The sequence below is a fragment of the Halopseudomonas sp. genome (assembly GCF_036961105.1).
In the GTDB taxonomy this organism is placed as follows: Bacteria; Pseudomonadota; Gammaproteobacteria; order Pseudomonadales; family Pseudomonadaceae; genus Halopseudomonas.
The window spans coordinates 1-55,286 of sequence record NZ_JBALWW010000017.1; the positions used below are offsets into that span (position 1 = coordinate 1).

Below are 55,286 nucleotides of genomic sequence, written 5' to 3' on the forward strand. Positions count from 1 at the left end.
CATCCAGCACGAACTCAGTCTTCATGTTGTTGCTGACGCGCCAGCCAACGATTCTGCGTGCAAAGACATCTATCACGAAGGCCACGTACAGCCAGCCCTGCCACGTTGAAACGTAGGTAAAGTCTGAGACCCACAGCTCGTTTGGGCGACTGGCATGGAATTGGCGATTGACCTTGTCGAGCGGGCATACAAGCTTCCCATCAGGCACCGTAGTACGGATTATCTGGCCGCGGCGAACACCCTGTAACCCAAGCCGGCGCATCAACCTTTGCACCGTGCAACGCGCGACGTTGATACGCTCTCGATGTAGCTGCTTCCACACCTTCACGACGCCATAACACTGCATGTTGTCATCCCAGACGCGTTGGATCTCACTACTCAGCAGCTCGTCTTGTCTGGCCCGCATGCTGCGTAGCGCTGGCTGGCGAGCTCGAGCTGCATGCCGGTAGTAACCGGACGGAGCAATCTGCACCACTCGGCAGATCGACTCGACTCCGTAACGGTCACGATATTCGTCGACGAAGCCGTTCAGGGTTTGTTGCGGCGGTCGAGCTCCGCCTGGGCAAAATAAGCACTGGCCAGGCGGAGGATCTCGTTCGCTTTACGCAGCTCACGATTCTCGCGTTCCAGCGCCTTGATCCGCTCCCGTTCCTCAGTGGTCTGCCCGGGCCTGCGCCCCAGGTCAGTTTGATACTTGCGCACCCAGCTGTGCAGCGTTTGCGGAACACAACCGATCTTGGGCGCAATGGATTCGATCGCTGCCCATTCGGATGGGTAGTCGTTCACGTTCTCCAGAACCATGCGCACGGCACGTTCACGGACTTCTGGGGAGTAGCTGTTGGATTTTTTCATGCCTCATTCTCTCAAGAGTTGAGGCCTCCACGAAACCCGGTGTGATTCACTACGCGCACCTCATCCTTCTTGAGAAGCTCTTCCTTTTTTCTTCCGAACAACTTCCCTAGCACGGCTCATCTCCTGAAACATAACGCGAAGCGCACCGGTGGCCTTTACAGAGCGAAGCGGCGTAAAGGGCATCCGTGTGACGCGACTTGTTATGAGTTTTCACGCGGCTTCTCCTTGGCACCGCCAAATTGCTGAATACGCTTGTGGCTTTCTTCAGTCCAGTGAAAAAAATTTCGAAGGGTAATCGGAATACCATTCACGCTGTTTAACTCACTGGCGGCCTCTTCCGTTAAATCCTCTGCCGCGACCACCAAGGTAAATCCCTCTTCCATGTGAGACACTGCCTTTTTGACGCTCCTGACATGGGCAACACCATCTTTCAGAACAATAAGCATATGGCCCCCTTTCCTCCGGCACCAATTGCACAAGTTCCTTATACTTGCTTGGCACGGATTTATGGAGACTTGCCTTATCTCGATACTTATTCAGCTTCATACTCATAACAGCTTACTGGACCGGCGGCTTTATGATTGATTATCAGCGCCTTCCGCATATCAACGCTCCCCGCCGCCGTCCCACTGTAAAAAAACCTTAAAATTCAGCCGGTTGAACATAAGCGCCCAACCACCACGCGTATTCGCGTGACTTCCGCATTTCGTGCATTCAATAACACTGGATGGCATGCCGCTCCTCATGCTTTCACCCTCAACGCCGCCGCCAAACGAGCGCAAGCGCGCGCATGCTTCGGTTAAAAGCTGAGTGCCTTGAAGGGATGAGATAGAAAGCGAGCGTAACGCCGCGAAAGGGGCTTTGCTGCCTGGTGCAATAACACTACGCGCCATCCTTGGACTCCTGTGATCTGGCTCATTGCCATATACAGAAAGTAGCGCCATATCGGCGTGCGGTAAAGCGGATGTTGTTTGGCGCTGGGTACGCACGCGTTGCGCCTGTCGATGGCGCATCTTTCGCTTGGTGCCCCGCCGCAGCGCACGCACTTAATCAGTTTGGTAGCGCCTTCCGTCAACTCACTACAAATTTTGCATACAAAGGCCATGAATTTTTGTACACAATGTGCGACCTTTTCCGCCTAGCTGGCTGTTGGTCTCTGTTATTGCCTGTTTTGGGCATGTGGCTGCCAGCGCGAAAGGCGGAATAGAACGTGCAAGCGCAACCAGCGGGGCTGAAGTATTCAGGCCGGTTGGTAACCACAACAAGACGCAAGGGAAGGGCTCATGGCCAATCACGACTTCAAGATCGATCACATCGACACCTCGCTGCATAACAGCGATCTGGCGCCACTGCCGCCTGCGCAGCGCAAGTGGGGCTGGTTCGAGATTTTCAACGTCTGGTCCAACGATATCCAGAGCCTGTTCGGCTATACCCTGGCGGCGACCCTGTTTATCTCTTACGGGCTGAGCGGTTGGGCGGTGCTGGGCGGCATTGTGCTGGCGGGCTTTATCGTGATGGGGCTGGTGCAGCTGACCGGCAAGCCAAGCGTGAAGTACGGCATTCCCTTCCCGGTGATGGCGCGCTCCAGCATGGGCGTGCGCGGGGCCAACTTCCCGGCGATGGTGCGCGGCATTGTGGCGATCTTCTGGTACGGGGTGCAGACCTACTTTGCCTCGACCGCCGTGGCGCTGCTGCTGAACGCGGTGCTGGAATCGCCGGCAGACGCGGCCACCTTTCTGGGCATGACTGCTATCGGTTGGCTGTCTTACGTGATTGTCTGCGTGTTTCAGGTGCTGCTGTTTATTCGCGGCATCGACTGGATTACCCGCTTTCTGAACTGGGCGGGCCCCTTGGTGTACCTGGTGATGATCGCGCTGATGCTGATCATCTGGTATCAGGCCGGCCCCAGTCTGCTGCGCGAGTTGGGCAGCATCTTTGCCGGTACGGGCGAGTACGAGGCCGGCCCGGTCGCGGCTTTCTTTGCGGTGGTGGGCACCATGGTCGCCTACTTTGCGGCGGTGGTGATCAACTATGGTGACTTCGCCCGTTTTGTGAAGGACGAGAAGCAGATGACCAAGGGCAACTTTCTGGGTCTGCCGGTGAGCCTGGCGATTTTTTCCATCATTGCGCTGGTGATTACCGCCGGCACCGTGGTGGTGTTTGGCGAGACCCTGACCAACCCCACCGACATTGTCGCGCGGGTGGACAACCTGACGCTGACCATTATTGCGGCCCTGACCTTTTTCGCCGCGACCGTGGGCATCAACCTGGTGGCCAACTTCATTCCGCCGGCTTACGACATTGCCAACCTGGCCCCGGCGCACATCAGCGCGCGCACCGGCGGCTTTATCACTGCGGCCATTGCCTTCTTTATTGGCGCGCTCTGGGTGTCGTTCATCAGCCAGATGGGTATCGCCGCCTTCGTGGATACCCTGGGCGCGATTCTGGCACCGCTCTACGGCATCATAGTGGCGGACTACTATCTGGTGCGTAAGCAGCAGCTCAACCTGCAGGATCTGTTCAGCGCCCAGCCCGGCTCTACCTACTATTTCAATGCTGGCTGGAACCGCAAGGCGATGATCTCCTTCGCAGTCGCCTCGACCTTCTCGGTTGCCTCGGTATGGGTCCCGGCGGTCAGCGATCTGCACGGCTATGCCTGGCTGCTGGGTGCGCTGCTGGGTGCGGTGCTGCATTACCTGCTGATGCGCAACGCGGCAGCGCAGCACAGCGCCAGCACGCTGGAACGCCAGGGTTGAACAGGCGCCGCCGCTGCGGGCACCTGCTCTGCAGCGGCGGTACGTTAGATGCGCTGAAAGGCTTCGCCGATGGATTGGCAGGCCTTGCGCAGCCACACCTTGGTGCGTTGGCGCTCCATCATGCTCAGATGCGCACCATCACTGCCCTTGAGGTTGATCGCTGACCAGAAGCTCAGTGCCAGCTTGTCGATGCGGTGCAGGGTGGCCACGTGCAACTCGGGAATGTCGACCACCGCCAGCAAGCGGGGTGCGGCGCCGCTGCTGAGCACCGCATCTATATCGCTGAAATCGTTGCCGCAGCCGTGGTTGCGCACCACCACAAAGGGCATTACCGCGCCGTACTTCTGCTGAAAGGCCTGCAACAGCATGACCGAGTCGCGCCCGCCGTCTACCACGTACCAGAACACCGTTTTCAGCCCCAGCTCGTCACACATCTCCAGTACGCCGCTGTCTTCCAGCCAGCGATCGAGAAAGCGCTGGCTCTGGGCAGGCAGGTCTACCAGCAGTTGCTTGGCTTCATCATCGGTGGCCAGTTCGATGATCTGGTCGATGCTTTCAAAGTCGTCCAGCACTATGGGCCGGGTGAATTCGGGGTAGTAGTGCGTGAGCGTGGCGTGGGACTGGTCGGCATCGAAACCGGCGTATAGCAGTCCGTTATCCAGAAAGAACTGTGACAACAGGCGCGACACAACGGATTTGCCGACCCCGCCCTTTTCGCCACCAACGAAGTGAATGGTACTCATGAATGCATCCTGTGCAGAGCTGGAAGGTGTTTCATATTTCAATGCGAAATATAGGCCAGCAATGCGAACAAGCTGTGACGCCCGGCCTCGCACTACCCCAATAACCCCAGCCGACACTAGGTTCGCAGCGCCTCCCAGGTTTGTTGACCGACGATGCCATCCACCAGCAACCCCTGCGCCTTCTGAAAGCTCATCACCGCCAGCTCGGTGGCCGGCCCAAAGTCCCGGTCGATGGCCAGGGGTACGCCCTTGGCAGCAAGCAGCTCCTGCAGCTCGCCCACGGCATCGCCAAAGGAGCCACGCCGCAAGGCGGCGGTGCTGCCGCCCTGGCGTTGGGATACGCCAATGGCTTCGATGGCGGCGACGGCGGTTTTCGCCTTCTGCAGATACTTGCGCCTGTCTTCCAGCCCGTTCAGGCCGCCATTGACCAAGCGCGTGGCGCGAATCAGATCATCCCGGTCTGCTACCGGGTTGATGTCGCGCATGGCCCAGTACTCGCAGGCGATGCGCAACGAGGTGAGCGGATCGGCCGCCAGTTCGGGCTCGTCTTCCAGCGGCAGTTGCAGGCGCGCACCCATGCTGCGGTAGTTGGCGCGGCCGGTGAGTTGAATCAGGCCGCGCCCCTTGTAGCGCCGGCCGTCGCCGCGCTGGGTATTGCCCAGGTCGCGCCGGCCTTCATAGGCCGCGCCGCTGGCAAACTCTTCGGTGGTGCGAAAGCCGGCGCACTCGTGTGTCACCTGCCCCATGAAGTGGGCGATGCGCAGGCGGGTATTGATCTGATAACTGTTGAGCGTGGGGGCAAAGGCGGCGGAAATTTCGCCGATTATGCGCATCTGCGCCTGTGCCAGTGAACCGGAGAAACGGGGAGCTACTGCCAGGATGAAATTGCCATCGACGGGAATCATGGGCTCGGCCTCGTCTGTTGCGCGCGCAAATCAGTGATCGAAGATCACAGGACGGCACTGCTCAACATCGCCGCGGCTCGGGCTTGTACTACAACCACCACACCCTGGCAGAAAGACCCGACAAGGGCTGGCAATCAAGCGCATCAGCAAGCTTAGCTGGAATGCGCCTCAACGCCAGCCCTCGCGGCTTACTGCTGGTTCTGCTGCAACTGCTGAATACGCTGCGACTCGGCCGCGATCATCTCCTGCAGCTCGCCGATGTTGGCCTGCACACGCTGCGCGCCCAACTGACCGCCCTGCACCATGAGCTCGGGCATTACCTGGATGGTTTTTTTGCCTACATCGGTGGAATAGAAGGCGTTAAGCTCCTTGAGCTCCTCGGCGGTAAAGGCGTCGGCGTAAATTCTGGCCATGTCGCCCTTGATGCTGTCGTAGCTCATGTATTTCTTGAAGAACTTGACCATCACGTTCTTGTAGGGAGCCAGAGCCGGGTTCTGCTGCAACTGCAGATCGAGCATGCCGGCAATGCTGGCATCCATCGAGGCCTCCATGTCCATATGCGCGAGCAGCTTTTCCGCTTCGCGCTCCGCCGCCGCATCTGCCTGCGCCCAGGTGCACAGGCTCAAACCCGCCACTACGTAAAGAATCTGCAATATCTTCATGAAAAACCTCTCGCGTTGTATGAACCGCTGATGCGCCGCCTATGTTCAGCGCAAACCAGGGGAAATGAAGCAACAGCGAGCAGCCTGTCCCGGCCCATGGCATCGCTCATGGCGTGGCTCAGCGCTCCTTGCTGCGCTCCAGCATAGCCGCAGGGGCAAGGCGCGCCAACCGCGAGCGGCGGACCCTGTTCACAATGCCAGCGGCAGACCGATGTCGATATTGCGGTGCTGCTCCATCACCCGCATGAAATGCGCGGGATCTTTTACCAGCACCCCGTGCTGGCCGCTGTGCTGATCAGCCGCCAGTTGCCGCGATAGCCAGAAGCGCAGCGCGGCAATGCGCAGCATGTCCGGCCAGCAGGCATGTTCTGCCGGGGTGAAAACGCGCAGGCTGGCATAGCCGGCGAGCAGGGCGCGGGTGCGCCGTGGGTCGAGACTGGCGTCGGCGTTGAGGCACCAGTCGTTGGTGGCGATGGCCACGTCGTAGAGGGTCCAGCCGCTGGCGGCGTTATAGAAGTCGATCACACCGCTCAGGTGGTGACCGTCAAACATGACGTTATCGCGAAACAGGTCGGCGTGCAGCAGGGCGCGCGGCAGGCCTGGGTCGTGCTGCTGCCAGCGCGCGAGCACCGCAAGCAGTTCCTCCAGCAAAGCCGCCTGCTTGCCGCTGCAAGCTGGCAGTTGCTGGCGGGTTTCACTGAGCATCCATTCCAGCCCGCGCTCGCTGGGCCGCGCCAGGGGCGTATCTACCGTGGCCTTGTGCAGCTTGGCAAGCCAGCGGCCAACCGCCTCGCAGTGGGCCGGGTCGGGCTGCTCCACGTGCCGGCCCGGAAGCCGGGGTTGCAGCAGTGCCGGACGGCCATTGAGCTGGTGCAGACATTCACCCCGCCGGTCGGCTATGGCGTAGGGCACCGAAAGCCCGGCCTGGTGCAGGCATTCCAGCAATTCGACAAAGAACGGCAGGGCTTGCACATCGCCGCGCTCTACCAGCGTCAGCACGTAGTCGCCGGAGCTGCAGTTGACGAAGAAGTTGCTGTTTTCACTGCCCCCGGCAATACCGGAATAATCCACCAGCCGCCCTAGCTCAAAGCCCTGCAGAAAGATTTCCAGCTGCTCGCGGCTGACTTCGGTAAATACCGACATGGCTCAACTCACCATTCGAAGATTTTCCAGGAGGGAATGCGCATGCCATCGGGCTGGTCGGAACGCATGTAGTTGCCCTCGTCATCCACGGCCACCAGGTAGTAGGGCGGGCCATTCTTGGGGATGACCTTGATGGCGTAGAGAAAGCCGTTGACGCGGTACTCTTCCACCGTGCGGTCGCCCTCTTCACGAATGGTTACATCGGGCTCGCCAGTGACGGCGTCCTGCGCCATTACCGAAAAACTACTGGCCAGCAGGAGCACGGCCAGGCCACGGCCAAATAGTCGAATCATGGTAGTCTTGTCCTATCGTTGAATGACACTCGCATTCTAGCAGCCTGTCGGGCTCAGGCGTTCGTCGCGAGAGAAGTTCGGGTGGTGTTGTTTGTTGCAGGCTTGCGCCGGCTGACGGTTCTATTTAGCGCAAATCTGCCTGAAGCAATAGCCAATTCGGCTTTTCCGCCGCAGAACAGTCCCGAGCGAGACAGTCTGCCACCCTTTACCTCCGGAAATGTTGACCTGACGCATGACTGACAAAGCACCGCTGATCCTGGTAGACGGTTCTTCCTACCTGTACCGGGCCTTCCACGCCCTGCCACCACTGACCACCTCCAAGGGGCTGCCCACCGGCGCGGTCAAGGGGGTGCTGAACATGCTCAACAGCCTGCGCAAACAGTATCCGCGCAGCCCGCTGGCCGTGGTCTTTGATGCCAAGGGCAAGACCTTCCGCGACGAGCTGTTCGAGGATTACAAATCCCATCGCCCGCCCATGCCCGACGATCTGCGCGTGCAGATCGAACCCCTGCATGCCTGCGTCAAGGCGCTGGGCCTGCCGCTGCTGTGCGTCGATAACGTGGAAGCCGATGACGTGATCGGCACCCTGGCGCGCCAGAGTGCGGCGGCGGGCTGCCCGGTGGTGATTTCCACCGGCGACAAGGACATGGCGCAGCTGGTGGACGAGCAGATTACCCTGGTCAACACCATGAGCGGCACCGTGCTGGATATTCCCGGCGTGCACGAGAAGTTTGGCGTGGGCCCGGAATGCATCATCGACTTTCTGGCGCTGATGGGCGACAAGTCCGACAACATTCCCGGCGTGCCGGGCGTTGGCGAAAAAACCGCAGCCGGCCTGATTACTGGCCTTGGCGGCGGTTTGGAAGTGATCTACGCCAATCTCGACAAGGTTCCGGAGCTGAGCATCAGGGGCGCCAAGAAGCTGCCCGAAAAACTGCTGGAACACCGCGAGATGGCCTTCCTCTCCTATCAGCTGGCAACCATCAAGGTGGATGTGGAGCTGGATATTCGCGCCGACGCGCTGATGCCCGACGAGCCGGACCGCGAAGCGCTGATGGCGCTCTACCAGCAGCTGGAGTTTCGCAGCTGGGTAGAAGACCTGAACCGCGAGGCCAAGGCCGCCGCGCAGAACGACGCCTCCGCCCCCGCTGCTGCCGCCGTGGATACCGCAGTGGAATATGACATCATCCTCGAACAGGCGGACCTGGATCGCTGGCTGGAACAATTGCGCAACGCCGAGCTGTTCGCCTTTGATACCGAAACCACCAGCATCAATGCCCAGCTGGCCGAACTGGTGGGCGTCTCGGTGGCCGTCGCGCCGAATCAGGCGGCCTATATTCCGCTGGCCCACAGTTACATGGGCGTACCCGATCAGCTGGACCGCCGCCAGGTGCTGGAAGCGCTGCGCCCGTTGCTGGAAGATCCCGGCAAGATCAAGGTTGCCCAGCACGCCAAGTACGACATGAACGTGCTGGCCCATTACGACATCCATGTGCAGGGCGTCGCCTTCGATACCATGCTCGAGTCCTATGTGCTGAACTCGGTCGCCTCGCGCCACGATATGGACAGCCTGGCCCTGAACCACCTGGGCCACAGCACCATTCGCTTTGAAGACATCGCCGGCAAGGGCGCCAAGCAGCTGACCTTTGATCAGATCGCCCTGGAGCAGGCCGGACCCTACGCTGCGGAAGATGCCGATATCACCCTGCGCCTGCACCACACACTCTGGGGCAAGCTGCAGGCGCATCCCGGCCTGGTCAAGGTGCTACAGGAAATCGAAATACCGCTGGTGCCGATTCTGGCCCGGGTGGAGCGCTACGGCGCGCTGGTTGATGCCAAGCTGCTGGGCCTGCAAAGCCTGGAGCTGGGCGACAAGATGGTGGCGCTGCAACGCGAAGCTTTCGAGCTGGCTGGTGAGGAGTTCAACCTCGGCTCGCCCAAGCAGCTGGGTACCATTCTGTACGAGAAGCAGGGCTTGCCGGTGATTTCCAAGACCGCCAAGGGCCAACCCTCGACCGCCGAAGCCGTGCTTGCCGAGCTGGCGGACCAGGGCTTCCCCTTGCCGCAGGTGATCATGCAGTACCGAACCCTGAGCAAGCTCAAGAGCACGTACACCGACCGCCTGCCGGAGCAGATCAACCCGCGCACCGGGCGCATTCACACCAGTTACCACCAGGCGGTTACCGCGACGGGTCGGCTGTCGTCATCCGACCCGAACCTGCAGAACATCCCCATTCGCACCGCAGAGGGACGACGCATCCGCCAGGCCTTTATCGCGCCCAAGGGTTACAAGCTGGTAGCCGCGGATTACTCCCAGATCGAGCTGCGCATCATGGCCCACCTGGCGCAAGACCCGGGCCTGCTGCACGCCTTCCAGCATGGGCTCGATGTGCACCGCGCTACCGCAGCCGAAGTCTTCGGCGTGGAGCTGGACGCGGTCAGCAGTGATCAGCGACGCAGCGCCAAGGCGATCAACTTCGGACTCATCTATGGCATGAGTGCCTTTGGCCTGGCCAAGCAGATTGATGTGGGCCGCAAGCAGGCGCAGGAATATATCGACCGCTACTTCACCCGCTACCCCGGCGTGCTCGACTATATGGAGCGCACCCGCACCCAGGCGGCAGAACAGGGCTTTGTCGAAACGCTGTTCGGCCGGCGCCTCTACCTGCCCGACATCAACGCCAAGAATCCCGCCCTGCGCCGCGGCGCCGAACGTACCGCCATCAACGCGCCCATGCAGGGCACCGCCGCCGACATCATCAAGCGCGCCATGATCAAGGTCGACCAATGGCTGGCCGACAGCGGCCTGGACGCCCGCGTGATCATGCAGGTTCACGATGAACTGGTACTGGAAGTGCGCGAGGATCAGGTCGAAGCCGTCAACCAGGGCCTGCAGGAATACATGAGCCAGGCTGCAGAGCTGGATGTGCCGCTGCTGGTGGAAGTGGGGGTGGGTTGTAACTGGGATGAGGCGCACTAGCGCGCCTTTGGCGCGCAGCCGCAAGCTTCAAGCTTCAAGCTGAACGAGTGGAAGTTCCTAGCTTGAGTTCCGGCTGGACGGGTTTAACAATCAGCGCCTCAGCCAGACAATGCAACTGGGTTCGCTTGTAGCTTGTAGCTTGTAGCTTGCCGCTTGCCGCTTGCCGCTTGCCGCTAAAAACCCAGGCCTAAGCCTGGGTTTTTTGATAACCAACCGTTCTAAATGTTTTTTGAACTTAGCTGAAACCAGCCCGTCAGAGACTATGAATGGCTTAATTGCCATTCATGCTCCTTAGATGTGATTTAGTGTTGGCAGAAAACCGGGCACTCCCTTTCCTAGCACATGCCCGGTCGTTAACCTCGAGCCTCCCTCCCCATAGAAGCTCGGGGTTTTTTTTGCCTGCGATTTGGGGTTTTGCAGCCAAGCTGCCAGTTGAGTGCCCCGGCGTGGCGCTATTCCTGATCACCCCATTCGTCGTCGCTCAGTTCCTCTGGCTCGTCTTCGTCCAGCTCGTCGCCCTCCAGCAGCTCCTCCTCTGGCGGGTACAGCCACTGTTCCAGCCTGGCGTAGGCCTCTTCGATGCCCTGACGCTTGGGCGCGGAGAACAGCTGCACGGTCGACATCTCGCCAAAGGTCTTGCGCATGGTGGCCTGAATCTTCAGCAGGGCATTTTTTGCCGCACCAAATGCCAGCTTGTCTGATTTGCTGAGCAGCACGTGCGCAGGAATGTTACTCATCTGCGCCCAGTCGAGCATCATGCAGTCGAACTCGGACAGCGGATGGCGAATATCCATCACCAGGACGACACCAGCCAGGCTGTTGCGCTGGGTCAGGTAGGCATCCAGATGCTGCTTCCAGTGTTCTTTCAGTTCCAGCGGCACCTTGGCATAACCATAACCGGGCAAATCCACCAGGCGGCGCTGATCATCCAGCTGGAAGAAGTTGATCAACTGAGTACGGCCGGGTGTTTTCGAGGTGCGCGCCAGGCGCGCGTGGGTCAGGGTATTGAGCGCGCTCGACTTGCCGGCGTTGGAGCGACCGGCAAAGGCGACTTCCAGACCGATATCGGCCGGGCATTGCTCCACCAGACTGGCGCTCTTGATGAAGGTGGCCTGCTGACAGAGGGATACGAGGGGAGTTGTAGACGACATGGGAAACCTGTTGATTCCGCCCAACGGGCTGGAAAGCTGATGACATTCACGTTTGCGGCCTGCTTAGTATATAATGCCGCGGTTGTGGGAAGCACTGAACAATTCCCTTGGTGTTGATTGTCGAGGTGATTTTTCAGTGCTGCTCGCCAAACGCTCCCTACCTGCGTCAGTTCGCCCATTGCGCCCGGCGAAGGCGGCAGCTAGCATGGGCGGACTATAAGGCATCCTGTGATGAAAACGCGGTCATTAAGGCCGGACAACAGGTAAAGCCATCATTTTCTTTTAGCCGTAATTGGATTAGCCGATGAATAAACTACTCGTTAGTCTGGTATTGACCATGGGTGTCGCCGCCTCTGCGCATGCCGTTGAGGGTGACGCCGAAGCCGGTCAGGCCAAGGTAGCCGTCTGCGGTGCCTGTCATGGTGCAGACGGCAACAGCCCAGCGCCGAACTTTCCCAAGTTGGCCGGCCAGGGCGAACGGTACCTGCTGAAACAGCTGGGCGACATCAAGGAAGGCCGTCGTGTTGTCATCGAAATGACCGGCATGCTGGACGGTTTCAACGAGCAGGATCTGGCCGATATCGCTGCCTACTTCTCGTCACAGAACCTGGCCATGGGCGTTGCCGATCCGGATCTGGCCGCACGCGGCGAAGCCATCTACCGCGGCGGTGATATGGCTACCGGCCTGCCCGCCTGCACCGGCTGCCACTCACCTACCGGCAAGGGCAACCCACCGGCAGGCTTCCCGCATCTGGCTGGTCAGCACGCTGCCTACACGGCCAAGCAGTTGACCGACTTCCGTGAAGGCGACCGTACCAACGATGGCGATGCGGCCATCATGCGTACCGTGGCGAGCCGTCTGAGCAACAAGGACATTGCCGCCGTTGCCAGCTATATTCAGGGCCTGCGCTAAAGCACCGCTGCTGGGTAAAGCCGGACAAGAAAGGATGACTGCGGTCATCCTTTTTTTATGTCGCAATTCTGTGCCAACAGGTTGCGCCAGCAACACCAGGCCACAGCTTGCGTCTGGTAATCCGGGAATCTTTGCTCTACTGTCGGGTCTGTAAATTCGACACAAACATCTTCACGATCTGCATCACTATCTGCTTTGGAGAACTACATGCGTGCGTTGTTAACCCTTGGTCTGATCTGGCTGCTCGGCAGCTTTGGCATGGTGCAGGCGCAGGATGCCCCTTATCAGGCCGGCGTGCATTACGTGGTACTGCCGACTCCGGCGCCCACCCAGGACCCCGACAAGATCGAGGTGGCCGAACTCTTCTGGTATGGCTGCCCGCACTGCTTTGCCTTCCAGCCGACCATCCATGAATGGTCCAAGACACTGCCCGAAGACGTCAACTTCCGCCCGGTACCCGCCATGTTTGGCGGCGACTGGAATACCCACGGCCAACTGTTCTACACCCTGGAGAGCCTGGGCAAGCTGGACGAAGCGCACGACGCCATCTTCAACGCCATCCACAAGCAGAACAACAAGCTGAAGGATCAGGACGCCATGATCGAGTTCCTGGAGCCCTATGGCGTCAGCGAAGAAGATTTTGTCAAAGCCTGGGACTCCTTCGGCGTGAAGAGCAAGATGAATCAGGCCGAGCAGCTTGCCCGCGCCTATCGCGCCAGCGGCGTTCCCTGCCTGATCGTCAACGGCAAGTACCGCATTGAAGGCAAGATGGCCGGCAGCTTCGAAAACATGCTGAAAATCGCCGAATATCTGGTCGAGCAGGAACGTCAGGCACAGTAACAGGAGTACCGCATGCTATCGGCTGGCAACATTGCAGGTTTTCGCAATACCCGCGGCTCCATGTCGTCGGCCGAGCTGCGCACCAACCACCACTGTCAGGGCGACGCACCTGCCCTGCCGGATGTGCTGCGGCTGCTGAGCTTCAACATCCAGGTGGGCAACAATACCCAGAAGTTTCATCACTATCTGACCCGCAGCTGGCAACATCTGCTGCCGCATGCCGGGCGCCATGTGCAGCTCGGCAAGGTCGCGCAGTTGCTGAACGACTTCGACCTGGTAGCCCTGCAGGAAGTGGACGGCGGCAGCCTGCGTTCAGGCTTTATCAACCAAGTGGAGCATCTGGCCCGCGAAGGCGGCTTCCCTTACTGGTATCAGCAGCTCAATCGCAATCTCGGCCGCTTTGCCCAGCATTCCAACGGTTTGCTCAGCCGCTACGCCCCCGACCTGCTGGAAGATCACAAGCTGCCGGGCGTACTGCCGGGTCGCGGCGCCATTCTGACCCAGTTTGGCGAGGGCGAAGAGTCTCTGCTGGTGGTGATGATGCACCTGGCGCTCAGCCCCAAGGGCCGCGCCAACCAGCTGGCCTATATTCGCGAGCGCGTGGCCGATCACCGCCACGTGGTACTGATGGGCGACATGAATACCCACGCCGAAGATCTGCTGGAAAATTCCCCCCTGCGTGGCAGCAAGCTGCATACCGCCACCCTGCCCGGCACCTACCCCAGCTGGAAGCCGGCCAAGGTGCTTGATCATATTCTGATCAGCCCCAGTCTGAGCATCGAGCAGGTAGATGTACTGCCCCACGCCATTTCCGACCATTTGCCAGTGGCCATGCACATCCGCCTGCCGCCAGGCTTGTGCCAGCCTGTGAGTAAAGGCTAGCCAGAACGCCTGCTTCACCTATAATCTCTGGAAAAACCTTCTGGAGCCCCCATGTCTGATACTCAACCTTTCGCGTCCGGTTACGCGGCCACACGAGGGCCCAGCGAACAGGAAGAGCTGCTCAGGCGCGGTCTGGTGAGGGTCAGCATTGCGGCGGACGGCATCGACCCGTTGCTGGATCGTCGGCTCAAGGAGTTGCGCGGCGCTCTGCGCAGCGATGCCCCACCCCATTTGCTCAGCGGCTTGCTGCCGGATCTGGAGTGTGCTGTGCTGGCCGCAGATCAGGCGCGCCAGCAACGTGCTGAAGCCGTTTGCTCACATTTGAAGAAACTGATCCGCCAATTGCAGGATCAGGAACCCCCGAAGGAAACGCTCAAGGCGCTGCGTACCTTGAGCAAACAGCTCGACGACGTGGAGAACCTGCCGCTCAGCCTGCCACGCCTGTTGCAGGACCTGGGCCAGCTGCAGTCCGCCACCCTGAGCGCCGCACCCGAGGAGGCGGCATCCGGGCTATGGTCGCGTTTGTTCGGCAAATCCGCCGACGCCTCCACCAGCATCAGCATCAGCAGCAGCGATTCCGACACCGAGGCGGCGCAGGAGATGCCGGATTCTGCGCCGGCAATCGCACAGCCCGAGGCCAGTGAACCGTCGCCTGAGCTGGCCCCCGAAGCTCAGCCGCCGGCAGAGACCGAGCAGATGGCGGCCCCGGTCAAGCTGGGCAACCTGAGCGGCGAAGAGCAGAACTACTCCAAGGTCGCGGCGCATATCGAGTCCATCCTGCTCAACCTGCTCAACGACATCCAACTGCTTGATCAGCAGGAAACCGAGTGCCAGCGCCTGCGCGCGCAGATCGGCAAAGGTTTGAACTGGTACGAGCTGGCCGCCGTGCTCGACTCGCTGTCCAGTCTGGTGCTCAACGCGCAACAGAACAGGCAAGTGGAGTTCGAGCGCTATCTGCACCAGCTGAACCAGCGCCTGAGCCAATTTCAGGGCAATCTGGAGGAGGCCCAGAGCTCCTACGTCGAATCGCTGGAACAGGGCCGCAGCCTGGAAGGCGCCATTCGCGGCGGGGTAGAAGGTCTGCACGAGGATGTACGCGAGGCCGAAGACCTGAACACGCTCAAGGCCAACGTGGAAGCCAAACTCTGTGATCTGCTCAGCAAGGTGGACCAGGCGCGGGAGCTGCGCGAGGAGCGGGATACTCAGGTATCCGAGCGCCTGCAAGTCATGGTCGAACGCATTCAGGTGATGGAAGTGGAAGCACAAACCTTCCGCAAGCATCTGGAAGAACAGCGCCAGCAAGCCATGGTCGACAGCCTCACCGGACTGGCTAACCGGGCCGGGTTGCAGAAACGCATGGAAGAGGAATACGAGCGCTGGCAGCGTTATGGCGGTCAGCTGCTGCTGGTGGTGCTGGATGTGGATCACTTCAAATCGATCAATGATCGCTTCGGGCATCTGGCCGGCGACAAGGTGTTGCGCCTGATCGCGACGCAGCTGTCCCGCCGGCTACGTAAAACCGACTACATCGGCCGCTTTGGCGGCGAAGAATTTGTCGTGCTCATGCCCGGCACCTCGCTGGAGCAGGGCGCCACCGCGCTGGAGGAGCTGCGCGCGGGCATCGAAGCCAGCCCCTTCCACTTCAAGAATGAACCGGTGCAGGTCACCATTTCCATTGGCTACACCCAATTTTGCCAGGGTGACACCCTCGAGAGCGTGTTTGATCGTGCTGACCAGGCCATGTATCGCGCCAAGGATCAGGGCCGCAACCGCATCGTTCAGGACGCCCGGACCGCCGTTGCCTGACGGCTGCCGTGTTAACCTGCACCTTTTTTGCCACCCGAGGGTCTAGCTTGAGCTATTGGAAAGGGTTGTTGCCGGCACTGGCGCTGTTGGCCGGATGCAGCGACCAGCTGTTGATTGATGACCGCTACCGCGCCCGCAGCCAGGACAGCCGCGTGCAGTACATAGTGCTGCATTACACCTCCTCGGGTTTCGAACGTTCTTTCAAGGTACTCACCGAGCAGGATGTCAGCAGCCACTACCTGATCAGCGACCACGACCCCGTCATCTATCGTCTGGTGGATGAAAGCCAGCGTGCCTGGCATGCCGGTGACAGCAGCTGGCAGGGCCGCACCTGGCTCAATGCCAGCTCCATCGGCATCGAAATGGTCAATGACGGCTATGTCGATCAGCCCGACTGCCGCCGCTGGCAGGCCTGGGATCCGCGCCAGATAGAGGCACTGATTCACCTGCTGCGCGATATTCAGCAGCGTCAGGGCCTGGGGCCGGAGTCAGTGATCGGCCACAGCGATATAGCGCCGCAACGCAAGGTTGACCCGGGCCCACTGTTCCCCTGGCAACAACTGGTCGATGCCGGCGTAGCCAGCGGCCCGGATGCACAGCGGGTGCGCGTGATGCACAACTGGCTGGACGGCCGCGTACCCGCCGTCAGCTGGTTTCAGGCAGCGCTGGCCGAGTACGGCTACCAGGTGCCGCAGCACGGCGAGCTGGATGGGGCTACGCGCAACGTGATCGCGGCATTCCAGATGCGCTTTCGGCAAAGCAACTATGCCGGACTGCCGGACAGCGAAACCGCCGCCCTGCTGGCCGCCCTTGCGCCCAGGCAGGCACGCGCGCTGCTCAGTGCACCGGCGCCTCACTGGTACACACCAGCCGAGAATCCATCAGCGCCGCCGTCCGATGCACGGCTGCCGCCCTGTACTGCTCCTCTTCCAGCAGGTTGAAGAACGCGGCCAGCGTGGGAAACTCGAACACCAGCACCTGGTCCCACTGCTCGCCCTGCGGCGCAATCAAGGTGTGCAGTACCCGACTCTGTAGCCGGATATGCGCCCCTACCGCCGCCATGCTCTCGCTGACCGCGCGCAGATAACGCGCGTAGGCCTCGCGCCCCGAGCAGGGGTGGGCGTCGGTACCGGAGGGGTATTCGGCGTGCGCGTTGAAGCGCAGCAGGTTGAGCATCTGGATCGGCGCATCGGCCGGCACTTTCTCACTCAGGTTCCTGAGATTGCTGATACTGGTATCGAGGCTGGGCATGACGCTTTCCTTTGCTAGGAGACTGGACTAACTGTCAGCAAAGCAGGCAAGCTCGCCCTACGCCAGCCGCAGGCGACAAATCCCGGCGTTATTGATTGGCAGCACAGGACACCGCTACTACATGCTCAACTGGATCTGGCTCGGTTTCTTCCTCAGCGCCTTTGCCGCCGCGCTCTGGCAATGGCTAGGGCTGGGCGACGCCGAGGTGTTCAGCCGGCTGGTCACCGCGTTGTTCGACATGGCGCGCTTGAGCGTCGAGATCATTCTGGTGCTGGTGGGCACCATGACCCTGTGGCTGGGCTTTCTGAACATTGCCGAGAAGGCCGGGCTGATCAGACTGATGGCGCGCTTGCTTGACCCCCTGTTTCACCGCTTGATGCCGGAGGTACCCAGCGGCCACCCGGCGCTGGGGCATATCACCATGAACTTTGCCGCCAACGTGCTGGGGCTGGACAACGCCGCCACGCCGATCGGCATCAAGGCCATGCAGTCGCTGCAGACACTCAACCCGAGCAAGGACACCGCCAGCAACGCGCAGATTCTGTTCATGGTGCTCAACACTTCGTCACTTACACTCTTGCCGGTGACCGTGTTCATGTACCGTGCACAGCAAGGTGCCAGCGACCCCACGGAAGTGTTTCTGCCCATACTGCTGGCCACCACCGCCTCCAGCCTGGTTGGCCTGCTCAGCGTGGCGCTGATGCAGCGGCTCAAGCTGTGGGATCCGGTGGTACTGGCTTATCTGGCTGCCGGCGCGGCCTTCCTCGGACTGCTGCTGACCACCCTGGCCGGGCTCTCCTCCGAGGCGCTGGCCGCCACCTCCACGCTGGTCGGCAATCTGACGCTGTTCGGCATCATCATCGCCTTTTTGCTGGTGGCGGCGCTGCGCAAGGTGAACGTTTACGACAGCTTTATCGAGGGCGCCAAACAGGGCTTTGAGGTAACCATCTCGCTGCTGCCCTTTCTGGTCGCCATGCTGGTGGCCGTGGGTGTGCTGCGTGCCAGCGGCGTGTTGGACGCGGCGCTGGACGGCATCCGCTGGCTGGCCGAAACCTTCGGCTGGGACACCCGCTTTGTCGATGCCCTGCCCACCGCCTTTATCAAGCCGCTGTCCGGTAGCGGCTCGCGCGCGATGATGATCGAAACCATGAACACCTTCGGCGTCGACAGCTTCCCGGCACAACTGGCCGCCACCTTTCAGGCCAGCACCGAAACCACCTTCTACGTGCTGGCGGTGTACTTTGGCGCCGTAGGCATCAGCCGCGTACGCCACGCACTGGGCTGTGCTCTGCTGGCCGATCTGGCGGGCATGCTGACGGCGATTGCGGTGTGTTACTGGTTCTTCGGCTGACGCCAGCTGCAAGCCTCAAGCGCCAAGCGGCAAGCGCCAAGCCGGGTTGTTGACGCTCATCGAACGGCGTCAGGCCCTTCCCTTATGCTAACCTCCCCTTACACCCACCCGCTTGTGGCTTGTAGCTTGCCGCTTGTAGCTGAGAGACATGCATGCGCCCCCGCTTTGAACAACTCCACCGCAGCCCAGGCCCCTGGTTCGTCGCGCTGGGCGGGGCGGGCATGTTCGGCGCCAATTTCTATCTGTATGGTTCGGCCGGCGAATGGATCGCAATCGACTGCGGCTTTGCGCTGAATGCTACGCCCAGCGGTCGCAATGCGGTATCGGTGCCCAGCCTGTCGGCGCTGGAGCGGCACGACATCAAGCTCTCGGCGATACTGATTACCCATGGCCATGAAGATCACATTGGCGCTATTCCGCATATCTGGCGCGCCATGGATTGCCCGATTTACACCAGCCCCTTTGCCGCGCGGCTGATCCGCGCCAAGCTCGATCCCGGCCTGAGCTGGCCGCGCATACACGAGATCCAACCATTGGAGCCAATCGGCATCGGCGCCTTCCAGGCCGAGTGGATTCCGGTCACCCATTCGATTCCCGAGTCCCACGCGATAGTGCTGGATGTCGCCGGCAAGCGTTTGTATCACAGTGGCGACTGGAAACTGGACCCGCAGCCGCTGGTCGGCGGCCTGACCGCGCAGGCGCGACTGCAGGCGCTTGGCCGGCAGGGCGTGGACGTGATCATTGGCGACTCCACCAATGCCCCGGTCGCCGGTGGCAGTCGTTCCGAAGCCGCAGTGCAGAACGGCCTGCAGGATGCCATCCGCAGTTGCCGCGAACGGGTGATCGTTACCTGCTTCGCCAGCAATCTGGCAAGGCTGCACAGCCTGGCCGAGATCGCCTTTGACTGTGGCCGCTATGCCGCGCTGCTGGGCCGCAGCCTGGTGAGCATGCACAGCTTCGGGCGGGCGCAGGGTTACCTGAACAGCCGGCCCGGCTTTATCGGCCCCTGGGAGTTGGGCCATCTGCCGCGCGAACAGCAGCTGTGGATCTGCACCGGCAGCCAGGGCGAGCCAGCGGCCGCGCTGGGCCGTCTGGCCAGCGGCAATCATCCGCACCTCAGTCTGGAGCCCGGCGATACGGTGGTGTTTTCATCACGCCTGATTCCCGGCAATGAGGAAGCCCTGGCGCGCATCAAGCAGGGCTTGAAAGAGCAGGGCATGCAGATCATCGATGACGAGATGGCGCCGATCCACGCCTCCGGCCATCCGCCCCAGGAAGACCTGCGCCAGCTATACGGCTGGCTCAAGGCCCGCCACCTGCTGCCGGTACACGGCGAGCTGTATCACCAGCGGGCGCATATGCAGTTTGGCCGCAGCCTGGGCCTGGGTGGGCTGGTGCCGCACAACGGCGACCTGATCGACCTCAGCGCCCAGCCCTGCAAGGTAGCCGAGCTACCCCACGGGCTGGTCGAGCTGGAACAACGCTGAGCCGCCGAGTCCTGAGTTATCTACCAGGGTTCGTGAAACGGCCGTATTTCCGCCAGGAAGGACCAGGAATCACGCGCCTGGTGTGCCACATGAAATACCTCGTCGGCGATGGACTTGGGCTGAATGAAAAAGTCGTCCGGCGCATCCGGCATGCGCTCGCGTTGCCAGGGTACGTCGATAACCGCATCGATGATCAGATACGCCACGTGCACGCCCTTGGGGCCCAGATCCCGCGCCATGGATTCGGCCAATATCCGCTGCGCCGCCTTGCTCGGCGCAAAACCGGCAAAGTGCGCCTTGCCGCGCTGCGCCGATGTATTGCCGGTAACGATCAAAGCACCTTCACCGGCTGCGACCATGGCTGGCGTGGTCAGGCGCGCCAGGTGGAGCAGAGCCATGGTGTTGATCTCGAAATTGCGCCGCAGCACCTCAGGGTCGATATCCATGAAGCTGCCAAAAGCGCCGCCCACGGCGTTATGCACCACGACCCTGGGAGCCCCGACCTTGTCGATAGCCGCTTCCAGCGCCGCCACATCGGTAACATCGCAAGGCAGCGCGATGCTATCGGGTATCTCTTTCTCAAGCGCAGACAGGCGCTCCGCGTCGCGCGCCAGCATGGCCACACGGTAGCCGCCCTCGGCAAAACGCCGCGCCACGGCAGCACCGGTGCCCGGACCTACGCCGGTCACCAGGGCAAGAGGTTTACTTTGATCAGTCATGGCCATTACTCCGCGTCACGCGCGAGTTCTTCGCGCAGAAAGTCGAGCCGATCATTGCCGAAGAACATCTGCTCCCCGACAAACATCGTGGGCGAGCCAAACACACCCCGTGCGGCCGCTTCATTGGTGCTGCTCTCCAGCGCCGCAACCACCTTAGGGCTATCCATGCGCGCGCCTATGGCCTCGGCCTCCACCCCGGCTGCGGCAATCACCGCGAGAATCTCATCCTTGTTGGTCAGCGCCTTGGCTTCACCCCAACAGGCGCGATAGAGCGCCTCGGTAATGGTAGCGGCGTCCTGCGCGGAGCCGGCTGCCAGCACTGCTCGCAGGCAGGCCTCACCGTCAACGGCCTTGACGTCCGTTGGGTTGAGCGGCACGCCGTAGCGCTTGGCCCAGCGACCCAGATCTGTCCGCGCATAGCGGGCCTTCACGCTGCAGATCAGCGTGGTGGGTACGTTGCCGACCTGCTCCATCACCTTGAGCACGACCATCGGCTTGAGATTGACCTCGACCTCCATGCGCGCGAGTTGGCTGTAGGCCATGTAGCTGTAGGGACTACGAAAATCAAAGTAGAAATCGACTGTGTGCCGCATTCGTCAGTACCTTTTCTTCGGTTGCAGAGTTGCCGTCAGCGCTCGACCGGCGCCGGCGACGGGGATGAAATGGTCGGGGCAGCAGACCTGGCCGCAGCGCTGAACCAACTGCGACGCCAGACGGCCAAGGCAATCAGCAGGCCATACATCAGCATCGCCAACGCCAGCGCGTAGAACACGGCATTGATGCTGTCACTCAGGTGCAGCGCCAGCCAGCCACCGCCCAGCGCGAGGGCCAGCCGCACGAATCCGGCAATCAACGGCCAGCGCAGACTGCCTGCACCCTGGGAGGCGAAATACAGCGCCAGCCCCAGCCCGAAGAAGCCGTAGCACGGCCCGACAATACGCAGATAATCGGCACCCGCTGCCAATGCCACGGGATCCTGGGTGAACAGGCGCAGCCAGTGCTCAGGCCAAAGCGCCGCACTCAACCCTATGGCTTCAGTGGTAATGAAAGCTACCAGGCCGCCGGTCAGCCCGATGCGCAAGGCGCGCTCGCGCTGCCCGGCGCCCAGATTGGTACCCATCAGCACCACCAGCGGGGCGCCGATGCCAAAGGCCAGCGGCACCAGCAGGTACTCCAGCCGCACGCCAGTGCCGAACCCTGCCACTGCCTGCATACCGGCACCCAGTGCCACCAGCGCGGTGGCGCCGGCGATGATGATGTTGGTCAGCACGGTGGTAATGGAGGACAGCAGGCCAATGTGCAGAATGTCGCGCATGTGCCGCCAGGCCAGCGGAGCACGGGTGAGCCTGACCACGCAGCGGCCGGACAGGATGAACCACAGCATCGCCAGCGCACCGCCAACAAAGAACAGCACCATGGCCGCACCACCGCCGGCAATACCCAGCCCCGGCAGGGGTCCGAGGCCGAAAATCAGCAGCGGCGACAGGGGAATCAGCAGCACTACACCGGCGCAGGTGACCAGCGCCGGAAACAGCATATTGCCGGTACCGCGAATCACGCTGGCCAACGCATTCATGAGCCAAAGCGCGATGTTGCCGGCGAACACCACATTGGAGTACTGCAACGCGGCGGCCAGTTCAGGGCCGTCACCACCCATCCAGCGATACAGCGTTGAACCGAAGAGCAGAAAGAGCAAGGAGAAGAGTAGGCCGATGGCGCCGTTGATCAATAACGCGTGCCACACCAGCGCGTTGGCATCGCTACGCCGCCCCCCGCCCAGCGCGCGCGCCACCGCAGAGGAAATCCCGCCGCCCATGGCACCGGCCGACATCATCTGCATCAACATTACACCGGGAAACACCAGCGCCATGCCGGCCAGGGCATCGGTCCCCAGCTTGGCCACCCACCAGGTCTCGATCAGGCCGGTGGAGGCCTGCGCGCACATGATCAGCACATTGGGCCAGGCCATCACCAGCAACAGCGGCAGTATCGGCGCCTGCAGCAAACGGGTGGTACGGCTATCTGTGTCGCTCGGCGCTGCGGTGTTCGACTTCATGCTGCACTACTCGGGAGGTGACCGAGCTCATATTAGATTACATATGACATATAAGTAAATATGTTAGTTGTAATCTAATAGCAGCAAGCTTCAAGCCGCAAGCTACAAGCCGCCAGGTGGGAATCGAGTTAATCAGTACAATCAGAAGTTGAGAGGCAACCAGACCCCAAGCACTCTGCGGGTTTTCTGCTTGAAGCTTGGAGCTTGTCGCTTGCCGCTCTTTCTAAGCGAGCTTAGAAAAGCTCCTTGGTCTGCTCCCACAGCATCCCCATCGCCAACAAGGGTGCGCGCAAGCGTTGGCCGCCGGGGAAGGCCATGTGCGGCACTTTGCCGAACAGCTCAAAACCGCTGCTGGCCTGGCCGCTGATGGCTTCGGCGAGCAGTTTGGCCGAAAGGTGAGTGGCGTTGACGCCGTGGCCGGAGTAGGCCTGGGCGTAGAAGACGTTGGGCTGATCCGGCAGCTTGCCGATCTGCGGCAGGCGGTTGGCGCCGATACCGATCATGCCGCCCCACTGGAAGTCGATTTTCACCCCGGCCAGTTGCGGGAACACCTTGAGCATCTTGGGCTGCATGTAGGCGGCAATGTCGGCCGGATCACGCCCGGAGTAATGGCAGGCGCCACCAAACAGCAGGCGATGGTCAGCCGAAAGGCGATAGTAGTCCAGCGCCACCCGTTGGTCGCAGAGCGCCATGTTCTGCGGGATCAGCCCGCGTGCGCGCTCCTCACCCAACGGCTCGGTAGCAATGATGTAACTGCCGGCGGGAATCACGGTGCCGCTGAGCTTGGGATGCAAACGGCCAAGGTAGGCGTTGCAGCCAATCACCAGTTGCGCCGCCTGTACCTTGCCAGTGGCGGTATGCACGGTGACCGTGGGGCCGTAATCGATCTGCGTGACGGACGAATGCTCGAACAGTCGCACGCCCAGACTCTGTGCCGCAGCCGCTTCGCCCAGGGCCAGATTCAAGGGATGCAGGTGGCCTGAGCCCATGTCGCTCATGCCGCCGATGTAGCGGTCGGAGTTGACCACGCTATGCACCTGATCGCGCTCGATCATTTTCAGCTCATGGCTGTAACCCAGAGATTCCAGCTCGGCCTTGTCGGCCAGAAAGCCTTCCATGTGCGCTGGCTTGTTGGCCAGGTCGCAGTAGCCCATGGTCAGATCGCAGTCGATGTTGAATTCGGCGATGCGCTGCTTGACGATCTCCACCGCTTCGATGCCCATCAGCTTGAGGTTGCGCACACCCTCGGCACCGATCTGCTTCTCGAACTGGTCCACATCGTGGCCCACCCCGCGAATGATCTGCCCACCATTGCGGCCGCTGGCGCCCCAGCCGATTTGGTGGGCTTCCAGCAACACCACCGAAAGCCCCTTCTGCGCCAGCTCGATGGCGGTGTTCAGGCCGGTAAAGCCGCCGCCGATAATGCACACATCCGCCCGCTCCTCACCCTGCAGCACCGGCAGCGTCAGCTGGCGATTGACGCTGGCCGCGTAATAGGAGGGAGCGTGCTCGTGGGTGTGCGTGGGGTTGGCTGACATGGGATATCCGTTTGAAATAGGCGCATTAGTGTCAATAAAAATTTACAGCAGCATAAACACTAAGCGCGGGCAGAACAATGCCGAGAGGGTTTAATCCGCATCCGGTATCGGGATCGCCAGGGTTTCCTTCAGCTCTTCCATGACGATATAGCTTTTCGACTCACGCACCCCCGGCAGGCGCAGCAGGATGTCACCCAGCAGCTTGCGGTAGGAAGCCATCTCGGAGATACGCGCCTTGATCAGATAATCGAAGTCGCCCGACACCAGATGGCATTCCAGCACGTGTGGCAGCTTGATCGCGGCACGGCGAAAGTCGTCAAAGATATCCGCCGATTTGGAATATAGGCTGATCTCCACGAACACCAACAGGTTGGCCTGCAGCTTCTGCGGATTCAGGCGGGCGCCGTAACCGAGGATGAATTTTTCCCGCTCCAGCCGCTTCACGCGCTCCATGCAGGGCGTGGTAGACAGCCCCACGCGCTCACCGAGTTCGACATAGGACATGCGTCCTTCGTTCTGCAGCAGCTCAAGGATATGGCGGTCGATCTTGTCCAGCTCGCGGCTGGAGGCTCTTTTGGTTTTCATTAAAAACCTCTGAATATCTGTTTTTACAAAGAATCTTTACGCGCTAAATTCAAAATAAACAAAAAATGAGACCAGATCACTTGCCATAGAATAGTGATATCGCCCAAGGGCATATTCTACTCATTCGGAGCGGCAACATGCAGGTGCTTATTCTCGGCAGCGGCGTCATCGGCATCACCAGCGCCTGGTATCTGGCCAAGGCGGGCCATCAGGTGACCGTGGTCGACCGGCAAAGCGGCCCGGCGCTGGAAACCAGTTTCGGCAACGCCGGCATGATCTCGCCCGGTTACTCGGCGCCCTGGGCTGCACCCGGCGTACCGCTGAAGGCAGTCAAGTGGATGCTGGCCAAGCACGCGCCGCTGGCCATCAAGCCCACCCGGGATCCGCAGCAATACCGCTGGATGCTGCAGATGCTGCGCAACTGCACCGAGGCGCGCTATGCGGTGAACAAGGAACGCATGATGCGCCTGGCCGAGTACAGCCGCGACTGTCTGATGGCGCTCCGTGAAGACAGCGGCGTGGATTATGAACACCGTGAACTGGGCACCCTGCAACTGTTCCGCACCCAGAAACAGATGGATGCCGCCGCCAAGGACATCGCCGTGCTCGAGCGCTGCGGCGTCCCCTTTGAGCTGCTCGACCGCGCGGGCTGCGTGCGCATCGAACCCGGCCTGGCGCCCAGCGCGCACAAGATTGTCGGCGGCCTGCGCCTGCCCAACGATGAAACCGGCGACTGCCACCTGTTTACTACGCGGCTGGCGGCCAAGGCCGCCGAGCTGGGCGTGCAGTTCCGCTTCAATTGCGAAATAGATGAATTGCTCAGCGACGGCACCCAGATCAATGGCGTGCGCCTGGCCAACGGCGAAACCCTGCGCGCCGACCGCTACGTACTGGCGCTGGGCAGCTTCTCGCCCAAGCTCGCGCGCCCGCTGGGCATGGAGCTGCCGATCTATCCGGTCAAGGGTTACTCCCTGACGCTGCCGGTGACCAACGACGCGATGGCGCCGGTTTCCACCATCATGGATGAAACCTACAAGGTGGCCATGACCCGCTTTGCCGACCGTATTCGCGTGGGCGGTATGGCCGAACTCACCGGCTTCGACGACAATCTCAGCGACAAGCGCCGCGCTACCCTGGAAATGGTCATCAGCGATCTGTTCCCGGAAGGCGGCGCGGTCAGCGAAGCGACCTTCTGGACCGGCTTCCGTCCGATGACCCCAGATGGCACACCGATCATCGGCGCGAGTAAACTGCGCAACCTGTACTTCAATACCGGACACGGCACCCTGGGCTGGACCATGTCCTGCGGCTCCAGCCAACTGCTGGCCGATCTGATTGACGGCAAGACGACCGCGATTGGCGCCAGCGACTACAATTTCAACCGTTACGCACAAGACAAGGAACACAGCCCGCATGGCCATCCAGCGACAGCTCACTAACGAGCGCATGAGTCAGATCGTCATTCATCAGAACACCGTCTATTTGTCCGGCCAGGTGGCCGCCGATGATGATCTGGACAAGGACGCCGCGACCCAGACCCGCAGCACCCTGCAGGAAATCGAAACCCTGCTGGCCCAGGCCGGCACAGACAAGACGCGCATTCTGTCGGTGACCATCTACCTGAAGGACATCGACGCCGACTTTGCCGCCATGAACAGCGTCTGGGACCAATGGCTACCGGCGGGCACCGCGCCAGCCCGCGCCACCGTGGAAGCCAAGCTCTGCGAGCCGGAGATCCTGGTCGAAATGTCGGTCGTCGCTGCCGTCTGACCGACTCTCTCAAATCCGGCCCTCATCAGCCGCACATTCCCGCCGCGGAACCGCGTCTGATAATCTTGGGAAGTGTTCAGCACTTTCCTTAGCCTTAGCGGGGCATCCAGCCCCGCATTTTTCAAGACAGTATTCATGCGCCCAGCCCACGCCCTGATCGACCTCAACGCCCTGCGCCACAATTACCTGCTGGCCAAATCCCTGTCCGGTCAGCGCGCCCTCGCGGTGATCAAGGCCAACGCCTATGGGCACGGCGCCGTGTCCTGCGCCGAAGCGCTGAGTGAGGTGGCTGACGGCTTTGCCGTGGCCTGCATCGAAGAGGCGCTGGAGCTGCGCGCCGCTGGCGTAAGCAAACCCATACTGCTGCTCGAAGGCTGGTTCGAGGCTAATGAACTGCCGCTACTGGTCGAGCATCGGCTCTGGGCGGTGGTGCACCATCAGGCGCAGCTGGATCAGCTGGAAGCTGCGCAACTGAGCAGCCCCCTGCATATCTGGCTGAAACTCGACACCGGCATGCACCGCGTCGGCTTCAGCCCGGCCGAGTATGCCGACATCTGGCGTCGCCTGGAGCGCAGCAGCAAGGTTGCCAGCTTGACCAAGATGACTCACTTTGCCCGTGCCGATGAACCCGACACCGGGCGCACCGAAGAGCAACTGGCGGTCTTCGCCGAGACAACCCGGCAGCTGCAGGGTCCCGCCAGCCTGTGCAATTCGCCCGGCGTGCTGGCCTGGCCGGCCGCCCATGGCGACTGGCTGCGCCCGGGCATCATGCTCTACGGCGCCACCCCCTTCAATTTCCCGCAGGCGCAGGCCGCGCAGCTGCAACCGGTGATGCAGCTGGAGTCACGCATCATTGCCGTACGCGAGCTGCCGGCTGGCGAACCCATCGGCTACGGCTCGCGCTACATCACCCAACGCCCGACCCGCGTCGGCGTGGTCGCCATGGGTTACGCCGATGGCTACCCGCGCCACGCGAAAGACGGTACCCCGGTGCTCATTGATGGCCAGCGCGGCCAGTTGGTCGGCCGCGTCTCCATGGACATGCTCACGGTCGATCTGACCAAGCTGCCCGGCAGCGGTCTGGGCAGCGCCGTGCGGCTCTGGGGAGCGGGCCTGAACGCCAGCGAAGTCGCGGCCTGGGCCGACAGCATACCCTACCAGCTGTTCTGCAATCTTAACCGCGTGCCGCGCCGCTACCAGGGGTGAAGGGCGGCTGAGCGTTCATTCCGCACGCTGTTGAAAATTCTGAACAGCCGTGCAATGATTCGGCTCACTGTGCATACCTGCCTGTGTAACCTGTCTGACTATTCCCTGGAGGAATCTGCCTTTGGACGTTGGTGCCCGCCTGAAAACCATCCGTAAACTCAAGGGTTTATCACAACGAGAACTGGCCAAGAGAGCCGGCGTTACCAACAGCACCATCTCGATGATCGAGAAGAACAGCGTCAGCCCCTCTGTCAGTTCCCTGAAGAAAGTGCTCTCCGGCATTCCCATGTCACTGGTGGATTTCTTCTCGCTGGAGCTGGAAGAAGATGCGCAGCGCAAGGTGATCTACCGCGCCGACGAGCTGCTGGATATCGGCACCAACGACGTGACCATGAAACTGGTCGGCAAGGGTCACCCCAACCGCGCCTTTTCATTTCTCAACGAGACCTACCCACCGGGCTCGGATACCGGCCCGGACATGCTCAATCACGAGGGCGAAGAGGCCGGTACCGTGGTCAAGGGGCAGCTGGAAGTCACGGTCGCCGGCGAGATTTACATTCTGGCCACCGGCGACAGCTACTACTTCGACAGCAACCAGCCGCACCGCTTTCGCAATCCCTTCGACGAGCCCTGCCTGCTGATCAGCGCCACGACCCCGGCCAACTTCTGAGTCGCTGGCGCAGCCTTAACGCTGCGCCAATGTCTCTGCAGTCGTGACCGGCGCGCCGGCAATGGCCTGGTACACCGAGACCATGGCCACCGCCGAGTCGATACGACTCTGTACCAGATCACTGCGCACCGCGGTCAATGCCTGCTCCGCATCCAGCACCTCGAAGTACTCGATATAGCCTTGCTCGTAGCGCAGCCGCGCCTGCTCTACCGCCTGCTCCGCCGACTCGCTGGCGGTTTGCAGCCAGTCACTGCGGCGCTGCGACTGACGCACATTGACCAGGCCGTTCTCGGTTTCTTCCAGCGCATCGAGCACCGTCTGCTGATATTGCGCCAGACGTTCTGCCCCGCGCGCATCGGCTGCGGCTATGCGCGCGCGCACGCCTTCCACATCCAGAAAGGTCCAGTCGATACCCAGGCTGATGCTGCGCGATTCGGCGCCAGCGGTGAACAGGTCGCTACCGCTACCCGCGACCGAACCGAGCAGTGCGCCCAGGGTAAAGCGCGGGAACAGATCGGCCGTGGCCACGCCCACCTGCGCGGTGGCGGCCGCCAGGCGTCGTTCGGCGGCCTGAATATCCGGCCGGCGGCGCAAGACCTGCGCCGGCGTGCCAACCGGAATCTCGGCGACCACCGTGGGCATCGGGCGTGCCTTATTCAGCAACGCGTTCAACGCCGCGGGTGGTTGTCCGGTGAGCACCGCGAGTCGATGCATGCTCAACTGCACTGCCGCTTCACGCTGCGGTACCAGCGCGCGCAGCGAATCCAGCTCGGCGGCGGCGCGCAGGCGATCAAACTCGGTGCCGCGACCGGCCTCCAGGCGCGCGCTGACAATGTCCAGCGACTCCTGCTGCAGCGCCACGTTCTGCCGCGCCACCGCCAGCAACTGCTGTTGCCCGCGCAGCGCAAAGTAACTGCTGGCTAGTTGCCCGCTCAGGGCGACCTGCAGTGCCTGCAGATCCGCAGCCGAGGCTTGCAATTCGGCCTCGCTGGCTTCTACCGCACGTGTCAGGCGGCCATAGAAATCCAGCTCCCAACTGGCCACCAGTCCGGCCGAATACTGCTCGACGCGCTGCTGATCCGGCGTGGTACGTTCCACTTCTGCCAGGTGCTGCTCGGCCGCGCCACCCTGGGCGCGCACACTCGGCCAGCGATCACGCCGAGCACCGCGCAATAGCGCTTCGGCGCCCTGATAACGCGCCAGTAACGTCTGCAGATCAAGGTTGCCAGCCAGCGTGCGATCGACCAGATCCGCCAGGATCGGATCGTTGAAGCCAGCCCAGAAGCGCTGCTCCGCCGCTGGATCGGTCTGATTGCCAGTCGCCTGGCTGAAGCGGTCCACCTGCACCGGCTCCGGTGCCTGGTAATCCGGCCCCACCGCACAGGCGGTAACCAGCAGACTCAGGGCAAAGGGCAGCACGCGCTGCAAGGGTCTATGCAGTCGCTTATTCATGGGTACTCTCCTGTTCATGACTGGCTATGGCAGGCGCTGTGTGATGCGCTGCAGTGGCTGGCGTCAATGCCAGCGATTTACCCGATAATTTGCGCAGGGCAACGTAGAACACTGGCGTCAGCAGCAGGCCGAACAGGGTTACACCCAGCATCCCGGTGAATACGGTAATGCCCATGGCGTTGCGTACTTCGCTGCCGGCGCCAGTAGCCAGTACCAGCGGCACTACACCGGCAACAAAGGCCACCGAGGTCATGATGATCGGGCGCAACCGCAGACGGCTGGATTCCAGCGCCGCCTTGATGGTTTCCATGCCAGCCATTTCCAACTCACGGGCAAACTCCACAATCAGGATGGCGTTCTTGCACGCCAGCCCCATCAGCACCACCAGGCCCACCTGCACAAACACGTTGTTGTCGCCGCCACTGAGCCACACACCAAAGAGCGCGGCCAGCAGACACATGGGCACGATAAGAATGACCGCCAGTGGCATCACCCAGCTTTCATACAACGCCGCCAGCACCAGAAACACCAGCAGCAGCGCGAGCGGGAAGACCACCAGTGCGGCGTTGCCTTGAGTAATCTGCTGGAAGCTAAGATCGGTCCACTCCACGCTCATCCCGGCCGGCAGCGTCTGCCCGGCCACCTTGGCCACCGTGGCCAGGGTCTCACCGGAGGACAGCATGGCCGGGTCGGACTGGCCAATCAGGTCCGACGCCGGGTAGCCGTTGTAGCGGATCACCGGGTCGGGACCAAAGCTCTGCGTCAGGCTGACCATGGTATTGAGCGGCACCATGTCGCCGCGCGCATTGCGCGTGTAGAGATGATCCAGATCGCTGGCTTCATCACGGAAGGAGGCATCCGCCTGCGCCTTGACCTGGTAGGTGCGGCCAAACAGGTTGAAGTCATTGATGTACTGCGAGCCAAAGTACAGTTGCAGGGTGCCGAACAGATCATCCAGCCGCACGCCCTGCGCCTTGGCCTGCAGGCGATCCACCTCGGCATCCAGCTGCGGTACGTTGGCCTGGTAAGAGGTGATCGGGAAGCCCAGCCCCGGCGTCTGGCTCAACGCCATGGCCAGCGCATCGGTGGACTGCTGCAGTGCGCCGTAGCCGGCACCGCTGCGATCCTGGATATACAGCGAGTAGCCAGAGCCGGCGCCCAGACCGAACACCGGTGGCGGCATGAAGGTGATGGCAAAGCCTTCATTGATGCTGCCCAGCTTGGCGTTCAGATCGTCGGCGATCTCCAGCGCCGTGCGGTCACGGATCTTGAAATCGTCGAACAGCACAAACACCGTGGCAATGTTCGGTGTATTGGTGCCCTGCAGCGCGTTGAAGCCGACAAATGCCGCGGCGTCGGCCACGCCCTCGGTGCCCAGCGCTATTTCGCTTACGCGCCGCGCCACCGCTTCGGTGCGGTCCAGGGTCGAGCCTTCCGGCAGGCGAATACTGCCGATCAGGTAGGTCTTGTCCTGGGTCGGAATGAAACCGCCGGGCACCTGATTGAACATGAAAACCGTGCTTGCCAACAGAATCAGGTAAACGCCGAACACCAGGCCACGGCGACCGAAACTGCGGCCCACAAAACGCTCGTAACGCAGCGCATTGCGCTGGAAAAAGCGGTTGAACGGGCGGAACAGCCAGCCGAAGCTGCGATCCAGAATGCGCGCGGGCAGATCCGGTGGCGCGCCGTGCGGCTTCAGCAGGGTGGCGGCCAACGCGGGCGACAGGGTCAGCGAGTTGATGGCCGAGATCACTGTGGTAATGGCGATGGTCACGGCAAACTGGCGATAGAACTGACCGGTAATGCCGTCCAGAAAGGCCATGGGCACAAAGACCGCGCAGAGCACCAGACTGATGGCGATGATCGGCCCGCTCACCTCGCGCATGGCCTGATGGGCCGCCGCCAGCGGCGCCAACCCCTGCTCTATGTTGCGCTCGACGTTCTCCACCACCACGATGGCGTCGTCCACCACAATACCGATGGCCAACACCATGGCGAACAGCGTCAGGGTATTGATGGAATATCCCAGCATCAGCAGCACGGCGAAGCTGCCGACGATGGAGACCGGCACCGCCAACAGCGGAATCAGCGAGGCGCGCCAGGTCTGCAGGAACAGGATCACCACCAGCACTACCAGCGCCACGGCTTCCAGCAGGGTGGTGATCACCGAGCTGATAGAGGTGCTGACGAAGACCGTTGGGTCGTAAGCGATCTCCCACTTCAGGCCCTGCGGAAAGGCGTCATCCAGTTCGGCCATCTTGGCGCGCACCGCAGCCGATACGTCCAGCGCGTTGGAGCCCGGCGCCTGGAAGATTGGCAGGGCTACCGCCTGACGGCCGTTGAGCAGCGCACGCAGCGAGTCTTCCTGCGCTGCCAGCTCGATGCGCGCGACATCGCGCAGCCGGGTAATCTGCCCATCGGCGCCGGTCTTCAGCACTATGTCGCCAAAGGCTTCGGTGCTGTCCAGCCGACCCTTGGCATTGATCGAGATCAGCAGGTCGGAGCCGTCGGGCATCGGCGGCGCGCCAATCTGACCAGCCGATACCTGCACGTTCTGCTCCTGTACTGCGGCGGTGATATCGCCGGCAGTCACGCCCAGCGAGGCCGCGCGCTGCGGATCTATCCACAGGCGCATGGCGTAGTCACCGGCACCGAACAGCCCGGCCTGACCCACGCCGGGAATCCGCGCCAGCTCATCGCGGATATGCAGCACCGCGTAGTTGCGAATATAGGTGGCATCCAGGCTGTCATCCGGCGAGATCAGGTGCACCGCCATCATCAGGTTGGGCGACTGCTTTTGCGTGGTCACCCCCAGCCGGCGCACATCCTCTGGCAGGCGCGGCAGGGCCTGCGACACCCGGTTCTGTACCTGCACCTGGGCCTGATCCGGGTCGGTGCCCAGGGCAAAGGTCACGGTCAGCGCCAAGCTGCCATCACTGCCGGCGACAGACTTCATGTAGATCATGTCTTCCACGCCGTTGATGGCTTCTTCCAGCGGGGTGGCGACGGTTTCCGAAATGGTCTTGGGATTGGCGCCGGGATAACTGGCGCTGACCAGCACGCTGGGCGGCACGACCTCGGGGTATTCGCTGACCGGCAGCAAGGGGATGCTGATCAGGCCGCCGGCAAAGATGATGATCGACAACACCGACGCGAAAATCGGTCGATCAATGAAGAAACGTGAAATGTTCACGGCAAGACTCTCCCTGTGACGCGCTCGGCTGAGCGCGTCCCTGGCAACAATGATTTAAGGTGTGTCTGCCCAGTTGATACCGGCAGACAACGGCGGCGAAGGGCTAGAAACCGGTTTGCGCTACCACAGCTTCGCGTTCGGAACTGGCCATGGCTACCGGCTCAGGCGCGACCTGCATGCCCGGGAAGGCGATCTTCTGCAAGCCGTTGACCACCACACGGTCGCCGTCGACCAGACCGTCGCTGATCACCAGCAAGCCGTCCATACGCCGGCCAGTCTGCACAAAGCGCCGAGTCGCCTGGTTCTGCTCGTCCAGCACGTACACATAACGACGGTCCTGGTCGGTCAATACCGCTTTCTGATCGATCAGAATGGCCTTGTCCGCTGCCGCCACCGGCATCTGCACGCGGGCGAACTGGCCCGGTCGCAGCACACCTTCCGGGTTGGCCACCACGGCGCGGTACTGCAGGGTGCCGGTGGCCGCATTGAACTGGTTGTCGATAAAGTCCAGCTGGCCGGCGTGCGGATAGTCTTCAGTATTGGCCAGGCCGATACGCACCGGGACTAGCTGGTCCGCCTCGGCATTGGCGTAGGGGTTGCTGTCGGCGGTCTGCTGGTCGCTTTCGAAATAGACATACATGGGATCAACCGATACCAGCATGGCCAGCAGCGTGCTGTCGGCGGTGGCCAGATTGCCGCGGGTAATTTCCGCGCGTCCCATGCGACCGCTCACCGGCGCCTTCACTTCGGTATAGGCCAGATCCAGCTTGGCGTTGTCGAGTGAAGCCTGAGCCGAACTGACCCCGGCGCCAGCAATGGCGCGGGCGGCGCTGCGCTGTTCCAGCTCCTCACGGGAGATGGCACGGCGTTCCCATAACTGTTCCGCCCGCTTGGCTTCTCGGTCGCTGAGTTGCAGTTGGCTGCGCGCCCGTTCCAGCTCTGCTGCGGCCATCTGCAAGCGCGCCTGATAAGGACGCTGATCAATCACGAAGAGCACGTCGCCCTGCTTGACCAGTTCGCCCTCGGTAAAGGCCACCCGGTCAATGTAGCCACTTACACGAGGTCGCAGCGCGACCGTCTCAGGCGCCGCGATACGGCCGGTGAAGGTATCCCACAGCGTCACATCGCGGGCGCTGACCGTGGCTACCTGTACTGCCGGTGCCGGCGGCGCGGCAGCGGTTTCTTCGCCATTGGCATCGCAGCCGGCGAGTACGGCAAGCAATACGCCCAACGCGCCGAAGTATTTCAGATCCCTTGGGATGAAAGTGGTCATCTGGTATTTGCTCCCTGTGTGCAAATTGGCTTGGCAATACGAAACAGCCCTGCTCGCACGAGGCAAACCGGTTCAGGCAGGGCTTTGGTATGGAGGGAAAGATACGCGGGCCGGGCCGCCATCCGATAGCGCAGTCCTGCCCAAGAATTGCCTATTTCTGTTTTTGTCGGAGAAAAAGGCAATTACCGAAATGCGCGACTTTGGCGCCGTCACAGGGGTATATTGCACTAAATGAAAGCAAAGGACCCCCTTACAGCCTTTGATTTGCGCAATCCTGCAAGCTTATTGCCTGATCCTGCAAAAGACTTAATGCTGTAATCAGCGTGATAGGCAATCTGCGTATACTATCGCGAAACTCCAGAATGAGGTGTTACCCCCCATGATCGACATCAACGCCCAGCTTGCGCAACCTGAAGCGCCCATGTGTCGCCGCCTGGCCGAGCTGGCGTTGGAGCACGCAAGGGCCGACGGGATACACGACACCTGCATACCCGGCCTGCAGATGTTCCGAGCCGATCAGCCGAGCAATCTGAATTGTGGGGTTTATGATCCGGCTCTGTGCGTCATCGCCCAGGGCAGTAAAACCGTGCAGCTGGGCGACAAGGAAATTGCCTATGGCCCGCTAACCTACATGATCTCTGCAGTAGACCTGCCGGTGGTAGGAAGTGTGGTCGAAGCTTCAATAGAGAAGCCATATCTGGCAGTCAAGCTGTCGATCGACCCGCAGGAAGTCGCAGAAATGGTGTTGGAGCTGGGGGATACCCTGCCACCGCTAGATCAGCAGCGCGATTGCCCCGCAGCGGCTTGTGGCCTTAGCGTAGCGCCGGTCAACGTCGGTATTCTGGAAGCCATGACACGCCTGGTATCACTGCTCGACTCTCCAGCCGACTGCCGCATCCTGGCACCGCTGGTGCGCCGTGAGATTATCTACCGCGCCCTGATCGGTGAAATGGGTTGGCGCATGCGCGACTTTGTCGCCACCGACAGCCAGGCGCACCGTATCTCCAAGGTCATTGCCGTACTCAAGGATCGCTTTGCCGAGCCGCTGCGCGTGCGGGAACTGGCCGATGACGTGAACATGAGCGAATCCACCCTGTTCCACACCTTCAAACAGGTGACGCGCATGTCGCCGGTACAGTTTCAGAAGAAGCTGCGCCTGCACGAGGCGCGCCGATTGATGCTCAGCGAAGGCCTGGAAGCAGCCACCGCCAGCTACCGCGTGGGTTACGAAAGCCCCTCGCATTTCAGCCGCGAGTACCGCCGCATGTTTGGCGCGCCGCCCAGGGCCGATGTGGTCAAGCTGCGCGGCGAGCAGCCGATGCTCGCCAGCATGTAACGGTAGAAGGCGCTCAGTTCGGCGGGAAGCTGCCGAGGATCTTGCCGACCAGGCGATTGATCTGCTCTTCACGCTTGGCCGGCGTCTGCGGGCGCTCGCTCAGGGTGTCGCTCTCGCTGCCGCGCCACACCAGTTTGTCGTCGCGGCTGTCGAGCATGTCGATCTGCAGCGTCAGCTCCTTGTAATCCACGCTCTGGGTCTGGATCGAAGGACCACCCCAGAAGCCACCGCCCCACCCCCAATAGCCACCAAAGCTGGTGGTGACATTGTCCTGCCGGTTTTCAACAATCAGATAGGTCTTCACCTTGAGGTCCGGGTTCTGACCTGCGACCGGCGGCCGTAATCCGCGCAGCTCCATCTGATTGGCCACCGAGGCCTTCACCCGCTCGCTGGTCAATTCACCGCTCATACGCGGGTCGTTCTCCGGGCGGTAGGCAACCGCCGGTTCAGCAAACTCCCAAGTGCGATATTGCGCAAAATCGCGCGTGGCATCGTAGTCAGGCTGCACTGCGGCTCCCTGGCAGGCGGCAAGCAGCAGCAGGGCAGGCAACAGCAGAAATAATCGACGCATGGTAGGACTCCAGAAGTAATCGATAACCACAAGATGATAGCGCGGCACAAGCCGCCAACGCTTTTTTGCAGTGTAACCCGAGGCAGCAATCCTTGCCGCCCGTACATTTCCTGCAGAGGCGAAAAGCTCTTGCAAATTGCACGACATAAAAGCACAAGTCGTGCAAAGCGCAACTGAAGAACGACCACCAAAAACACATAACATATTGATTTTAATCATATTACTGAAACACAAAAAGCTGGCACAGCCCCTGCAACAGTATTGCTATCGGTGCGCAGGATTACGCCGAATACGGACAAAAAAATGATTCACAGGAGAACCACCCATGTTCAAGTTGAAAACAATCGCAGTTGCTACCGCTACCGCCAGCCTGATCGGCATGATGCCGCTGGCTGCCCATGCAGACGAAGGCGATCTCGCTGAAGCCCGCCAAGAGGGTTCAGTGTGGACAGCGATTGCCTTGAATCGCCACCTCAACCCCTTCGAAATCGATGTGGACGTTGAGAACGGCGTTGCCACCCTCACCGGTGAAGTTGAAAACGATGTAGATCGTGACCTGGCTGAAGAAGTGGCCATGAGCATCGACGGCGTCACAAAAGTGGACAACAAGCTTACCGTCAATCCGGACGTTGAAACCCGCGACATGGAAGACGGCAAACCCACGCTATCACAGAGTTTCAGCAACGCCACCACCACCGCCACCATCAAATCCAAGCTGCTGTGGAACAGCAACACTGAAGGTTTGGATGTGAACGTCACTACCAACAACGGTGTCGTAAGTTTGAGCGGTACCGCGCAGTCTGAAGCAGCCAAGGATCTGGCTGGCATGCTGGCCAAGGACACCGATGGTGTGCGTCGCGTTGACAATGAAATCAAGGTCAATGCCAACGCCACCGCTGCAGCGAAGGCGCAGAACACCGCCGATGATGCCGGTGCTGCCATCAGCGATGCCTGGATTACCAGCAAGATCAAATCCAGCTATCTGCTGAGCAGCAACCTGAGCGGCCTGGATATTTCGGTCGACACCAAGAACGGTGTGGTCGCCCTGAGCGGTACGGTAATGTCTGCTTCCGAGAAGGATCTGGCCATCCGCACTGCCGAGAACATCAAGGGTGTGAAAGATGTAACCGCTGAGAATCTGCGCACCGCTGGTTGATATTTGAGCCGGCCTACGGGCCGGCAGTTTTACTGCCAAAGCTGAAACGGCAGTTGCACAAACAGCTGAACGCACTCAACAGAAGGACTATGGATCATGAGCACCAAGACCTCTGAACTGAACGAACTGATTGAAGTGACGCGCGATGGCAAACGTTTTTATGAACACGCCCGCGAGGAAGTGAAAGACGTCCAACTCAAGGCACTGTTCAGCGATATGGCTCAGGCCAAGACCGAAGTCATCGCCGCGCTGGAAGGCAAGGTCGCCGCCAACAATGAGTCTCCCGCTACCGGTGGCACCATGGGCGGCAAGATGCGCCAGATGTATGCCGACACCCGAGCTGCCCTGTCCAGCGATGAAGGCGCGACCTACATCGCCCAACTGGAAGAGGCCGAGGATCGCATTCTGCACGCTTTCGAAGACGCCATGGACGGTCACGAGCCGGACCTGCGCGCCGAGGTAGCAGCGCAAATGCCCAAGGTTCGCGCGTGCCACGACCGTATGCGCGATCTGAAAAAAGCGCAGTAATGCAGCAACCTAACCTGTCGGGGCGATCAGCGTGTCCGCCCCGACAGACCCAAGCAAGAGCCAGCGCGCCCGGCGATAGAGCGCAAAAGGCTTGCTACCAAGGAGAAACACCATGCTTAGTTGGGCTATTACATTTCTGATCATCGCTATCATCGCTGCAGTACTGGGCTTCGGTGGCATCGCCGGTACAGCTACAGGGATCGCCAAGATTCTGTTCCTGGTTTTCCTGGTGCTGTTCATTGTGTCCTTTATCATGGGTCGCCGACCGCGCCCCTAGCGCTGAACGCTGACTGCCAACACCCGCTTATGCGGGTGTTTTCATATCCGGCAGATTCAGCTTCAACGAACCGCCGACCAGAAAGCGATACATCAACGCGCCCAGGATGCCGCCCACAACCGGGGCCAGCCAGAACAACCAGAGCTGAGCCACCGCCCAATCGCCCACAAATACGCCCACCCCTGTACTGCGCGCCGGATTCACCGAGGTATTGGTCACGGGAATGCTGATCAGATGAATGAGGGTCAGACAAAGGCCTATGGCAATAGGCGCAAAGCCTGCCGGCGCGCGCTGATCGGTCGCGCCCATGATCACCAGCAGGAACATCATGGTCATCACCACTTCGCACACCAGCGCCGCCTGCAGCAAATAGCCACCCGGCGAATGGGCACCATACCCGTTGGCGGCGAAGCCGGCACTGACATCAAAGCCAGCCTGGCCGCTGGCGATGACATAGAGCACCGCGCCCGCCAGCACACCGCCAAGCACCTGCGCAAAGATGTAGGGCGCAAGCTCGCTCGCGGGAAAGCGCCCGCCGGCCCACAGGCCAATGGAGACCGCCGGGTTCAAATGGCAACCGGAAATATGCCCGATGGCAAAAGCCATGGTCAGTACCGTCAGGCCGAATGCCAGCGACACGCCCAACAAGCCAATGCCAACCTCGGGAAAGGACGCCGCCAGAACGGCGCTGCCGCATCCACCCAGGACCAACCAGAAGGTACCGCACAATTCTGCTGCGTAAGCTTTCATACACAATCCCCTGTGCTGAGGGCCGCGGCCCCGTCAGAAATTGAGGTTGAGCGGCCTGTTATCTGGCGTTTGGCAAACCCGAACGCAAAATAAGCATAGGTCGCTCAACCCCGCTGACAAGCGCAGACGCGACCTTCTGTCGGTTGCTTACTGGGGGAATTGGCGAGGATCGGCCAAAGCCTGGCGCAAATGCTCGTACACCAGCCGCACGCGCGCCGAGATCGGCCCCCGTTGCGGACGGTAGACATACAGCTCGATTGGCGCGGGCGCGTAGGCGTCCAGCAAAGGTACGAGCTGACCGGCCTGCACGCAGGGCAACGCCAGGTAGGTTGGAACCTGACCAATGGCCAGTCCCGCTAGCACCGCAGCCAGCTCTGCCTCGGCGTCGTCACAACTGAAGGCCGGACGCGGCACCAACAGATTTTCACCACCACGAAACATCCACGGCCAGGGTTTGCCGGTGCGCCGGTCTATCACCACCGAGAGCGGTAGCTCAAGCAGGTCAGTGGGGCGCTGCGGCTTGACCGGTGCGAGCTGCGCCAGCAAGCCGGGGCTGGCCACCACCATGAAACCCACGGGCGCGACCGCGCGCGCGATGTAACTGCGGTCCTGCATGCCGCCGATGCGCACACCCACATCGATCTGCGCGCCGACCACATCGGTGGGTTCGTCATCCAGTCGAATATCCAGCTGCAGGCCCGGGTGCGCCCGCAGCAACGGCAGAATCAGCGCCAGCAGAAAACGGCGCCCCACCGCATGGGGTGCAGCGATGCCCACACGGCCGACGCTGTCGGCCGCCTCGGCAGCGTGCCGGTTGCGGCTGAACAGGCCATCTACCGTGGCCAGCGCCTCGCGGGCCTGCAACGCCATGCTCTCACCAAAACCGGTGATATGGATCTGGCGCGTGTTGCGGTGAAACAGCGGCTCGCCAAGCAGCTCTTCCAGCTCCTGCACCGCACGGGTGACAGTCTGGGGCGAGGTGCCCAGACGGCTGGCGGCCTCCCGAAAGCTCGACGCTTCAGCGGCGCTACAGAAGATGCGGAGTAACTGAATTCGATTATGCATGGGTCTTTTTATTCCATATTTTGGAATAGTTCAATCCAAATCATTTCATTCTCTACCACACCGGGCACTCGCATACTTCAGCCCAGGCCAGGCAAGCAGCCGCGCCGCTAACACAGACTTCTGGAGGTTTGCATGCAGCACAATATTGCCAACAAGGTTGTGGTCATTACCGGCGCCAGCAGCGGTTTGGGCGAAGCCACCGCACGCCACCTGGCATCGCTCGGCGCCAGCGTGGTACTGGCGGCCCGTCGCAAGGCCCGCCTGGATGCACTGGTAGAGGAACTCACCGCCGCCGGCGGCAAGGCGATTGCCTTCGAGACCGATGTTACCCGTGCGCAGGATTTGCACGCGCTGATGCAGGGCGCCGTTGCGCACTTTGGCCGCGTCGACGTACTGATCAACAACGCTGGCCTGATGGCGATAGCGCCGCTGTCCGAGACCAAGGTCGAAGAATGGGACCGGATGATCGATATCAACATCAAGGGCGTGCTCTACGGCATCGCTGCTGCACTACCGCTGTTCGAGAAGCAGAACAGCGGACACTTCATCAACGTTTCCTCGGTTGCCGGCATCAAGGTGTTCAGCCCTGGCGGCACCGTCTATAGCGGCACCAAGTATGCCGTGCGGGCGATCAGTGACGGGTTAAGGCATGAAGTGGGCGGTGCCATTCGCAGCACCACCATACTGCCCGGCGCGGTGGACTCCGAGCTCAAATACGGCAGCTCGCACGAACAGAGCGCCAGCAACGTGAAGGATTTCTATCAGCAGGCCATCCCGGCAGATTCTGTCGCCCGCGCCATCGCCTACGCCATCGAACAGCCAGCAGATGTCGATATCAACGAAATTGTTCTACGGCCAACTGTGCAAGAGTTCTAGATTCAACCTGGAGAGGCACCCACACCCCGTTCAGCCAGAGCTGACGGGGTGTGAGCACGTCTGCACCGCACTCAGGAAGCCACCGGCACCAGCATCGCATCACCGGCAGCGAAGGGTTTGCGCTGTTCATCACCCAAAGCATAGATCTCGGCAGCGGCGAATATCTGCTGGCGACCGGGTTTGACCACCCAGCCGCGGATCACAAAGGTATCTGCCACGGCTGGCCGCAGGCAACGCACCGTATATTGAGATGCCAGCACGCGGTCGGTCTGGGTGATGGCGGCAAAGCCGCAGGCGGTGTCGATCAGCGCGCCCAAAATACCGGCGTGCAGAAAGCCGCTGTACTGGCCAAACTCGTTCCGCCAGGGCAGATGCAAGGTCACCTCGCCTGGCGCTACCGCTACCAGTTGAAGCTGCAGCCAGCGATTGAACGCGGCCATCGGTAGTATCTCTTGGATTTTGTCTCGCAACTCTTGGTCTTCTTGCATGACGGCACGCCTCTTCCGGGTGATGGGTGTTATCGCGCGACCTTGAAAACAGCACTGGCCGAGGCACAGAGCTGCTCGTCGGCATAAATCCGTGCCGCCGCGTAGCACAGCGAACCGCCGGTGCGCAGTACTTCTGCGCGCACTTCAAGCCACTGGCCCTGGCGCGCCACGCCCAGGTAATCAAGCGTCATGCTGACGGTTACCAGGCCGTGAATATCCGGCAAGCGCGGCGCAGCTCAGCCCCATAGCATTGTCTGCCAGCGCCGAGATCAAACCGCCATGCACGAATTCGCGGCTGTTCACATGCGCCGCCCCGGCGCGCAGGCCCAAGCTCAGCCCTGCCGCGTGGCTGCGTTGATAGATGGGCTGCCAGGGATCGGTCAGCCCACTGCGCCGATCATGCAACTGGTATCCAGGCGGAATCTCTGTGTCGCTCATGGCTATCTCCCCGCGCGTCGATTTAATGTAGACCAGTCTATATAATATTTAGCTGGCGTCAACGCTGCTGGCGGGGCAGAGCGTGGGAATGGGGAGCGTGGGAATGCGAAGCGGAGTGAGTCAGACTCTGTCAGGCAAGCGGAGACCTCCCCGGTCAGCTGGCTTCGATCAGCGCGGCGAGATCATCGCAGGCCTGAACGATGGGTAACGCACTGGCTTCTACGCGCGCCATCAGCATGGCGCCTTCGACCGTGATGATGATCAACTGCGCCCAGCGTTGCGCGCGCTCGGTTGCCACCCCGTCGGCCTGCAGTTGGCTGGCAAAGACCTCCCGCCAATCGGCGAACGCCTGTTGCCCGGCAGTTGCCAGCGGCTGCGACTGCGGCGTGGTTTCCAGCAACGTGGTGGCGATCGGGCAGCCTTCGGCAAACTTCGCCTGGGTCATCCAGCCGGCCAGCAACTGGCCATAGCCTCTGAGCATCTCCGGCGCGCTGGCGTGCTTGCCGCGCAAGTCCGTCAGGGTCTGGGTCACCACCCTGGCGGCGACTACCACCGCCTCCTCGCCCAACTGCTCCTTGCCACCGGGAAAGTAGTGATACAGCGAGCCCTTGGGCGCGCCACTGTGCTTGAGAATATCGTTCAGGCCGGTCGCGGCGTAGCCACGCTGACGAAACAACCGGATGGCGGAGGCAATGATGCTGTTGCGGTGTTTGGCGGCAGCGGCCATGGCAATTTCCTGCAAGTGGTAGCTGGTGCTCTATACAGACCAGTCTATCTGATAGACCGCAGCGAGCACACCAACGACGGTCTGGCTGCTAGAATCCAGCCTTTATTGCCTGCGGACCCACCATGAAACGTTTCATCCTGCTCGACACCGCCCCCATTCCCGGCACCACGGATGCGCTCTGCCTGTTCGAATACGGCGACGATTTTGTGATCAAGATTCAGGGCGGCAAGGGCGGCCAATTGATGAACACCCGCACCCACGGCTCGGAGGACGCACTCGCCGCCATCCCCTGCCGTAGCCTGAGCGGCAAGGCTGACGCGCGGGTGCTGATCGGCGGGCTGGGCATGGGCTTTACCCTGGCGGCGGCGCTCAAGCATCTGGCGTCGAGCGCCGAGGCGGTGGTTGCCGAACTGGTACCCGGGGTTATCGAATGGAACCAGGGCGCATTGGGCGAGAAGTCCGGCCAACCGCTGAGCGACCCGCGCACGCGGGTGGTCAATCAAGATGTCGCCGAGCTGCTCAAGGCCGAGGCTGGCGGCTTTGACGCCATCATGCTGGATGTGGATAACGGCCCCGAGGGCCTGACGCAAAAATCCAACAGCTGGTTGTATTCCCCCGGCGGGCTCGAGGCCTGCGCGCGCGCACTGCGCCCCAAGGGCACGCTGGCAGTCTGGTCGGCCAGTGCCGACCGCGCCTTCTCGCAGCGTCTGGGCAAAGCCGGCTTCAAGGCGCGCGAAGAGCAGGTCTATGCCCATGGCACCAGCGGTACCCGTCACACCATCTGGATCGCGCAGCGTAAATAACCCGGATCATCAACACGACCAACAACAGGAGCAGACAATGAGCAACAGCAAACCGGACGGCCTGCAGGTACGCCGTGAAGTCATGGGCGACGACTTTGTTGACCGCGCGCTAAACAACGCCACCGAGTTCAGCCAGCCGCTGCAGGAGTTCGTCAACGAGCACGCCTGGGGCGGCGTATGGAACCGCGAAGGGCTGGACCGCAAAACCCGCAGCCTGATTACCCTGGCCGCGCTGACCGCGCTCAAGTGCCCGCAGGAACTCAAGGGCCATGTGCGTGGCGCGCTGAACAATGGCTGCACCGTGGACGAGATACGTGAAGCGCTGTTGCATTGTGCGGTTTATGCCGGGGTACCCGCAGCCATTGATGCCTTCCGCGCCGCGCAGGAAGTGATCGACAGTTACCAGAACGCTTGAGCAAAAATGGACATCAGCCTGGCGCGGACCTTTTTGGAGATAGTGCGCAGCGGCAGCCTGGTTGCCGCCTCCGAGCAGTTGCATCTGACCCAGGCCGCGATAACCGCGCGAGTGCAGAGCCTGGAAAGCCAGCTCAACTGCACGCTCTTTGTGCGCAACCGTGCCGGCGCCCGGCTGACCGCCGACGGCGAGGCCTTTATCGCCTATGCCAACCAGCTGGTACAGACCTGGGAGGCGGCACAGCGTGATCTGCCGCTGCTGCACGGCTTTGCCAATGTACTGCACCTGGGCGGCGAAACCAGCCTGAGCAACCCGCTGATGCTGCAATGGGTACGCCGGCTGCGCGAGCAGATCCCCAGTCACGCGATCCATAGCGAAATTGGTGAAGGGGCCACACTGCTGCGGAAGCTGGAACAGGGCACGCTCGACGCCGCACTGGTGTATCAGCCGGCCTACTGGCCTGGCTTGCAGGTAGAGGAGCTGCTGGAAGAGAAGCTGATTCAGGTTTGTCTGCCGCAGCAACCACAGCCATATATCTATATCGACTGGGGCGAGCGTTTCCGGCGTGAGCACGATGCCGCGCTACCCGACAAGGCCAAGGCCGAGCTGAGTTTCAATCTCGGACCCCAGGCGCTGCAATACCTTCTGGCCTGTGGTGGCGCCGGCTATTTCCGTACCCGCGTGGTGCAGAGCTACCTCGCCGCCGGGGTATTGCAGCGGGTCCCACTGGCGCCGGAATTCAGCTTTCCGACCTATCTGGTGTACTCGCGCGACCGCGACAGCCCGGTGTTGCAGCAGGCGCTGGCGCTGTTGCGCGACACCGCGCAGAGCAGCAGTGACTGGTCACAGCGCTGGAGCCCGCCACTCTGATCAGAGCGGAGAATCGTTCAATCGAGATGCTGCAAAAGATCGCGGTGCAGAGCGGCAATCAGGTCGGTCTGGGTCACCAGCCCGACCAAACGTCCCTGCTCAAGCACCGGTAGACAATGCAGCCCGCGGCTGGAAAGCATGGGCACCAGATCAACCACATGGCAATGCCGATCAACCGCCACTACCGGCGAACTCATGACCTCACTCAGCGGCGTTTTCTGACCGCCGCCACGGCGCAACAGACGCCGGCCGCCGGCTCGCCCGGCAAAGTCGGCAAGATCCACCAGACTTACGATACCCACCAGCTTCTGCTCGGCATCCAACACTGGCAACACCCGCAGGTGGTGATGTTGCAACAGCTGCAAGGCCTCTTTCACCGTGGTATCGGGCGTTGCCCACCGTAAATCGCGCGACATGATATCGCCTGCGCGAATCTCGCCCATGCTGCGTCGCAACGCCGAGCCCTCGGTCCTGCGGATGATTTGCGCGAGGTTTTCGCGAGTAATGTCGACAAACTCGCCAAACTCAGCCAGCGCGGCGTCCATGTCGGCATCGGTAATGCCGACTCGCAGTTCCGGGGAGCGATCACGGGTGTGATGCAGATCGATTGCTGGCAGCGGGCGCTTGGGGTAACGCACTCCGGTCAGATTGTTGTACAGCAGGGCGCTCGCCAGCAAGGCTGCCGCATTCAGCATGACAGGCAAGATGGCCATCTCACCCAGACCCTGCAGAGCCGGCCCGGCGAGCACCACGCCAAGGGCAACAGCGCCACCCGGCGGATGCACGCAGCGCAGGACAAACATGGCCAACAGGGTAATGCCGGTTGCCAGTGCCGCCATGCTCAAGGTATGGCCGCCGTAATGCGCCACAGCGGTAGCCACTACCGCAGCCAGCAGATAACTACCGAGAATCGACCAGGGCTGTGCCAGCGCACCCGAAGGTACCGCAAACAGCAAAATAGCCGAGGCACCCAGCGGGCCAATCAGCAACAACGCAACGGGCAGACCAAATACCTCCTGGCACAGCCAGACGCTGAACAAAACGCCCAGGCTGGCGCCGAAGGCGGCGCGCAACCATTCACGCGGTCGCGTGTTAGATAAAGCCGGGATGATGCCGCCAGAACGACGCGATAAATTCACAACAGGGTACTCACAGATGGACCGGCCAGTTTTCGAGAGAATTGCTTACGCCTGCAAAAGATCGTCGGAAGCGTTTGTCGGTTCCGAATCTTTCGCGTCGATAAAGGGAAGTTGCGCCGCCTCGTCCAGCTCGTTATCGACGAAGCGGCGCTGACTGAAGGTCACACCCAGCCAGAACACAACCACAGCCAGAAATAACCAACAAAGACTCATGTCGCGGCCTCGCCTTGGCGAGCCCCGGCACCTGAACGCTGGGGCGCATCCTGCAAGGTGCGCCATACGTTATAGGCCATCAACAGCATGCCACTGGCAAACATGCCACCCCCAATCAACCGCACTACGTAACCGGGGTGGCTGGCCTCGAGCGCCTCGACGAAGGAGTAGGTTGCTGTGCCGTCGACGTTGACGGCGCGCCACATCAAGCCTTGAGTAATGCCATTGACCCACATCGCAACGATGTAGAGCACCGTGCCTATTGTGGCCAGCCAGAAATGCGCGTTTATCAGCGCGGTGCTGTACATCTGCTCGCGTCCCCATAGCTTGGGCACCATGTGATAAAGCGTACCTATGCTAATCATCGCTACCCAGCCGAGCGCACCGGCGTGCACGTGGCCTATGGTCCAATCAGTGTAATGCGATAGCGCATTTACCGTCTTGATCGCCATCATCGGGCCTTCAAAGGTAGACATGCCGTAAAACGCCAGTGCCACTACCAGAAAGCGCAGAATCGGATCGGTGCGTAGTTTGTGCCAAGCCCCGGAGAGCGTCATCATACCGTTGATCATGCCGCCCCAACTGGGCGCCAGCAGAATGATCGACATCACCATACCCAATGACTGTGCCCAGTCGGGAAGTGCCGTGTAGTGCAGATGATGCGGGCCCGCCCAGATATACAACGAAATGATCGCCCAGAAGTGCACGATAGACAGTCGGTAGGAATAAATCGGCCGTTCTGCCTGCTTGGGCACGAAGTAATACATCATGCCCAGAAAGCCCACCGACAGAATAAAGCCCACCACGCTGTGCCCATACCACCATTGGATCATGGCATCGGTGGCACCGGCATACACTGGATAGGACTGCAACAAACTGACCGGTACCGAGATGTGATTCACCACATGGACCACGCCGGTAACCACAATGAAAGCGCCGTAGAACCAGTTGCCAACATAGATATGAGAGACGTTACGCCGGGCAATGGTAGCAAAAAACAGATAACTGTAAGCGACCCACACCAGGGTTACCCAAGTGGCTATCGGCCAGATCATTTCCGCGTATTCTTTGCTGGTGGTGTAGCCCAGCGCATAGCTGACAACGATTGCCACTATGCTGGCCTGCCAGCCCCAGAATACGAAGTTTGCCAGCGTGTCCGAAACCAGTCGCACCCGGCTGGTGCGCTGCACCACATAAAGCGATGTCGCAAACAGCGCACCGCCTCCAAAAGCGAAGATAACCAGGTTAGTGTGTATCGGCCGTAGCCGCCCAAAAGCGCTCCACGGTTGATTCAGCGTCAGCTCGGGCCACACCAGTTGAGCGGCCAACAGCACCCCCATGGCCATCCCTAGCACACCCCATACCAAGGTCATCAGGGTAAATTTGCGCACTACGTCATAGTTGTAAAGTTGCGCATGCGAGGAGCTGGAAATGCTTGAAATGGCGGTCATCAGGGTTCCGTGGCAGAAGGGGTAACAGGGGCGCAGGAAAACAGGCCGCGCTAGTCTGCCGACAACCTTAAGTAAGATCTAATCAATAATAATTGATTTTTAATTCGCTATTATCTAATCAAAAAGCCGCGAGAACGCTCTTGCGGCTTTTCCAACGAAAGCCAACCTCGGCTCTTACGCGCTCAACTCCTCCAACGGCCCAAAGAACTCATAGCGCAGATTGGCAGCGGGCACGCCAAGCGTTGGCAGCACCTGATAACAGTTACGCATAAAAGGCTTGGGGCCAAGGAAATACACATCCAGATCACGCTCGGCTGGCAGTAACTCGTCCAGCCGGGCTGCGTCGAAAAATCCGTGCGGCTGATCGCTGTCTTGCGGCAGAGGATTGCTATAGGCGTAGCACACCTTGAGGTTACTGTACTGCTGCTCAAGCGCTTGCACCTGAGTGCGGAACGCATGGTGCTCGCTATTCAGCGCCGCATGCAGAAAGTACACCTCGCGCCCGCTTTCCAGCGCTGGTTTTAGCATGCTCAGGGTCGGTGTAATTCCCACGCCACCGCTCAGCAGCACTAGCGGACGCGGGCTGTCGTTGAGCACAAAGTCGCCGCTCGGCGCGCTCAACTGTACCTCATCACCGACCTGCAGATGCTCGTGCAAATAGGGTGAAACGCTGCCGCCGGTTTCGCGTTTAACACTGATGCGCAGGTAATCCTGACCGGGACAATCCGACAGCGAATAGTTGCGCCGCACAGTTTGGCCGTCGATCTGCAGAACCAGGCAGATAAACTGTCCCGGCTTGAAGTCCGGCAGCGCGCCGCCGTCGCTCGGTACCAGATAGAACGAGCTGATCACCTCGCTTTCCCGCACCTTGCGCTGCAGCGTAAAGCTACGCTCGCCGCGCCAGCCGCCGGGCATTTGCGCGTTAGCCTGATAGTTCTGCTCCTCGGCGCCGATCAACAGACCGGCAAGCTGACCGTAAGCCTCGCCCCAAGCCGCCAGCACCTCGTCGCTCGCCGCCTCGCCTAGTACCTGGCGAATCGCCGCCAACAAGCACTCTCCGACAATTGGATAGTGCTCCGGCTGAATGCCCAAAGAGACGTGTTTCTGCACAATCAGTGCAACCGCGTCGCCGAGCAATTCCAGCCGATCCAGATTACTCGCGTAAGCCACCACCGCATTGGCCAGCGCCTGACGCTGCGTGCCTTGCTGCTGATGCGCCTGATTGAAGTAGGCCTTGACCTGCGGGTAACGCTCAAACATCAAGGGATAGAACACCCCGGTAATATCGGTCGCGTGCGCTTTAACCGCAGGCAGGGTGGCGGCGATAATATCTTTGCTGTGTTGCGAGAGCATGGCGATTCCTCGTGGTGTTTGCTTAACCGTTTTCGTTATCAAGCTGTTATCGAGCTATTAACAAACCCAGAGCACACCGCGTGCCAAGATTGCAGCCAGCATTTTTACTGGCCTTCAAGGCACAAAGAGTCATAATGACAACACCTTACCTGCTGTACTTATGACTACAACGTGTCCTTATGACAACATCAATCACCACTGACGTTTTCCTCGCCATCACCACCGATCTGTCGCGCGAGCTGCCGCCGCAACAACGTTTGCAGAATCTGCTGCAAGGGCTGCGCAAAGTGTTCCCGTGCGACGCCACCGCGCTGCTGCAATTGCGCGGTTCGGTGCTGGTGCCACTGGCCATCGACGGCCTGAGTACCGATACCCTGGGACGCCGCTTTGAGATAGACGCGCAGCCGCGACTGGCGAAAATTCTACTCAGCCGCGAGCCGGTGCGCTTCCGTGCCGACTCCACCTTGCCTGATCCTTACGATGGCCTGGTGCAGGAGCGCCCCGGCGAGCTGCATGTGCATGATTGCCTGGGTCTCTCGCTGTACGTCGATGACTCTCCCTGGGGCGTGCTCACCCTGGACGCCATGCAACCCGACGCCTTTGATGGCATTGACCCGCAGGACCTGCGCGCCTTTGCCCGGCTGACCGAAGCCACGGTAAAAATCGCCAACCTGATCAGCCGCTTGCAAGACCGCGCCGAGCGTCATCAGCAAATGGCCCAGGCGGTAGTAGCAGATCTTGGCCAGCAGGAACTGATCGGCCAAAGCCCCGCAATGCAGCGTCTGCGCAGCGAGATTGAGGTAGTTGCGCAGTCCGATCTGGCGGTGCTGATTACCGGTGAAACCGGCGTCGGCAAAGAGCTGATCGCCCGCCGCCTGCATGCCAGCTCGACGCGCGCGGACTCACCGCTGGTGTACGTCAACTGCGCAGCGCTGCCGGAGAACCTGGTAGAAAGCGAACTGTTCGGCCATGTGCGCGGCGCCTTCTCGGGAGCAGCACAAAAGCGGGCCGGCAAGTTTGAACTGGCCCATGGCGGCACCTTGTTTCTCGACGAGATCGGCGAGCTGCCATTGGCGCTGCAACCCAAACTGCTGCGCGCTTTGCAAAGCGGTGAGATACAACGGGTGGGCAGTGATGCGCAGCATCAGGTAGACGTACGCATCATCGCCGCGACTAACCGGGATCTGCAAAAGGAAGTCGCCGCCAGAGACTTTCGCGCCGACCTATATCATCGCCTGAGTGTGTACCCCATAGAGGCGCCCAGCCTGCGTACCCGCGGCAAGGATGTTTTGCTACTGGCAGGGCACTTTCTTGAGCAGAATCGCCGCCGCATGGGCCTGCGCGGCTTGCGCTTGAGCGGCGATGCCCGTGAAGCATTGTTGGGCTACGACTGGCCCGGCAACGTCCGCGAGCTGGAACATTTGATCAGCCGCGCGGTGTTACGCGCGCGCCTAGGGCAGGATGACAGTCGCAAGTTGTTGACCATTACCAGCGATCTGCTGGACATCAAACCTGCGGCACCCGCTCAACCGGTTACGACCGCAGAGAGCGCGCCGCAAAAAGCGCCAAACCTCAGCCTGCGTGAGGCTACCGAAGCCTTTCAGCGCAGCCGCATTGAGACCGCACTGGCGCAACATCAGAACAATCAAGCTCAGGCCGCGCTGGCATTGGGGCTGGATCGCGGCAACTTCACCCGCCTGCGAAAACGCCTCGGCGTTTAACAGGCGCGCTCAGGCCGCGAAGCGTTGTTCCAGATAGCTGTTGATTGCCTTCGACTCATACAGCCAGGTGATCTGCTCGCCTTCTTCAATGCGCAAGCAGGGCACTTGAATCTTGCCGCCCTGTTCCAACAGCGTCTGCCGCGCTTCGGGATTGTTTTTGGCGTCACGCAGCGCTACCGGCAGGTTAAGTCGGCGCAAGGTGCGGCGAGTCTTCACGCAAAACGGGCAAGCGTTGAACTGATAGAGACTCAGTTGGGCAGCGGCCTGGTTTACTTCGGTCTGAGCTTCGGGCGAGCGCTTCATCTTGCTTGGACGGGTAATGAAACTGAGAAAAATGATCAGTTGGCCAAGACCAACACGCAATGCTTTCAACAGCATGGGCAGAAAACCTATGGATAAGGAAATTTAAGCGCGCAGCTTACCGGATTCGGGGGCGCTGCGCGCGCCGACCAGACGAGTACCCTGCGTTGTCGTTGCTGAGTCATAATGCCGGTCAGTTCCACAAACGAGGCCCGCCATGAATCCTGAAGACCTGCTACTGCTGGTCAGCCGCGAAATGCCCTTTGGCAAATACAAGGGCCGCCTGCTGGCCGACCTGCCCGGCCACTACCTAAACTGGTTTGCCCGCGAAGGCTTCCCCAAGGGCGAGATCGGCCGTTTGCTGCAACTGATGCAGGAGATCGACCACAACGGCCTGAAGCCCTTGCTCGACCCACTGCGCGGCCGTAACCGGGGCTAACCCATTGCTTCAGGCAATACCACCATTGGCGCGCAGAATCTGACCATTGACCCAACCACCCTGTGCGCTGGCCAGAAAGGACACCACAGCCGCAATATCTTCCGGCTGGCCGAGTCGCTCCAACGGCGACATATGCGCCAGGCGCTGCACCATTTCGACTGTTTTGCCATCCAGAAACAGCTCGGTCTCCACCGGTCCCGGAGCCACCGCATTGACCGTGATGCCACGTCCGCGCAGTTCCTTGGCGAGGACCTGGGTCATGGCCTCTACCGCCGCTTTGCTGGCGTTATAAACCGAATACCCCGGCATTTTCAAGGCCAGCGCAGAGGACGAGAGATTGATGATCCGCCCGCCCTCGTTAAGCCGTGTAGCGGCCTCGCGCAGACAGGCAAAGACGCCCTGTACATTGATCGCGAAGGTGCGTGCAAACAGCTCGTCCGAGGTTTCAGCCAGGGGCATTGTCTGCATGATGCCGGCGTTGTTGACCAGCACATCGAGCTTGCCCAGCTGCTGTTCGGCCTGGGCGAATAGCGCGCGCACCTGCTCCGGTTGCGCCATATCGGCTTGAATCGCTACCGCCCGGGCGCCGGCTTCAGCAAGTTTCTCTACCAGCTTGTGCGCCTCGGTAGCGCTGTTGGCGTAGTTGATAGCCACGGCAAAGCCATCTGCCGCCAAACGGCGCGCAATCTCCGCGCCTATGCCACGGGAGGCGCCGGTTATCAGCGCCACTTTCTGGGTTTCGTTCGACATGTACCTGTCTCCTGCGCGATGTCTGCCTTTAGCATGGCGTCTCATGGCGCTGAGTCAAATGCCCAATAGTCGCTGTGACTATTCAAAAACCCTGACCATTCTCTTAACGGCCCAATTGCAAATCAGGCTGCCTACAGTCTGCCTCGAAGGCCAGACCCAAACCTTTGCACCAAACTGGTTATAACCCGCGCGTATTCGCGTAGGAGATTGGCGTGCGCAGGCAGCGTTCTGGGTGCCGATATAGCTTCAGCGTCAAACATGCTCGCCTGAGCACCTTGAGGAACCTGCACGCGCACATATGCTCTATGCTGGTAGTCCGGCCAACGAATCCGGCACAACAGATCCAGCCAACCGGCGCGTGCTTGAAGCCGCACAGTTGCTGCAACTGTCCAATCAGATCAGGGAGTCATGACAATGGCGAAATTGCTGGTGCTTTATCATTCCATGTACGGCCACATCGAAACCATGGCCCAGGTTGTTGCCGAGGGCGCCAGACAGGTGGAAGGCGTCGAGGTCACCATCAAGCGGGTGCCGGAGACCATGCCCGAAGACGCCTTCAAGGCGGCTGGCGGTAAGACCGATCAGGCAGCCGAGGTAGCCAGTCCGGCGGAACTGGCCGACTATGACGGCATCATTTTTGGCGTGCCCACCCGCTTCGGCAACATGAGCGGCCAGATGCGCACCTTCCTGGACCAGACTGGGGGCCTGTGGAGCAAGGGCGCGCTGCATGGCAAGGTGGCCAGCGTGTTCGCCTCCACCGGCACCGGCGGCGGGCAGGAGATGACCATTACCTCCACCTGGACCACCCTGGCGCACCACGGCATGATCATTCTGCCTATCGGCTATGGCACCAGCGAGCTGTTCGACATCAGCCAGAGCGCTGGCGGCACGCCCTACGGTGCCACCACCATTGCCGGCGGCGATGGCTCGCGCCAGCCCGACGCACGCGAACGGGCCATTGCTCGTTACCAGGGCAAGTACGTTGCCGAGACCCTGCTCAAGCTCACTGCCTGAACCCTAACAGCCTCGGCTAGGCCGGTTCGGGGCTGTTCCTTCCCAATGCACGTTGCGCAATCTCGATTGCGCCAACGCCTCAGTCAGCCGGTTGCTCGACGAGCTTGATCAACTGCTCGCGCGCGGTATCCAGCAAACCATCGGCCAGCGCCGGCTGGGACACACTGCGCGACAGCATGAGCGCACCGACCATTGCCGCGAGCACCAGCACGCTTTTCTCCTCAGCGTCGTCACCGCTCAACTTGTCGCTGATGCTGGCCAGACGATTATTGATGAGCTCATCCGTGGTGGGGCTTGGCTGGCCTCTTTGCCCTAGTTCGGCAGAGACCGTGGGTAGCGGGCAGCCGACGCCAGGGTTGGCGCGGTGCTGCGGTGAAAGATAGGTGGAAATCAGCTCCGAGAGCGGCGCCTCAGGTCCGGTCTTGAGCGCCAGCGAAGCCTTGAGCTTCGCTGCGGCGTGCTGCAGTGCCTGCTCCACCAGATCATCCTTGGATTTAAAGTGCGCGTAGAAGCCGCCGTGGGTCAGACCCAGCGACTTCATCAGCGGTTGCAGGCCGGTGGCACCAATACCGTCGCGGCGAAAGCGCCGCGCCGCCTCATCCAGAATCATCTGGTGGGTCTTGGCCTTGTGATCTTCGGAATAACGCATAGCACCTCCCGGCTTTAAATGCAGTACATCATTCTATACCCGCGTGGCGGCCACCGCAGCATCAGGCGTGACCGCCGGTCGTCAATACGCTTGCCGGCGCATCAGCCGGGCCCTTGTCGCGCAACACCAGGCTACACAGCGCCGGCAGAAAGAGCAGCGTCAGCAGTGTGCCCATGGTCACCCCACCAATCAGCACGAAGGCCAACGAGGACCAGAATACCGAGAGCGTCAGCGGTATGAACGCCAGCGCCGCCGCCAGCGCGGTCAACACCACCGGGCGTGCGCGGCGCACAGTGGCTTCCACCACTGCCTCGCGCATAGCCATACCTTGGGCCTGATTCTGCCGAATCTGGTCGGTAAAAATCAGTGTATTGCGCATCAGAATGCCGCCGATGCCGATCAGTGCCAGGATCGCGTTGAATCCGAACGGCTGATTGAAGATCAGCAGCGCCGGTACCGCGCCCACCAGGCCCAGAGGCGCGGTGGCAAAGACCATGAACATCACGCCAAACGAGCGCACCTGGAACATGATCACCACCAGCATCAACAGAATCATGATCGGGAACAGCACCGCCAATGCCTGGTTGGCGATGGCGCTTTCTTCCACTGGCCCGCCCATGCTGATGCGGTAGCCCGGGGGCAGCTGGGTGATCAGTTCCTGCAGGTCGGCGTTGGCGGCCAACATGGCATCCGGTGGCTGAATGCCGGGCGCGGTATCGGCACGTACTTCAAAGGTGGGCTCGCGATTGCGCCGGCGCAGAATCGGGTCTTCCATCACCGGCACAAAACGCCCGACCTGCTGCAAGGGAATTGCGCGCCCGCTCTCGTTGGTGATGGTCAGGCTTTCGATACTGTCCAGGTCCTCGCGCTGCGCGTTGATTGCCCGTACCACGACGGAAACGGTGCGATTGCCTTCACGCACTTCGGTAATCGGATTGCCGGAGAGCAAAGCATTGAGTTGCGATTTGACCTGCGCCGGGGTAAAGCCGAGCAGGCGCAGGCGATCCTGATCCAGCACCAGCCGATAGCTACTGGTCTTCTCACCCCAGTCGATAAAGGTGTCGCGGGACATGGCGTTGGCCTCAACCCGGGCGCGTACCTGCTCGGCGATCCCGCGCAGGGTATCGAGCTCGGGCCCGCTGACGCGGAACACCACCGGAAAGGGCACCGGCGGTCCGAACACCAGCTGGGTTACCCGTACCCGCGCGCCGGGAAACTCGCCGGCTGCCACGCGCTTGCGCATGCTTGCCATGAGCGCATCCCGCGCCGCGGCGTCGGCGGTCTGCACTATGATCTTGGCAAAGGCGGGGTCGGGCAGCTCGGGGTTGAGCGACAGGAAGAAGCGCGGCGCGCCGCCGCCCACATAGGCATCGACCAGCTGCGTTTGCGGTTCCTGCAGCAACGCCTGTTCCACGCGCGCCACCACCGCCTCGGTATTCTTGAATGCCGTGCCCGGCGGCATATACACCTCGAGCAT

Annotated in this window: 55 protein-coding genes, 1 pseudogene and 1 other annotated feature (1 of these 57 running past the window's edge); of the genes and pseudogenes, 24 read left to right on the top strand and 32 right to left on the bottom strand. The window is 61.1% G+C overall.

What is annotated here, in order from left to right:
* Positions 1-852 (bottom strand): annotated as a pseudogene (locus V7756_RS14555) (IS3 family transposase); the annotation flags it as partial.
* Positions 458-574: a sequence feature (AL1L pseudoknot), on the bottom strand. (Overlaps the previous pseudogene by 117 nt.)
* A gap of 200 nt (positions 853-1,052) precedes the next feature.
* Positions 1,053-1,298, bottom strand: coding sequence for a hypothetical protein (locus V7756_RS14560; RefSeq protein ID WP_335610918.1), 246 nt, complete (start codon positions 1,296-1,298; stop codon positions 1,053-1,055).
* An 837-nt stretch (positions 1,299-2,135) separates the two neighbouring features.
* Between V7756_RS14560 and V7756_RS14565 the strand changes: the two genes are divergently transcribed.
* Positions 2,136-3,608: an NCS1 family nucleobase:cation symporter-1 gene (locus V7756_RS14565; RefSeq protein WP_335610919.1), complete on the top strand. Its 1,473-nt coding sequence runs from the start codon at positions 2,136-2,138 to the stop codon at positions 3,606-3,608.
* Between the two features lie 44 nt (positions 3,609-3,652).
* Here the strand turns inward: V7756_RS14565 and V7756_RS14570 are convergent, their stop codons facing one another.
* The 5 genes from V7756_RS14570 to V7756_RS14590 all read right to left on the bottom strand — a co-directional run bounded on the left by V7756_RS14570 (position 3,653) and on the right by V7756_RS14590 (position 7,354).
* Positions 3,653-4,351: a mobilization protein gene (locus tag V7756_RS14570; RefSeq protein WP_335610920.1), complete on the bottom strand. Its 699-nt coding sequence runs from the start codon at positions 4,349-4,351 to the stop codon at positions 3,653-3,655.
* Positions 4,352-4,467: 116 nt separating this feature from the next.
* Positions 4,468-5,256: a peptidoglycan-binding protein gene (locus tag V7756_RS14575; protein ID WP_335610921.1), complete on the bottom strand. Its 789-nt coding sequence runs from the start codon at positions 5,254-5,256 to the stop codon at positions 4,468-4,470.
* Positions 5,257-5,444: 188 nt separating this feature from the next.
* A complete protein-coding gene (locus V7756_RS14580; RefSeq protein WP_335610922.1) occupies positions 5,445-5,918 on the bottom strand; it encodes a DUF2059 domain-containing protein in 474 nt (157 codons plus the stop codon).
* 189 nt (positions 5,919-6,107) lie between these two features.
* Positions 6,108-7,061 (bottom strand): homoserine kinase, encoded by a 954-nt coding sequence (locus V7756_RS14585; RefSeq protein ID WP_335610923.1) that lies wholly within the window; start codon positions 7,059-7,061, stop codon positions 6,108-6,110.
* Positions 7,062-7,069: 8 nt separating this feature from the next.
* Positions 7,070-7,354 carry a DUF2782 domain-containing protein gene (locus V7756_RS14590; RefSeq protein WP_442909011.1) on the bottom strand — a complete coding sequence of 95 codons (285 nt, stop codon included), beginning with the start codon at positions 7,352-7,354 and terminating at the stop codon, positions 7,070-7,072.
* A gap of 232 nt (positions 7,355-7,586) precedes the next feature.
* Here V7756_RS14590 and polA point away from each other — a divergent pair, with 232 nt between their 5' ends.
* Positions 7,587-10,334 carry a DNA polymerase I gene (gene polA, locus V7756_RS14595; protein WP_335610924.1) on the top strand — a complete coding sequence of 916 codons (2,748 nt, stop codon included), beginning with the start codon at positions 7,587-7,589 and terminating at the stop codon, positions 10,332-10,334.
* Positions 10,335-10,786: 452 nt separating this feature from the next.
* Here polA and yihA read toward each other — a convergent pair whose 3' ends face one another.
* Positions 10,787-11,485, bottom strand: a complete 699-nt coding sequence (yihA, locus tag V7756_RS14600; protein ID WP_335610925.1) for a ribosome biogenesis GTP-binding protein YihA/YsxC — start codon at positions 11,483-11,485, stop codon at positions 10,787-10,789.
* Positions 11,486-11,789: 304 nt separating this feature from the next.
* Here yihA and V7756_RS14605 point away from each other — a divergent pair, with 304 nt between their 5' ends.
* From V7756_RS14605 to V7756_RS14625, 5 genes are all read left to right on the top strand, one after another.
* On the top strand, positions 11,790-12,398 hold the full coding sequence (locus V7756_RS14605) for a c-type cytochrome (RefSeq protein WP_335610926.1): 609 nt from the start codon (positions 11,790-11,792) through the stop codon (positions 12,396-12,398).
* Between the two features lie 207 nt (positions 12,399-12,605).
* The gene (locus V7756_RS14610; protein ID WP_335610927.1) at positions 12,606-13,238 is read left to right on the top strand and encodes a thiol:disulfide interchange protein DsbA/DsbL; all 633 of its coding nucleotides are present in this window, start codon (positions 12,606-12,608) and stop codon (positions 13,236-13,238) included.
* A 12-nt stretch (positions 13,239-13,250) separates the two neighbouring features.
* Positions 13,251-14,120, top strand: coding sequence for an endonuclease/exonuclease/phosphatase family protein (locus V7756_RS14615; RefSeq protein ID WP_442909012.1), 870 nt, complete (start codon positions 13,251-13,253; stop codon positions 14,118-14,120).
* Positions 14,121-14,171: 51 nt separating this feature from the next.
* On the top strand, positions 14,172-15,926 hold the full coding sequence (locus tag V7756_RS14620) for a GGDEF domain-containing protein (protein ID WP_335610928.1): 1,755 nt from the start codon (positions 14,172-14,174) through the stop codon (positions 15,924-15,926).
* A gap of 47 nt (positions 15,927-15,973) precedes the next feature.
* Positions 15,974-16,867 (top strand): N-acetylmuramoyl-L-alanine amidase, encoded by an 894-nt coding sequence (locus tag V7756_RS14625; protein WP_335610929.1) that lies wholly within the window; start codon positions 15,974-15,976, stop codon positions 16,865-16,867.
* Here the strand turns inward: V7756_RS14625 and V7756_RS14630 are convergent.
* Positions 16,764-17,177 (bottom strand): DUF1330 domain-containing protein, encoded by a 414-nt coding sequence (locus tag V7756_RS14630; RefSeq protein WP_335610930.1) that lies wholly within the window; start codon positions 17,175-17,177, stop codon positions 16,764-16,766. The genes V7756_RS14625 and V7756_RS14630 overlap by 104 nt on opposite strands.
* 121 nt (positions 17,178-17,298) lie before the next feature.
* Between V7756_RS14630 and V7756_RS14635 the strand changes: the two genes are divergently transcribed.
* Both V7756_RS14635 and V7756_RS14640 read left to right on the top strand, forming a co-directional pair.
* A complete protein-coding gene (locus tag V7756_RS14635) occupies positions 17,299-18,528 on the top strand; it encodes a nucleoside recognition domain-containing protein (protein WP_335610931.1) in 1,230 nt (409 codons plus the stop codon).
* Positions 18,529-18,680: 152 nt separating this feature from the next.
* Complete coding sequence (locus V7756_RS14640; RefSeq protein ID WP_335610932.1) at positions 18,681-20,015, top strand: ribonuclease J; 1,335 nt, start codon at positions 18,681-18,683, stop codon at positions 20,013-20,015.
* Positions 20,016-20,035: 20 nt separating this feature from the next.
* On the opposite strand, the gene V7756_RS14645 is transcribed toward V7756_RS14640, so the two are convergent.
* From V7756_RS14645 to V7756_RS14665, 5 genes are all read right to left on the bottom strand, one after another.
* Positions 20,036-20,734 carry an SDR family NAD(P)-dependent oxidoreductase gene (locus V7756_RS14645; protein ID WP_335610933.1) on the bottom strand — a complete coding sequence of 233 codons (699 nt, stop codon included), beginning with the start codon at positions 20,732-20,734 and terminating at the stop codon, positions 20,036-20,038.
* A 5-nt stretch (positions 20,735-20,739) separates the two neighbouring features.
* On the bottom strand, positions 20,740-21,327 hold the full coding sequence (locus V7756_RS14650; RefSeq protein ID WP_335610934.1) for a 2-hydroxychromene-2-carboxylate isomerase: 588 nt from the start codon (positions 21,325-21,327) through the stop codon (positions 20,740-20,742).
* Positions 21,328-21,362: 35 nt separating this feature from the next.
* Positions 21,363-22,790, bottom strand: coding sequence for an MATE family efflux transporter (locus V7756_RS14655; RefSeq protein ID WP_335610935.1), 1,428 nt, complete (start codon positions 22,788-22,790; stop codon positions 21,363-21,365).
* Between the two features lie 233 nt (positions 22,791-23,023).
* Positions 23,024-24,328, bottom strand: a complete 1,305-nt coding sequence (locus V7756_RS14660) for an NAD(P)/FAD-dependent oxidoreductase (RefSeq protein WP_335610936.1) — start codon at positions 24,326-24,328, stop codon at positions 23,024-23,026.
* 90 nt (positions 24,329-24,418) lie between these two features.
* Positions 24,419-24,913: an Lrp/AsnC ligand binding domain-containing protein gene (locus V7756_RS14665; RefSeq protein WP_335610937.1), complete on the bottom strand. Its 495-nt coding sequence runs from the start codon at positions 24,911-24,913 to the stop codon at positions 24,419-24,421.
* A gap of 137 nt (positions 24,914-25,050) precedes the next feature.
* Between V7756_RS14665 and V7756_RS14670 the strand changes: the two genes are divergently transcribed.
* The 4 genes from V7756_RS14670 to V7756_RS14685 all read left to right on the top strand — a co-directional run bounded on the left by V7756_RS14670 (position 25,051) and on the right by V7756_RS14685 (position 28,559).
* The gene (locus V7756_RS14670) at positions 25,051-26,352 is read left to right on the top strand and encodes a D-amino acid dehydrogenase (RefSeq protein WP_335610938.1); all 1,302 of its coding nucleotides are present in this window, start codon (positions 25,051-25,053) and stop codon (positions 26,350-26,352) included.
* Positions 26,327-26,683: a RidA family protein gene (locus V7756_RS14675; protein ID WP_335610939.1), complete on the top strand. Its 357-nt coding sequence runs from the start codon at positions 26,327-26,329 to the stop codon at positions 26,681-26,683. The genes V7756_RS14670 and V7756_RS14675 overlap by 26 nt, the downstream gene beginning before the upstream one ends.
* 135 nt (positions 26,684-26,818) lie before the next feature.
* On the top strand, positions 26,819-27,889 hold the full coding sequence (alr, locus tag V7756_RS14680) for an alanine racemase (RefSeq protein ID WP_335610940.1): 1,071 nt from the start codon (positions 26,819-26,821) through the stop codon (positions 27,887-27,889).
* A 121-nt stretch (positions 27,890-28,010) separates the two neighbouring features.
* Positions 28,011-28,559, top strand: a complete 549-nt coding sequence (locus tag V7756_RS14685) for a cupin domain-containing protein (RefSeq protein WP_335610941.1) — start codon at positions 28,011-28,013, stop codon at positions 28,557-28,559.
* Between the two features lie 15 nt (positions 28,560-28,574).
* Here V7756_RS14685 and V7756_RS14690 read toward each other — a convergent pair whose 3' ends face one another.
* From V7756_RS14690 to V7756_RS14700, 3 genes are all read right to left on the bottom strand, one after another.
* The gene (locus V7756_RS14690; RefSeq protein WP_335610942.1) at positions 28,575-30,011 is read right to left on the bottom strand and encodes an efflux transporter outer membrane subunit; all 1,437 of its coding nucleotides are present in this window, start codon (positions 30,009-30,011) and stop codon (positions 28,575-28,577) included.
* Positions 30,004-33,207 carry an efflux RND transporter permease subunit gene (locus tag V7756_RS14695; protein ID WP_335610943.1) on the bottom strand — a complete coding sequence of 1,068 codons (3,204 nt, stop codon included), beginning with the start codon at positions 33,205-33,207 and terminating at the stop codon, positions 30,004-30,006. The genes V7756_RS14690 and V7756_RS14695 overlap by 8 nt, the downstream gene beginning before the upstream one ends.
* Before the next feature lie 103 nt (positions 33,208-33,310).
* A complete protein-coding gene (locus V7756_RS14700) occupies positions 33,311-34,480 on the bottom strand; it encodes an efflux RND transporter periplasmic adaptor subunit (protein ID WP_335610944.1) in 1,170 nt (389 codons plus the stop codon).
* 379 nt (positions 34,481-34,859) lie between these two features.
* Between V7756_RS14700 and V7756_RS14705 the strand changes: the two genes are divergently transcribed.
* Complete coding sequence (locus V7756_RS14705) at positions 34,860-35,816, top strand: AraC family transcriptional regulator (RefSeq protein ID WP_335610945.1); 957 nt, start codon at positions 34,860-34,862, stop codon at positions 35,814-35,816.
* A gap of 13 nt (positions 35,817-35,829) precedes the next feature.
* Here the strand turns inward: V7756_RS14705 and V7756_RS14710 are convergent, their stop codons facing one another.
* The gene (locus tag V7756_RS14710) at positions 35,830-36,387 is read right to left on the bottom strand and encodes a DUF4136 domain-containing protein (RefSeq protein WP_335610946.1); all 558 of its coding nucleotides are present in this window, start codon (positions 36,385-36,387) and stop codon (positions 35,830-35,832) included.
* A 325-nt stretch (positions 36,388-36,712) separates the two neighbouring features.
* On the opposite strand from V7756_RS14710, the gene V7756_RS14715 reads away from it, so the two are divergent.
* The 3 genes from V7756_RS14715 (at position 36,713) to V7756_RS14725 (ending at position 38,348) form a co-directional block, all read left to right on the top strand.
* A complete protein-coding gene (locus tag V7756_RS14715) occupies positions 36,713-37,543 on the top strand; it encodes a BON domain-containing protein (RefSeq protein WP_335610947.1) in 831 nt (276 codons plus the stop codon).
* Positions 37,544-37,639: 96 nt separating this feature from the next.
* Positions 37,640-38,071, top strand: coding sequence for a ferritin-like domain-containing protein (locus V7756_RS14720; RefSeq protein WP_335610948.1), 432 nt, complete (start codon positions 37,640-37,642; stop codon positions 38,069-38,071).
* A 112-nt stretch (positions 38,072-38,183) separates the two neighbouring features.
* Positions 38,184-38,348, top strand: a complete 165-nt coding sequence (locus V7756_RS14725; protein WP_092286687.1) for a DUF1328 domain-containing protein — start codon at positions 38,184-38,186, stop codon at positions 38,346-38,348.
* Between the two features lie 27 nt (positions 38,349-38,375).
* On the opposite strand, the gene aqpZ is transcribed toward V7756_RS14725, so the two are convergent.
* Together aqpZ and V7756_RS14735 are read right to left on the bottom strand one after the other, a co-directional pair.
* Entirely contained in the window at positions 38,376-39,098 is a 723-nt protein-coding gene (gene aqpZ / locus V7756_RS14730; protein ID WP_335610949.1) for an aquaporin Z, read from the bottom strand.
* Positions 39,099-39,245: 147 nt separating this feature from the next.
* The gene (locus V7756_RS14735; protein ID WP_335610950.1) at positions 39,246-40,163 is read right to left on the bottom strand and encodes a LysR family transcriptional regulator; all 918 of its coding nucleotides are present in this window, start codon (positions 40,161-40,163) and stop codon (positions 39,246-39,248) included.
* Between the two features lie 132 nt (positions 40,164-40,295).
* Here V7756_RS14735 and V7756_RS14740 point away from each other — a divergent pair, with 132 nt between their 5' ends.
* Positions 40,296-41,039 (top strand): SDR family oxidoreductase, encoded by a 744-nt coding sequence (locus tag V7756_RS14740; RefSeq protein ID WP_335610951.1) that lies wholly within the window; start codon positions 40,296-40,298, stop codon positions 41,037-41,039.
* A gap of 71 nt (positions 41,040-41,110) precedes the next feature.
* On the opposite strand, the gene V7756_RS14745 is transcribed toward V7756_RS14740, so the two are convergent.
* The 4 genes from V7756_RS14745 to V7756_RS14760 all read right to left on the bottom strand — a co-directional run bounded on the left by V7756_RS14745 (position 41,111) and on the right by V7756_RS14760 (position 42,692).
* Positions 41,111-41,527, bottom strand: coding sequence for a PaaI family thioesterase (locus V7756_RS14745; protein ID WP_335610952.1), 417 nt, complete (start codon positions 41,525-41,527; stop codon positions 41,111-41,113).
* 29 nt (positions 41,528-41,556) lie between these two features.
* Positions 41,557-41,718: a PaaI family thioesterase gene (locus V7756_RS14750; RefSeq protein WP_335610953.1), complete on the bottom strand. Its 162-nt coding sequence runs from the start codon at positions 41,716-41,718 to the stop codon at positions 41,557-41,559.
* Positions 41,708-41,965, bottom strand: coding sequence for a hypothetical protein (locus V7756_RS14755; protein ID WP_335610954.1), 258 nt, complete (start codon positions 41,963-41,965; stop codon positions 41,708-41,710). The genes V7756_RS14750 and V7756_RS14755 overlap by 11 nt, the downstream gene beginning before the upstream one ends.
* Before the next feature lie 154 nt (positions 41,966-42,119).
* Positions 42,120-42,692 carry a TetR/AcrR family transcriptional regulator gene (locus V7756_RS14760; protein ID WP_335610955.1) on the bottom strand — a complete coding sequence of 191 codons (573 nt, stop codon included), beginning with the start codon at positions 42,690-42,692 and terminating at the stop codon, positions 42,120-42,122.
* Between the two features lie 122 nt (positions 42,693-42,814).
* Between V7756_RS14760 and V7756_RS14765 the strand changes: the two genes are divergently transcribed.
* From V7756_RS14765 to V7756_RS14775, 3 genes are read left to right on the top strand one after another with little or no spacing between them, the layout of a single operon-like run.
* Positions 42,815-43,495 (top strand): spermidine synthase, encoded by a 681-nt coding sequence (locus V7756_RS14765; RefSeq protein ID WP_335610956.1) that lies wholly within the window; start codon positions 42,815-42,817, stop codon positions 43,493-43,495.
* A gap of 37 nt (positions 43,496-43,532) precedes the next feature.
* On the top strand, positions 43,533-43,910 hold the full coding sequence (locus V7756_RS14770; RefSeq protein WP_335610957.1) for a carboxymuconolactone decarboxylase family protein: 378 nt from the start codon (positions 43,533-43,535) through the stop codon (positions 43,908-43,910).
* Between the two features lie 6 nt (positions 43,911-43,916).
* On the top strand, positions 43,917-44,780 hold the full coding sequence (locus V7756_RS14775; protein WP_335610958.1) for a LysR family transcriptional regulator: 864 nt from the start codon (positions 43,917-43,919) through the stop codon (positions 44,778-44,780).
* 17 nt (positions 44,781-44,797) lie between these two features.
* On the opposite strand, the gene V7756_RS14780 is transcribed toward V7756_RS14775, so the two are convergent.
* The 4 genes from V7756_RS14780 to hmpA form a co-directional block, all read right to left on the bottom strand.
* A complete protein-coding gene (locus V7756_RS14780) occupies positions 44,798-45,919 on the bottom strand; it encodes an HPP family protein (RefSeq protein ID WP_335610959.1) in 1,122 nt (373 codons plus the stop codon).
* 45 nt (positions 45,920-45,964) lie between these two features.
* Positions 45,965-46,132, bottom strand: a complete 168-nt coding sequence (locus V7756_RS14785) for a hypothetical protein (protein WP_335610960.1) — start codon at positions 46,130-46,132, stop codon at positions 45,965-45,967.
* Positions 46,129-47,583, bottom strand: coding sequence for a cytochrome-c oxidase, cbb3-type subunit I (ccoN, locus tag V7756_RS14790; RefSeq protein ID WP_335610961.1), 1,455 nt, complete (start codon positions 47,581-47,583; stop codon positions 46,129-46,131). The genes V7756_RS14785 and ccoN overlap by 4 nt, the downstream gene beginning before the upstream one ends.
* Before the next feature lie 174 nt (positions 47,584-47,757).
* Positions 47,758-48,936 carry an NO-inducible flavohemoprotein gene (hmpA, locus tag V7756_RS14795; RefSeq protein ID WP_335610962.1) on the bottom strand — a complete coding sequence of 393 codons (1,179 nt, stop codon included), beginning with the start codon at positions 48,934-48,936 and terminating at the stop codon, positions 47,758-47,760.
* A gap of 179 nt (positions 48,937-49,115) precedes the next feature.
* Here hmpA and norR point away from each other — a divergent pair, with 179 nt between their 5' ends.
* On the top strand, positions 49,116-50,657 hold the full coding sequence (gene norR / locus V7756_RS14800; RefSeq protein ID WP_335610963.1) for a nitric oxide reductase transcriptional regulator NorR: 1,542 nt from the start codon (positions 49,116-49,118) through the stop codon (positions 50,655-50,657).
* Positions 50,658-50,666: 9 nt separating this feature from the next.
* Here norR and V7756_RS14805 read toward each other — a convergent pair whose 3' ends face one another.
* Positions 50,667-51,035, bottom strand: coding sequence for a glutaredoxin family protein (locus tag V7756_RS14805; RefSeq protein ID WP_335610964.1), 369 nt, complete (start codon positions 51,033-51,035; stop codon positions 50,667-50,669).
* A gap of 139 nt (positions 51,036-51,174) precedes the next feature.
* On the opposite strand from V7756_RS14805, the gene V7756_RS14810 reads away from it, so the two are divergent.
* A complete protein-coding gene (locus tag V7756_RS14810; protein WP_335610965.1) occupies positions 51,175-51,396 on the top strand; it encodes a DUF3820 family protein in 222 nt (73 codons plus the stop codon).
* Positions 51,397-51,405: 9 nt separating this feature from the next.
* On the opposite strand, the gene V7756_RS14815 is transcribed toward V7756_RS14810, so the two are convergent.
* The gene (locus V7756_RS14815; protein ID WP_335610966.1) at positions 51,406-52,146 is read right to left on the bottom strand and encodes an SDR family oxidoreductase; all 741 of its coding nucleotides are present in this window, start codon (positions 52,144-52,146) and stop codon (positions 51,406-51,408) included.
* Positions 52,147-52,560: 414 nt separating this feature from the next.
* Between V7756_RS14815 and wrbA the strand changes: the two genes are divergently transcribed.
* Entirely contained in the window at positions 52,561-53,160 is a 600-nt protein-coding gene (wrbA, locus tag V7756_RS14820; RefSeq protein WP_335610967.1) for an NAD(P)H:quinone oxidoreductase, read from the top strand.
* 79 nt (positions 53,161-53,239) lie between these two features.
* On the opposite strand, the gene V7756_RS14825 is transcribed toward wrbA, so the two are convergent.
* Complete coding sequence (locus tag V7756_RS14825; RefSeq protein WP_335610968.1) at positions 53,240-53,809, bottom strand: TetR/AcrR family transcriptional regulator; 570 nt, start codon at positions 53,807-53,809, stop codon at positions 53,240-53,242.
* 61 nt (positions 53,810-53,870) lie between these two features.
* Positions 53,871-55,286, bottom strand: the end of a protein-coding gene (locus V7756_RS14830) for an efflux RND transporter permease subunit (RefSeq protein ID WP_335610969.1). 1,677 nt of this gene lie beyond the right edge of the window; the window shows 1,416 of its 3,093 coding nt (coding positions 1,678-3,093); its start codon lies off the right edge, out of view — the gene reads right to left on this strand; the stop codon is at positions 53,871-53,873.

What these genes read in the sequence shown, in the direction of transcription:
- V7756_RS14560 (WP_335610918.1), bottom strand. Translation starts at nt 1,298, where the DNA reads ATGCTTATTGTTCTGAAAGATGGTGTTGCCCATGTCAGGAGCGTCAAA.
- V7756_RS14565 (WP_335610919.1), top strand. Translation starts at nt 2,136, where the DNA reads ATGGCCAATCACGACTTCAAGATCGATCACATCGACACCTCGCTGCAT.
- V7756_RS14570 (WP_335610920.1), bottom strand. Translation starts at nt 4,351, where the DNA reads ATGAGTACCATTCACTTCGTTGGTGGCGAAAAGGGCGGGGTCGGCAAA.
- V7756_RS14575 (WP_335610921.1), bottom strand. Translation starts at nt 5,256, where the DNA reads ATGATTCCCGTCGATGGCAATTTCATCCTGGCAGTAGCTCCCCGTTTC.
- V7756_RS14580 (WP_335610922.1), bottom strand. Translation starts at nt 5,918, where the DNA reads ATGAAGATATTGCAGATTCTTTACGTAGTGGCGGGTTTGAGCCTGTGC.
- V7756_RS14585 (WP_335610923.1), bottom strand. Translation starts at nt 7,061, where the DNA reads ATGTCGGTATTTACCGAAGTCAGCCGCGAGCAGCTGGAAATCTTTCTG.
- V7756_RS14590 (WP_442909011.1), bottom strand. Translation starts at nt 7,354, where the DNA reads ATGATTCGACTATTTGGCCGTGGCCTGGCCGTGCTCCTGCTGGCCAGT.
- polA (WP_335610924.1), top strand. Translation starts at nt 7,587, where the DNA reads ATGACTGACAAAGCACCGCTGATCCTGGTAGACGGTTCTTCCTACCTG.
- yihA (WP_335610925.1), bottom strand. Translation starts at nt 11,485, where the DNA reads ATGTCGTCTACAACTCCCCTCGTATCCCTCTGTCAGCAGGCCACCTTC.
- V7756_RS14605 (WP_335610926.1), top strand. Translation starts at nt 11,790, where the DNA reads ATGAATAAACTACTCGTTAGTCTGGTATTGACCATGGGTGTCGCCGCC.
- V7756_RS14610 (WP_335610927.1), top strand. Translation starts at nt 12,606, where the DNA reads ATGCGTGCGTTGTTAACCCTTGGTCTGATCTGGCTGCTCGGCAGCTTT.
- V7756_RS14615 (WP_442909012.1), top strand. Translation starts at nt 13,251, where the DNA reads ATGCTATCGGCTGGCAACATTGCAGGTTTTCGCAATACCCGCGGCTCC.
- V7756_RS14620 (WP_335610928.1), top strand. Translation starts at nt 14,172, where the DNA reads ATGTCTGATACTCAACCTTTCGCGTCCGGTTACGCGGCCACACGAGGG.
- V7756_RS14630 (WP_335610930.1), bottom strand. Translation starts at nt 17,177, where the DNA reads ATGCCCAGCCTCGATACCAGTATCAGCAATCTCAGGAACCTGAGTGAG.
- V7756_RS14635 (WP_335610931.1), top strand. Translation starts at nt 17,299, where the DNA reads ATGCTCAACTGGATCTGGCTCGGTTTCTTCCTCAGCGCCTTTGCCGCC.
- V7756_RS14640 (WP_335610932.1), top strand. Translation starts at nt 18,681, where the DNA reads ATGCGCCCCCGCTTTGAACAACTCCACCGCAGCCCAGGCCCCTGGTTC.
- V7756_RS14645 (WP_335610933.1), bottom strand. Translation starts at nt 20,734, where the DNA reads ATGACTGATCAAAGTAAACCTCTTGCCCTGGTGACCGGCGTAGGTCCG.
- V7756_RS14650 (WP_335610934.1), bottom strand. Translation starts at nt 21,327, where the DNA reads ATGCGGCACACAGTCGATTTCTACTTTGATTTTCGTAGTCCCTACAGC.
- V7756_RS14655 (WP_335610935.1), bottom strand. Translation starts at nt 22,790, where the DNA reads ATGAAGTCGAACACCGCAGCGCCGAGCGACACAGATAGCCGTACCACC.
- V7756_RS14660 (WP_335610936.1), bottom strand. Translation starts at nt 24,328, where the DNA reads ATGTCAGCCAACCCCACGCACACCCACGAGCACGCTCCCTCCTATTAC.
- V7756_RS14665 (WP_335610937.1), bottom strand. Translation starts at nt 24,913, where the DNA reads ATGAAAACCAAAAGAGCCTCCAGCCGCGAGCTGGACAAGATCGACCGC.
- V7756_RS14670 (WP_335610938.1), top strand. Translation starts at nt 25,051, where the DNA reads ATGCAGGTGCTTATTCTCGGCAGCGGCGTCATCGGCATCACCAGCGCC.
- V7756_RS14675 (WP_335610939.1), top strand. Translation starts at nt 26,327, where the DNA reads ATGGCCATCCAGCGACAGCTCACTAACGAGCGCATGAGTCAGATCGTC.
- alr (WP_335610940.1), top strand. Translation starts at nt 26,819, where the DNA reads ATGCGCCCAGCCCACGCCCTGATCGACCTCAACGCCCTGCGCCACAAT.
- V7756_RS14690 (WP_335610942.1), bottom strand. Translation starts at nt 30,011, where the DNA reads ATGAATAAGCGACTGCATAGACCCTTGCAGCGCGTGCTGCCCTTTGCC.
- V7756_RS14700 (WP_335610944.1), bottom strand. Translation starts at nt 34,480, where the DNA reads ATGACCACTTTCATCCCAAGGGATCTGAAATACTTCGGCGCGTTGGGC.
- V7756_RS14705 (WP_335610945.1), top strand. Translation starts at nt 34,860, where the DNA reads ATGATCGACATCAACGCCCAGCTTGCGCAACCTGAAGCGCCCATGTGT.
- V7756_RS14710 (WP_335610946.1), bottom strand. Translation starts at nt 36,387, where the DNA reads ATGCGTCGATTATTTCTGCTGTTGCCTGCCCTGCTGCTGCTTGCCGCC.
- V7756_RS14715 (WP_335610947.1), top strand. Translation starts at nt 36,713, where the DNA reads ATGTTCAAGTTGAAAACAATCGCAGTTGCTACCGCTACCGCCAGCCTG.
- V7756_RS14720 (WP_335610948.1), top strand. Translation starts at nt 37,640, where the DNA reads ATGAGCACCAAGACCTCTGAACTGAACGAACTGATTGAAGTGACGCGC.
- V7756_RS14725 (WP_092286687.1), top strand. Translation starts at nt 38,184, where the DNA reads ATGCTTAGTTGGGCTATTACATTTCTGATCATCGCTATCATCGCTGCA.
- aqpZ (WP_335610949.1), bottom strand. Translation starts at nt 39,098, where the DNA reads ATGAAAGCTTACGCAGCAGAATTGTGCGGTACCTTCTGGTTGGTCCTG.
- V7756_RS14735 (WP_335610950.1), bottom strand. Translation starts at nt 40,163, where the DNA reads ATGCATAATCGAATTCAGTTACTCCGCATCTTCTGTAGCGCCGCTGAA.
- V7756_RS14740 (WP_335610951.1), top strand. Translation starts at nt 40,296, where the DNA reads ATGCAGCACAATATTGCCAACAAGGTTGTGGTCATTACCGGCGCCAGC.
- V7756_RS14745 (WP_335610952.1), bottom strand. Translation starts at nt 41,527, where the DNA reads ATGCAAGAAGACCAAGAGTTGCGAGACAAAATCCAAGAGATACTACCG.
- V7756_RS14750 (WP_335610953.1), bottom strand. Translation starts at nt 41,718, where the DNA reads ATGACGCTTGATTACCTGGGCGTGGCGCGCCAGGGCCAGTGGCTTGAA.
- V7756_RS14755 (WP_335610954.1), bottom strand. Translation starts at nt 41,965, where the DNA reads ATGAGCGACACAGAGATTCCGCCTGGATACCAGTTGCATGATCGGCGC.
- V7756_RS14760 (WP_335610955.1), bottom strand. Translation starts at nt 42,692, where the DNA reads ATGGCCGCTGCCGCCAAACACCGCAACAGCATCATTGCCTCCGCCATC.
- V7756_RS14765 (WP_335610956.1), top strand. Translation starts at nt 42,815, where the DNA reads ATGAAACGTTTCATCCTGCTCGACACCGCCCCCATTCCCGGCACCACG.
- V7756_RS14770 (WP_335610957.1), top strand. Translation starts at nt 43,533, where the DNA reads ATGAGCAACAGCAAACCGGACGGCCTGCAGGTACGCCGTGAAGTCATG.
- V7756_RS14775 (WP_335610958.1), top strand. Translation starts at nt 43,917, where the DNA reads ATGGACATCAGCCTGGCGCGGACCTTTTTGGAGATAGTGCGCAGCGGC.
- V7756_RS14785 (WP_335610960.1), bottom strand. Translation starts at nt 46,132, where the DNA reads ATGAGTCTTTGTTGGTTATTTCTGGCTGTGGTTGTGTTCTGGCTGGGT.
- ccoN (WP_335610961.1), bottom strand. Translation starts at nt 47,583, where the DNA reads ATGACCGCCATTTCAAGCATTTCCAGCTCCTCGCATGCGCAACTTTAC.
- hmpA (WP_335610962.1), bottom strand. Translation starts at nt 48,936, where the DNA reads ATGCTCTCGCAACACAGCAAAGATATTATCGCCGCCACCCTGCCTGCG.
- norR (WP_335610963.1), top strand. Translation starts at nt 49,116, where the DNA reads ATGACAACATCAATCACCACTGACGTTTTCCTCGCCATCACCACCGAT.
- V7756_RS14805 (WP_335610964.1), bottom strand. Translation starts at nt 51,035, where the DNA reads ATGCTGTTGAAAGCATTGCGTGTTGGTCTTGGCCAACTGATCATTTTT.
- V7756_RS14810 (WP_335610965.1), top strand. Translation starts at nt 51,175, where the DNA reads ATGAATCCTGAAGACCTGCTACTGCTGGTCAGCCGCGAAATGCCCTTT.
- V7756_RS14815 (WP_335610966.1), bottom strand. Translation starts at nt 52,146, where the DNA reads ATGTCGAACGAAACCCAGAAAGTGGCGCTGATAACCGGCGCCTCCCGT.
- wrbA (WP_335610967.1), top strand. Translation starts at nt 52,561, where the DNA reads ATGGCGAAATTGCTGGTGCTTTATCATTCCATGTACGGCCACATCGAA.
- V7756_RS14825 (WP_335610968.1), bottom strand. Translation starts at nt 53,809, where the DNA reads ATGCGTTATTCCGAAGATCACAAGGCCAAGACCCACCAGATGATTCTG.